Source organism: Nocardiopsis baichengensis YIM 90130 (assembly GCF_000341205.1).
Classification (GTDB): domain Bacteria; phylum Actinomycetota; class Actinomycetes; order Streptosporangiales; family Streptosporangiaceae; genus Nocardiopsis_A; species Nocardiopsis_A halophila.
On the sequence record NZ_ANAS01000014.1, the window covers coordinates 1 to 57,671 of the forward strand.

Annotated in this window: 46 protein-coding genes and 1 riboswitch (1 of these 47 running past the window's edge); of the genes, 27 read left to right on the forward strand and 19 right to left on the reverse strand. The window is 74.6% G+C overall.

What is annotated here, in order from left to right; translation table 11 throughout:
- On the forward strand, positions 1-515 hold a 515-nt coding region (locus C892_RS31325; RefSeq protein ID WP_017557619.1), incomplete at its 5' end, for an LPXTG cell wall anchor domain-containing protein.
- 140 nt (positions 516-655) lie between these two features.
- Here C892_RS31325 and C892_RS0113310 read toward each other — a convergent pair.
- On the reverse strand, positions 656-1,885 hold the full coding sequence (locus C892_RS0113310) for an MFS transporter (protein WP_017557620.1): 1,230 nt from the start codon (positions 1,883-1,885) through the stop codon (positions 656-658).
- A gap of 196 nt (positions 1,886-2,081) precedes the next feature.
- On the opposite strand from C892_RS0113310, the gene C892_RS0113315 reads away from it, so the two are divergent.
- Both C892_RS0113315 and C892_RS0113320 read left to right on the forward strand, forming a co-directional pair.
- Positions 2,082-2,651: a GNAT family N-acetyltransferase gene (locus tag C892_RS0113315; protein ID WP_017557621.1), complete on the forward strand. Its 570-nt coding sequence runs from the start codon at positions 2,082-2,084 to the stop codon at positions 2,649-2,651.
- A gap of 260 nt (positions 2,652-2,911) precedes the next feature.
- Positions 2,912-4,201 carry a phosphoribosyltransferase family protein gene (locus C892_RS0113320; RefSeq protein ID WP_017557622.1) on the forward strand — a complete coding sequence of 430 codons (1,290 nt, stop codon included), beginning with the start codon at positions 2,912-2,914 and terminating at the stop codon, positions 4,199-4,201.
- 1,046 nt (positions 4,202-5,247) lie between these two features.
- On the opposite strand, the gene C892_RS0113325 is transcribed toward C892_RS0113320, so the two are convergent.
- Entirely contained in the window at positions 5,248-5,550 is a 303-nt protein-coding gene (locus C892_RS0113325; protein WP_270681446.1) for a WhiB family transcriptional regulator, read from the reverse strand.
- A gap of 471 nt (positions 5,551-6,021) precedes the next feature.
- Positions 6,022-6,675, reverse strand: coding sequence for an MBL fold metallo-hydrolase (locus C892_RS0113330; protein WP_017557623.1), 654 nt, complete (start codon positions 6,673-6,675; stop codon positions 6,022-6,024).
- A 228-nt stretch (positions 6,676-6,903) separates the two neighbouring features.
- Here C892_RS0113330 and C892_RS0113335 point away from each other — a divergent pair, with 228 nt between their 5' ends.
- The 6 genes from C892_RS0113335 (at position 6,904) to C892_RS0113365 (ending at position 13,486) form a co-directional block, all read left to right on the forward strand.
- The gene (locus C892_RS0113335) at positions 6,904-7,311 is read left to right on the forward strand and encodes a YccF domain-containing protein (RefSeq protein WP_017541198.1); all 408 of its coding nucleotides are present in this window, start codon (positions 6,904-6,906) and stop codon (positions 7,309-7,311) included.
- A gap of 87 nt (positions 7,312-7,398) precedes the next feature.
- Positions 7,399-8,763, forward strand: coding sequence for an AI-2E family transporter (locus C892_RS0113340; RefSeq protein ID WP_040685416.1), 1,365 nt, complete (start codon positions 7,399-7,401; stop codon positions 8,761-8,763).
- Between the two features lie 147 nt (positions 8,764-8,910).
- Positions 8,911-10,509, forward strand: a complete 1,599-nt coding sequence (locus tag C892_RS0113345) for an ABC-F family ATP-binding cassette domain-containing protein (RefSeq protein WP_017557625.1) — start codon at positions 8,911-8,913, stop codon at positions 10,507-10,509.
- Between the two features lie 270 nt (positions 10,510-10,779).
- Positions 10,780-10,986 carry a helix-turn-helix domain-containing protein gene (locus C892_RS0113350; protein ID WP_026124337.1) on the forward strand — a complete coding sequence of 69 codons (207 nt, stop codon included), beginning with the start codon at positions 10,780-10,782 and terminating at the stop codon, positions 10,984-10,986.
- A gap of 122 nt (positions 10,987-11,108) precedes the next feature.
- Positions 11,109-11,924 carry an enoyl-CoA hydratase/isomerase family protein gene (locus C892_RS0113355; RefSeq protein ID WP_017557626.1) on the forward strand — a complete coding sequence of 272 codons (816 nt, stop codon included), beginning with the start codon at positions 11,109-11,111 and terminating at the stop codon, positions 11,922-11,924.
- 242 nt (positions 11,925-12,166) lie between these two features.
- Positions 12,167-13,486, forward strand: a complete 1,320-nt coding sequence (locus tag C892_RS0113365; RefSeq protein ID WP_017557627.1) for a DEAD/DEAH box helicase — start codon at positions 12,167-12,169, stop codon at positions 13,484-13,486.
- A gap of 247 nt (positions 13,487-13,733) precedes the next feature.
- Here C892_RS0113365 and C892_RS31810 read toward each other — a convergent pair whose 3' ends face one another.
- Positions 13,734-14,300: a hypothetical protein gene (locus C892_RS31810; RefSeq protein WP_017557628.1), complete on the reverse strand. Its 567-nt coding sequence runs from the start codon at positions 14,298-14,300 to the stop codon at positions 13,734-13,736.
- Positions 14,301-14,649: 349 nt separating this feature from the next.
- On the opposite strand from C892_RS31810, the gene C892_RS0113375 reads away from it, so the two are divergent.
- The 3 genes from C892_RS0113375 (at position 14,650) to C892_RS0113385 (ending at position 18,277) form a co-directional block, all read left to right on the forward strand.
- On the forward strand, positions 14,650-16,107 hold the full coding sequence (locus tag C892_RS0113375; protein WP_017557629.1) for an alanine/glycine:cation symporter family protein: 1,458 nt from the start codon (positions 14,650-14,652) through the stop codon (positions 16,105-16,107).
- 320 nt (positions 16,108-16,427) lie between these two features.
- Positions 16,428-17,501 (forward strand): permease, encoded by a 1,074-nt coding sequence (locus C892_RS0113380; RefSeq protein ID WP_017541190.1) that lies wholly within the window; start codon positions 16,428-16,430, stop codon positions 17,499-17,501.
- Positions 17,498-18,277 carry a TIGR03943 family putative permease subunit gene (locus C892_RS0113385; RefSeq protein ID WP_017557630.1) on the forward strand — a complete coding sequence of 260 codons (780 nt, stop codon included), beginning with the start codon at positions 17,498-17,500 and terminating at the stop codon, positions 18,275-18,277. The genes C892_RS0113380 and C892_RS0113385 overlap by 4 nt, the downstream gene beginning before the upstream one ends.
- Here the strand turns inward: C892_RS0113385 and C892_RS0113390 are convergent.
- Genes C892_RS0113390 through C892_RS0113405 form a run of 4 tightly spaced genes read right to left on the reverse strand, consistent with a single transcriptional unit; the run spans position 18,268 to position 22,197 of the window.
- Positions 18,268-19,095 (reverse strand): IclR family transcriptional regulator, encoded by an 828-nt coding sequence (locus C892_RS0113390; protein ID WP_017557631.1) that lies wholly within the window; start codon positions 19,093-19,095, stop codon positions 18,268-18,270. The two genes, C892_RS0113385 and C892_RS0113390, sit on opposite strands and share 10 nt — an antisense overlap.
- Positions 19,092-19,943, reverse strand: coding sequence for a carbohydrate ABC transporter permease (locus C892_RS0113395; protein ID WP_017541187.1), 852 nt, complete (start codon positions 19,941-19,943; stop codon positions 19,092-19,094). The genes C892_RS0113390 and C892_RS0113395 overlap by 4 nt, the downstream gene beginning before the upstream one ends.
- A complete protein-coding gene (locus C892_RS0113400; protein ID WP_026124338.1) occupies positions 19,943-20,890 on the reverse strand; it encodes a carbohydrate ABC transporter permease in 948 nt (315 codons plus the stop codon). Before C892_RS0113400 ends, C892_RS0113395 begins: the two co-directional genes overlap by 1 nt.
- Before the next feature lie 8 nt (positions 20,891-20,898).
- On the reverse strand, positions 20,899-22,197 hold the full coding sequence (locus C892_RS0113405; protein ID WP_017557633.1) for an extracellular solute-binding protein: 1,299 nt from the start codon (positions 22,195-22,197) through the stop codon (positions 20,899-20,901).
- Between the two features lie 832 nt (positions 22,198-23,029).
- Between C892_RS0113405 and C892_RS0113415 the strand changes: the two genes are divergently transcribed.
- On the forward strand, positions 23,030-24,364 hold the full coding sequence (locus C892_RS0113415; protein WP_017557634.1) for a glycoside hydrolase family 16 protein: 1,335 nt from the start codon (positions 23,030-23,032) through the stop codon (positions 24,362-24,364).
- A gap of 547 nt (positions 24,365-24,911) precedes the next feature.
- Here C892_RS0113415 and C892_RS0113420 read toward each other — a convergent pair.
- The gene (locus C892_RS0113420; protein ID WP_017557635.1) at positions 24,912-25,328 is read right to left on the reverse strand and encodes an SSI family serine proteinase inhibitor; all 417 of its coding nucleotides are present in this window, start codon (positions 25,326-25,328) and stop codon (positions 24,912-24,914) included.
- 279 nt (positions 25,329-25,607) lie between these two features.
- Between C892_RS0113420 and C892_RS0113425 the strand changes: the two genes are divergently transcribed.
- Together C892_RS0113425 and C892_RS0113430 are read left to right on the forward strand one after the other, a co-directional pair.
- Positions 25,608-27,002: a sensor histidine kinase gene (locus tag C892_RS0113425; protein ID WP_017557636.1), complete on the forward strand. Its 1,395-nt coding sequence runs from the start codon at positions 25,608-25,610 to the stop codon at positions 27,000-27,002.
- 37 nt (positions 27,003-27,039) lie between these two features.
- Positions 27,040-27,381, forward strand: a complete 342-nt coding sequence (locus C892_RS0113430) for a hypothetical protein (protein WP_017557637.1) — start codon at positions 27,040-27,042, stop codon at positions 27,379-27,381.
- 103 nt (positions 27,382-27,484) lie between these two features.
- On the opposite strand, the gene C892_RS0113435 is transcribed toward C892_RS0113430, so the two are convergent.
- The 4 genes from C892_RS0113435 to C892_RS0113450 all read right to left on the reverse strand — a co-directional run bounded on the left by C892_RS0113435 (position 27,485) and on the right by C892_RS0113450 (position 32,350).
- The gene (locus tag C892_RS0113435) at positions 27,485-28,981 is read right to left on the reverse strand and encodes a S28 family serine protease (RefSeq protein ID WP_017557638.1); all 1,497 of its coding nucleotides are present in this window, start codon (positions 28,979-28,981) and stop codon (positions 27,485-27,487) included.
- Between the two features lie 401 nt (positions 28,982-29,382).
- The gene (locus C892_RS0113440) at positions 29,383-30,156 is read right to left on the reverse strand and encodes an ABC transporter ATP-binding protein (protein ID WP_017557639.1); all 774 of its coding nucleotides are present in this window, start codon (positions 30,154-30,156) and stop codon (positions 29,383-29,385) included.
- On the reverse strand, positions 30,153-31,256 hold the full coding sequence (locus C892_RS0113445) for a FecCD family ABC transporter permease (RefSeq protein ID WP_017557640.1): 1,104 nt from the start codon (positions 31,254-31,256) through the stop codon (positions 30,153-30,155). The genes C892_RS0113440 and C892_RS0113445 overlap by 4 nt, the downstream gene beginning before the upstream one ends.
- Positions 31,253-32,350, reverse strand: a complete 1,098-nt coding sequence (locus C892_RS0113450; RefSeq protein ID WP_017557641.1) for an ABC transporter substrate-binding protein — start codon at positions 32,348-32,350, stop codon at positions 31,253-31,255. Before C892_RS0113450 ends, C892_RS0113445 begins: the two co-directional genes overlap by 4 nt.
- Positions 32,351-32,416: 66 nt before the next feature.
- A riboswitch (cobalamin riboswitch) is annotated at positions 32,417-32,601 on the reverse strand.
- Between the two features lie 275 nt (positions 32,602-32,876).
- Here C892_RS0113450 and C892_RS0113455 point away from each other — a divergent pair.
- Positions 32,877-34,754: a carbohydrate-binding module family 20 domain-containing protein gene (locus tag C892_RS0113455; protein WP_017557642.1), complete on the forward strand. Its 1,878-nt coding sequence runs from the start codon at positions 32,877-32,879 to the stop codon at positions 34,752-34,754.
- Between the two features lie 63 nt (positions 34,755-34,817).
- Here C892_RS0113455 and C892_RS0113460 read toward each other — a convergent pair whose 3' ends face one another.
- Positions 34,818-35,183, reverse strand: coding sequence for an ArsR/SmtB family transcription factor (locus tag C892_RS0113460; protein ID WP_017557643.1), 366 nt, complete (start codon positions 35,181-35,183; stop codon positions 34,818-34,820).
- Between the two features lie 128 nt (positions 35,184-35,311).
- On the opposite strand from C892_RS0113460, the gene C892_RS0113465 reads away from it, so the two are divergent.
- From C892_RS0113465 to C892_RS0113475, 3 genes are all read left to right on the forward strand, one after another.
- Positions 35,312-37,306, forward strand: coding sequence for a heavy metal translocating P-type ATPase (locus C892_RS0113465; RefSeq protein ID WP_017557644.1), 1,995 nt, complete (start codon positions 35,312-35,314; stop codon positions 37,304-37,306).
- 355 nt (positions 37,307-37,661) lie between these two features.
- Positions 37,662-38,861 (forward strand): AI-2E family transporter, encoded by a 1,200-nt coding sequence (locus tag C892_RS0113470; protein ID WP_017557645.1) that lies wholly within the window; start codon positions 37,662-37,664, stop codon positions 38,859-38,861.
- 602 nt (positions 38,862-39,463) lie between these two features.
- Complete coding sequence (locus C892_RS0113475) at positions 39,464-40,309, forward strand: hypothetical protein (RefSeq protein ID WP_017557646.1); 846 nt, start codon at positions 39,464-39,466, stop codon at positions 40,307-40,309.
- A gap of 103 nt (positions 40,310-40,412) precedes the next feature.
- Here the strand turns inward: C892_RS0113475 and C892_RS0113480 are convergent, their stop codons facing one another.
- The 4 genes from C892_RS0113480 to C892_RS0113495 all read right to left on the reverse strand — a co-directional run bounded on the left by C892_RS0113480 (position 40,413) and on the right by C892_RS0113495 (position 43,206).
- Positions 40,413-40,796 (reverse strand): DUF488 domain-containing protein, encoded by a 384-nt coding sequence (locus C892_RS0113480; protein WP_017557647.1) that lies wholly within the window; start codon positions 40,794-40,796, stop codon positions 40,413-40,415.
- A 55-nt stretch (positions 40,797-40,851) separates the two neighbouring features.
- Complete coding sequence (locus C892_RS0113485) at positions 40,852-42,495, reverse strand: bifunctional aspartate transaminase/aspartate 4-decarboxylase (RefSeq protein WP_017557648.1); 1,644 nt, start codon at positions 42,493-42,495, stop codon at positions 40,852-40,854.
- A 200-nt stretch (positions 42,496-42,695) separates the two neighbouring features.
- Entirely contained in the window at positions 42,696-42,908 is a 213-nt protein-coding gene (locus C892_RS0113490; RefSeq protein WP_017541170.1) for a hypothetical protein, read from the reverse strand.
- Positions 42,909-42,984: 76 nt separating this feature from the next.
- Complete coding sequence (locus tag C892_RS0113495; protein ID WP_017541169.1) at positions 42,985-43,206, reverse strand: hypothetical protein; 222 nt, start codon at positions 43,204-43,206, stop codon at positions 42,985-42,987.
- A gap of 306 nt (positions 43,207-43,512) precedes the next feature.
- On the opposite strand from C892_RS0113495, the gene C892_RS30015 reads away from it, so the two are divergent.
- On the forward strand, positions 43,513-44,178 hold the full coding sequence (locus tag C892_RS30015; protein ID WP_026124339.1) for a hypothetical protein: 666 nt from the start codon (positions 43,513-43,515) through the stop codon (positions 44,176-44,178).
- Between the two features lie 65 nt (positions 44,179-44,243).
- Here the strand turns inward: C892_RS30015 and C892_RS0113505 are convergent, their stop codons facing one another.
- The gene (locus tag C892_RS0113505) at positions 44,244-45,020 is read right to left on the reverse strand and encodes a bestrophin-like domain (RefSeq protein WP_017557649.1); all 777 of its coding nucleotides are present in this window, start codon (positions 45,018-45,020) and stop codon (positions 44,244-44,246) included.
- Positions 45,021-45,350: 330 nt separating this feature from the next.
- Between C892_RS0113505 and C892_RS0113510 the strand changes: the two genes are divergently transcribed.
- The 7 genes from C892_RS0113510 to C892_RS0113540 all read left to right on the forward strand — a co-directional run.
- A complete protein-coding gene (locus tag C892_RS0113510; RefSeq protein WP_017557650.1) occupies positions 45,351-46,136 on the forward strand; it encodes a 2,3-dihydro-2,3-dihydroxybenzoate dehydrogenase in 786 nt (261 codons plus the stop codon).
- Positions 46,137-46,192: 56 nt separating this feature from the next.
- Positions 46,193-47,383 (forward strand): isochorismate synthase, encoded by a 1,191-nt coding sequence (locus tag C892_RS0113515; RefSeq protein WP_017557651.1) that lies wholly within the window; start codon positions 46,193-46,195, stop codon positions 47,381-47,383.
- Positions 47,384-47,463: 80 nt separating this feature from the next.
- On the forward strand, positions 47,464-49,131 hold the full coding sequence (locus C892_RS0113520) for a (2,3-dihydroxybenzoyl)adenylate synthase (RefSeq protein ID WP_017557652.1): 1,668 nt from the start codon (positions 47,464-47,466) through the stop codon (positions 49,129-49,131).
- Between the two features lie 29 nt (positions 49,132-49,160).
- A complete protein-coding gene (locus C892_RS0113525) occupies positions 49,161-49,817 on the forward strand; it encodes an isochorismatase family protein (protein WP_017557653.1) in 657 nt (218 codons plus the stop codon).
- Between the two features lie 55 nt (positions 49,818-49,872).
- A complete protein-coding gene (locus C892_RS0113530; RefSeq protein WP_017557654.1) occupies positions 49,873-51,177 on the forward strand; it encodes a lysine N(6)-hydroxylase/L-ornithine N(5)-oxygenase family protein in 1,305 nt (434 codons plus the stop codon).
- 82 nt (positions 51,178-51,259) lie between these two features.
- Positions 51,260-51,499, forward strand: coding sequence for a phosphopantetheine-binding protein (locus C892_RS0113535; RefSeq protein ID WP_017541161.1), 240 nt, complete (start codon positions 51,260-51,262; stop codon positions 51,497-51,499).
- A gap of 89 nt (positions 51,500-51,588) precedes the next feature.
- Positions 51,589-57,671, forward strand: the 5' portion of a protein-coding gene (locus C892_RS0113540) for a non-ribosomal peptide synthetase (RefSeq protein WP_017557655.1). It continues 8,596 nt past the right edge of the window; 6,083 of the gene's 14,679 nt are visible here — the first part of the coding sequence; the start codon lies at positions 51,589-51,591; its stop codon lies off the right edge, out of view.

Sequence of the window (57,671 nt, forward strand, 5' to 3'; positions counted from 1 at the left end):
TGTTCGACGAAGACCCCGGTGACGGTGACGGCGGTTCCGGCGGCGGCGGTGACGATGGTTCCGGCGGCGGCGGTGACGGCGGTTCCGGCGGCGGCGGTGACGATGGTTCCGGCGGCGGCGGTGACGATGGTTCCGGCGGCGGCGGTGACGGCGGTTCCGGCGGCGGCGGTGACGATGGTTCCGGCGGCGGCGGTGACGGCGGTTCCGGCGGCGGCCAGGACCCCGGTGACGACGGTAACGCTCCCGGCCCGGGCGACCCGACCCCTCCGCCCGCGGATGAGGGCGGCGCCCCCGACGACGGCGACTCGAACGGCTCGTCCGACTCCGACGACTCCGACGGTTCCGGCGACTCGGACGACTCGGAGGAGTCCGACGATGACGAGCCCGAGGAGCTCCCGGTGACCGGCGTGAGCGACATGGACGGCTTCGTCCTCGGCGGCGTCCTGGCCACCGGCCTGGGCGCGCTGACGATCTACGCCAGCCGCCGCAAGGAGGCTCCGGCCCCGCTCGCCTAACGGCGTGTGCACGGCATGACGGGGGCCCGGACCGCACAGCGGTCCGGGCCCCTTCGGCGTCCGCCATCGAAGGCGGCCGACCGCCGCTCCTGCCCCGCCCATCCGCACGGACCCGCCCCCGCCTCCGGCGCCCCGGCGGGTCAGGCGTTCGCGCGTGGCCGGAGGGCCGGGGCCAGAACCGTGCACGCCACGGCCGCCCCGGCCACCAGCCACAGGGCCGAGGTGAGCGACCAGGCGTCCGCCAGGGCGCCCACCGTCGGCGGGAAGGCCAGGAAGCCGAGCCGTCCCAGCCACCCGACCACCGTCACCCCGTCGCCGCTGCGCACCCCGGGGACGTCGCCGGCGGCAGCGAGGGTCAGCGGGTACATCGTCGCCACCCCCAGCCCCAGGAGGCCGAAACCGGCCACCGAGGCCGCGGGGAAGGGCACCAGCAACGCCACCGCCATCCCCGCGGCCGACACCGCCCCGCCGGCGCGGGCGGTCGCGACCGCGCCGAAGCGGTCGGTGACCCGGTCGCCGGTCAGCCGTCCCACGGTCATCATCGCCTGGCAGGCCACGAAGGGAAGGGCCGCCAGGAACGCCCCGGCCCCGCGCTCGCCCGCCATGAACACCGCGCCCCACGAGGCCGCCGAGTCCTCCACCGCGGAGGCGCCGATCAGCAGCATGCTCAGTGCCAGCAGCGGGAGCGCCGCCCCGCGCAGCGCCGCGGCCGCCGTGCGGAAGCGCTCCCGCGCGCCGTCCCCGGACGGCGCCTCCTCGCCGCGCTCGGCCCCGTCGGGCCCCGGGAGCAGGTTGCGCACCGCCCACAGCGACGCCGCCGCGAGCACCACCGCCACCAGCGACAGGTGCGGTCCCATCCCCAGGCCGGCGCCGGCCATCGACGCCCCGGTCAGGCCGCCGCAGACCGCCGCGATGCTCCACGCCGCGTGGAACCCGTTGATGATGCTGCGCCCGTACCGGCGCTGGACCCGCAGCCCGTGCGTGTTCATGGCCGCGTCCATCCAGGCGTCCAGGGCGCCGAGCGCGAACAGGACCAGGGCGAACGCCCACCACCCGGGGGCGGCGGCCGCCGCGGGCAGAACCAGCGCCGTCAGGACGCCGGCGGCCGCGGCCACCCGTCCGCTGCCGAAGCGCGCGATGAGCGGGCCGGCGAGCATGCCCGTGGCCAGCGCCCCGGTCGGCATGGCCGCGACGGCCGCCCCCAGGGCGGCGTTGGACAGGTCCAGGTCCGCCTTGACGGTGGGCAGCCACGGCACCACGTTGGTGTAGGCGTAGCCGTTGACCGCGAAGAGCGCGAAGACGGCGGCGCGCGCTCGCGCGGGTCCACGGCCCGGAGGGGCCTCCTCGTCCGCGCGGCGCTGCGACTCCATCGGGCCTCCGTATCGATCGCGTGCGGTCATGTCCCTGCTACGCACCGTTGACCTCGGGGGTTGCGCCGAGGCGCTCCGGCGCCTTACATATGATCTTCTGGCCGAAATCGCCGACTCATCGACGCTATCCCCCGATCAGCCGGAGCCCCGCTCACCCGGCACGTGCCGACCCCCTCGACGACCGGAGTCCCGACCGATGATCGACTTGAGTGCGCTGCGTGAGAAGCCCACCCTCACCGGAGAGCGGGTCCGCCTCGTGCCGCTGGCGGAGGAGCACGTCGACGACTTCTACGCCTCCGCCCAGGACGACGAGATCCGCAGGCTCACCGGAACGCACCGCAGAATCGGCTACGAGGAGGCGGCCCAGTGGTGCGCCTCCCGCTCCGACCGGGAGGACCGGCTCGACCTCGCGATCATCGCCCACCCCGAGGGGCGCTACGTCGGCGAACTCGCCCTGATGGACGTCGACCCCGACAACGAGACCGCCTCCTACCGCATCGCCCTCTCCGCGATCGAGTTCACCGGGCAGGGGCTGGGCCGCGAGGCCACCCGGCTGCTCTTGGAGTACGCCTTCGAGCGGATCCACCTGCACCGTGTCTGGCTGGAGGTGTACGCCTTCAACATGCGGGCGATCGCGGTGTACCGCTCCTGCGGCTTCGCCGTCGAGGGCCGCCTGCGCGACGCACTGCTGTGGGAGGGGCGCCGCCACGACGCCCTCATCATGGGGGTGCTGGAGAACGACTTCAGGAAGACCGCGGGCATCTGAGCACCGTGCGGCCGCAGAAGGCGGAGAGCCGTCCGTTCGCCGTCCCGTTCCGGCCGTGCCGGGGCCGCCCGTCCGCGACACCTGCCGTCGCCCGGCGAGACGCGAGCACTGAGACTGAGGCGGCGAGCCGCGCGGCTCCAGGGGGCGGACCGTGCCGTCGGGGACGTCCGTGATCGGGCCGGATCGTCCCGCGATGTTGGGTGACGCCTGGGAACGGGTATCTCCACCGCACTTCGCCACCGCATCCGGGAGAGGCGATCATGAGCCCGGTACCCGTATCGCTGCCGTTCGCCGACCGCTCCGCCGCCGGACGCGGCCTCGCCGAGCGGGTCCGCCCGCTCCTGCGGACCGACCCCGTGGTCCTCGCCCTGCCTCCGGGCGGGGTGGCCGTCGGGGCGGAGCTCGCCCGCGCCCTGGACCTTCCCCTCGACGTGCTCGTGGTGCGCCGGCTGACCCTCCAGGGGGCGGCGGGGCGCGCCCCGGTCGGGGCGGTCACCGAGGACGGGGGCGTGGTCTTCGACGACTCCGAGCTGGCCCGGCGCAGAGCCGCCCGGGAGGAGCTCTCCCGCGCGGTGCGCAGCGAGCGCCAGGAACTGGACCGGATGCTCAAGGCCTACCGCGGCGGCCGCCCGGGCGCGCCGGTCGCCGGGCGCGACGTGGTGGTCGTCGACGAGGGGGTGACCACCGGCGCCACGGCGCGCGCCGCACTGCGGTGGGTGCGCCGGCACCGGCCGGCCCGCCTCGTGCTGGCCGTCCCGGTGGCGGCGCAGTCGGCCGTGGCCGCGCTGCGCGGCGAGGCCGACGAGATCGTCGTGCTCACCGCGCCCGACAACTTCCACGCGGTGGGGGAGTGGTACCGGGACTACGAGCGGCCCACCGAGGCCGACGTCGCCGCCCTGCTGGAGGAGCGCGCGGGGGGTCGGCCGCCGGTGCGGCCGGTGCGCATCACCGCCGGAGAGATCGGGCTCGACGGGGACTTCACGGTGCCCGAGACCGTGCGCGGCGCCGCTGTGGTGGCCCTCGGGCACGGGCGCGCGCACGCCCAGAACAGGGCCGCGGCCGACACCCTCCACGAGGCCGGGTACGCCACGCTCGCCCTGGACCTGTGCACGCCCCAGGAGTGGGAGGCCGCGCAGGGGGTGCCCGACATCGGCCCCGACGAGCTGGGCGAGCGCCTGGTGCGGGCGGTCGAGTGGCTGCGCAGTGCGACCGGGACCACGGGGGCGGTGGGGGTCTTCGGCGCCGGCGCGGCGGCCCATGCGGCCCCGGCCGCGGCGGCGCGCATGCCGCGCACGGTGGGGGCGCTCGCCGTGCTCGGCGGCCGGATCGACCTGGCCGGCGAGGAGCTGCCGGGGGTGCGCGTCCCGGTGCTGGTGATGGTCCCGGGCGGGGAGTCCTTCGTCTGGGAGCTGAGCGAGTGGGCCGCCGGGCGGATGGGCGGACCGGTCGAACTGCGCACCGCACCCGGCGCCGAGGGGCTTCTGGGGGGAACCGCCGAGGGGCGCCTCGCGGGGGAGGCCGCCGCCGACTGGTTCGACCGGCACCTCTGAGCGCGGCGGGGCGCCGCCCCCGATTCCTGGGGCCGGATCCGGACGAGAACGGACGGCCAAGGTCCACGGCTCCGCACATCCGGAGGAAAAGGATGAGCCGGGTAGGTCGCGTTTTCTTGGGGAAAGAGGGCGGAGCACTCGAAAGTCCCCCATCGGCCACGGGAGACGCCCGTCGGGCGCCTGGCGAGGGCGGCCGGTCCCACCGCCCCGACGGACGTACCCCGGGACCGGGTCGTGTCCGCTGGCGTGGTGGAACCCTGCGGGCCCCGGCCGCCCGCATCGACACCCTTGTTGATCTCGGGAAAGTCGGGGTAATACCGGCGAGGATTACCCCGACTTTCCCGAGATCAACGGCGAGGAGCGGGCGCGCACCGGGGCGGGGCCGCCGATGGCGCCGCAGCGGTCGCACCGCTCACAAGGACGCGGCCGAGAGTTCCACCACGCCGGCGGACACGACCGGGAGACGGCCCTGGTCGGTGCCCAACGGATGGCCGTATCCCAGGGTGGGAAGGGGCCCCTTCTCCCGGGATCGGAGCCGGATTCCGGGCCTGCGATACGGGCCGCCGAATGGGCTGTCGTCCCGGCGCGAAGGCGGGTCGCATTCCGGTGACGCTTCGGTGCGGCTCCGGTTCGTTCTTTGAACGATCGATGCCGATACCGGCGCGCCTCTTTGCGTGCCGCGTCGGTCCCGTGCCGGCGGGGGCGGTTCCGCGTACGCGGGATCCGCGGGAATCGTGACGCCTCTCCCGGCCTTCCTCGGTATCGATCCACGACGATTCGTGCCGGCCGACGGCGATTCGTTTCCGCCGCCCTCCGGGCGGACGGAGCCCGCAGGGGCTCCGGCGATGCCCGTCCGCGGGTACGGCGGCCGCGCTGACCTGGTGGCCGGACATGGAAAAACCCGAGGCGCCCTCGACGTGTACCGTCGGGGCGCCTCGGGTTATTCGGGCCGCATCAGCGGGGCCGGGGCCGCCAAAGGACTCCTGCCGTTCCAGCGCCGCGGGGGGACGGTCGCTCAGTCTGGCCGGGCCGTGTGGGGGAAGCGGTCAGGCGGCGGCGTTCGCGCGGCGCATACGGCGCCGGCGCTCGGAAGCGCGCTCGTCCTCGTTCAGACCGCCCCAGGTTCCGTACTTCTCAGGACGCGAGATCGCGTAGTCGAGACACTCGGTACGGACCGGGCACTGGGCACAGATCTCCTTGGCCTTGCGCTCGCGGATCTCCCGCTCCGGCTGGCGCTCGCCATCCGGGCCGAAGAACAGCACGAGGTCTTCGCCCCGGCACGCGGCGGCATCCTGCCACCCCCAGCTCGGGCGGGGGCGCAGCGCGGCCTGCCGACGTACCTGAGACATGGTTGAACCACCTCTGTTGAATCGCTAGTAAGCTGTTGGACAGCAAGGGTTGCTAGAACACGGTCGTGCGGCCGTGAGAGCCCGGCATGCGTAACGGCATGCGTCGCTTCGGTGTTCCCGGAGTGGTGGAGACCACGGAAGGCGCAGAAGACCGACGAGGCCGGCAGGCGCTCACGTGAACGGCCGGGGAGGTGCTGGAGCCCTCCCAGCGGGCCGGTACGTAATCATGCCATCCCCGTTCCCGCTCGTGCACGGGGGGCGGGGAATTTCCTCGCTGAACCGTTACCGAAACCGGAAGGGCCGCGTCCCGAGGCCGGGCCTCTGCCCGAGTCGGTGACGGATTGCGAGATCCGGCCCGTTGAGCCGGATGTGGAACATCGTATGAGGGATTTCGGGCCGTGCCTAGGGGGGATCCCTGATGTTCGGATCACATTCCGGTCTAGACCAGGGCGCAGTGGGTAGGGGTGGACGTCAGTCCAGATCGCGCCCCTGGCCCGGCTCCAGGCGGGCGTAGTCGACGTCGGGGGCCAGCTCTCCGATGAGCCGGGCGACCACCGCGGCGCCGGTGTCGTTGAGCAGTCCGTCGTGGATCGCCAGGGCCGCACGGGGAGAGGCCGCCCGCAGGTAGTCGACCACCTCGGCGGTCTTGGACCAGGGGGCGTGCACCGGGACCAGCAGCGTGGAGACCGGGTCCTCGGGCACGGTCAGGGCGTCGCCCGGGTGGAACACCGCGCCCGACGGACTCTCGACCCGGAACCCGATGTTCGTGATGACCGGAATGTCGGGGTGGATGACCGCGTGCCGCTCGCCGTAGACGTGCACGTCGAACCCGGCGATCCGGGCGGTGTCGCCGTGCGCGTGCGCCACGACCCGCGCCCCGAGGTCGGCCAGCGGCCCCAGTCGCTCGGCGATCCCGGCGTGGGTGTGGATCTCCAGGTCCGGGTTGGCCTTCAGGGCGGCGTGGAGGCGGTCGGTGTCGAAGTGGTCGGCGTGCTCGTGGGTGATCGCGACCGCGTCGGCGCCCACGGCCGCGTCCGGCTCGCTGAAGCCGCCGGGGTCGATGACCAGCGTCCCGCCGCCGTGGGCCAGGCGGACACAGGCGTGCCCACGCTTCTCGATCCGCATCGCCGCACCCCCTTTGGACGGGCCTGCACGCTTTCGCCCCACCGACGATACCGCGCCCGGCCCCTAAGGGGACAACGCGCGGAATCAGGGGAGACACCGGGGCGCGTACAGGAACGTCCCCGCGGACAGAGGCGTCATACGTGACGATGAGCAGGACGGCGCCGCCCGGCGGACGGGGTCCGCAGGCGGCGCGGAGACGACGGAGAAAGCGGAAGGCGGGGAGCGGCTGTGGCGCTGCTCAGGTTCATTCTCAACATCATCTGGCTGGTCGTGGCGGGGCTCTGGCTCGCCATCGGCTACGCGATCGCCGGTCTGATCTGCTGTGTGCTGATCGTGACCATCCCCTTCGGCATCGCCTCCTTCCGCATGGCCAACTACGCCCTGTGGCCCTTCGGCAGGACCATCACCAAGCGCTCCGGCGCCGGCGGCGGGAGCACCCTGGGCAACGTGATCTGGCTGATCGTCGCCGGGTGGTGGCTGGTGATCGGCCACGTCGCCACCGCGGTCGGCCTGGCGGTGACGATCATCGGCATCCCCATGGCGTGGGCCTCCCTGAAGATGATCCCCGTGGCGCTGGCGCCGTTCGGCAATGAGATCGTGGCCAGCGATCAGGCGCGCGACCCGTGGAAGTTCTGAGGGCGCCCGCGCCCGCGGCGACGGCGAGGGCATGCGCGGACCGCCTCCACAATGGTGACGACGACAGCGGAAGGGGACGATGTGTGGATGAAGCGGCCCGGCCAGTGGTCCTTCAGCAGACTCCGGCGCGCCGCGCGCCGGGCCGGGACCGCGGGGGAAGAGCCGCAGGCGCCCGAGCCCGCGGCCGAGCCCGCCGAGGCCGTCCGGGCCTCCGATCCGCCTGAGGGCGACCTGTTCCGGCGGCTCAGCGACGCCGCCTGGCGCACCCTCCTCCTCGGCGTCGTGGTGGCCCTGCTGCTGTGGGCGGTGGGCTACCTGAGCGTGATCACCGTCCCCATCATCCTCGCGGTCTTCCTCACCGCCCTGCTGATGCCGCCCACCAACTGGATGCGGCGCAAGGGGATGGGGCGCGGGTCCTCGACCGCCGTCACGTGCATCGGCTCGCTCATCGTGCTCGGCGGCGTGGTGACGCTGATCGTGCAGCCGGCGGTCTCCGGGTTCGGCGGCCTGATGGACAGCCTGGGCGAGGCCGCCGAGAGCGTGCGCGACATCGCCACCGGGCTGGGCCTGCACCCGGCCCTGGTCTCCCAGATCATGGACTCGGCCGACCAGGAGCTGAGCAACCTGCTGGCCGACAACCGCGAGCAGCTGATGACCGGGGTGTGGACCGCCGGCACCGCCGTGCTGGAGCTCCTGCTGGGCCTGGTGCTCATCCTGGTGCTGACCGTCTACTTCGTGCACTCGGGCGACCGGCTGGTCGCGTGGCTCCAGGGCCTGCTCCCGGCGGGCTCGCGGCGCCCGGTCAAGGCCACCGGCGACGTCGCCTACGGGGTGATGGGCCGCTACGTGCGCGGCGTGGCCACCGTCGGCCTGATCGACGCGGTCGGCATCGGCCTCCCGCTGTTCTTCCTGATCGACCCGACCCTGGCCATCCCCCTGGTGGTGCTCACCTTCATCGGCGCCTTCCTGCCGATCGTCGGCGCGTTCATCAGCGGGCTGCTGGCCACCGCGGTCGCCTTCGTCACCGAGGGGCCGCTGATCGCGCTGGTGGTCCTGGCGATCGTGCTGATCGTCCAGCAGCTGGAGAGCCACGTCTTCGCCCCCCGCGTCTACGGCATGGCGCTCGACCTGCCGGCCGCGGTGGTCCTGGTCGCCATCAGCATGGGCAGCATCATCGGCGGCGTGGTCGGGATGTTCCTCGCCACACCCGTGGCGGCGGTGCTCGCGGCGCTCCTGCGCGACCGCCCCTTCAGCGAGCCGCAGGCCGCCGAGCAGGCCGCCGAAGGGGCCGCGGAGGAGGGCGCGGAACACGACGGTGCCGGCGGGCAGGCGTCCGTGCCGCGGTCCGGCGGCGGGGAAGGATCCGAGGCCTCCGGGCGTTACGTCCCGGGGAGCGCCGGGAACGGGTCCGCCCCCGCCCGGCCCGCCGAGAAATCGGAAGTGGAGCGGTAGGGGGTCGGTTACCCTGGCCGGGTGCCTTTCCCCATTCCCGGTTGACGCGCCCCGGCGGCCCTCCCCGTCCCCACGGGTCGAGGGCGCACCGCCCCTGCCGCGCCGTCCCACGCACGCCTTCAGATTCGCGATAAGGACACCCGCTCCATGCTCACTGCTTCCGGCCTGGAACTGAGAGTCGGCCCCCGCCTCCTGCTCGAACCCACCTCGCTGCGCGTCGCCGAGGGCGACCGGATCGGGCTGGTGGGGCGCAACGGGGCGGGCAAGACCACCCTGACCAAGGTCCTGGCGGGGGAGGGCGCCCCGGCGGACGGGACGGTGTCGGTGTCGGGGACCCTCGGCTACCTCCCGCAGGATCCCCGCGCCACCGACCCCGAGGAGATCGCGCGCGACCGCATCCTGTCGGCCCGCGGCATCGACGACGCCCTGCGCCGGCTGCGCCGCGCCGAGGAGCGGATGGGCAGCGACGACCCCAAGGTGCGCGACAAGGCGGTGCGCGCCTACGCCCGGGCCGACGAGGAGCTGCACGTCATGGGCGGCTACGCCGCCGAGTCCGAGGCGGCGGCGATGGCGAACAGCCTCGGCCTGGAGCAGCGCATCCTCGACCAGCCGCTGGGCACCCTCTCCGGCGGCCAGCGGCGCCGCATCGAGCTGGCGCGGATCCTGTTCAGCGGGGCCGACACGCTGCTGCTGGACGAGCCCACCAACCACCTCGACGGCGACTCCATCGTGTGGCTGCGCGACTTCCTCAAGGCCCACCAGGGCGGGCTGATCGTGATCAGCCACGACGTGGACCTGGTCGAGGACGTGGTGAACAAGGTGTTCTACCTGGACGCCAACCGCTGCGTCATCGACGTCTACAACATGGGGTGGAAGGCCTACCAGGAGCAGCGCGAGGCCGACGAGCGGCGCCGCCGCCGCGAGCAGGCCAACGCCGAGAAGCAGGCCGGGGCGCTGATGAAGCAGGCCGACCGGTTCCGGGCCAAGGCCACCAAGGCGCGGGCCGCGCAGCAGATGGCCAACCGCGCCGAGCGCATCATGGAGTCGGTGCAGGGCCAGCGGGTCGCCGACCGGGTCGCCAAGCTGCGCTTCCCCGACCCGGCGCCCAGCGGCCGCACGCCGCTCAGCGCCAAGGGGCTGTCCAAGTCCTACGGCTCGCTGGAGGTCTTCTCCGGGGTCGACCTGGCCATCGACCGGGGCAGCCGGGTCGTGGTGCTGGGCCTCAACGGCGCCGGGAAGACCACCCTGCTGCGGATGCTGGCGGGGGTGGAGGAGCCCGACACCGGTGAGGTGGTGCCCGGGCACGGGCTCAAGCTCGGCTACTACGCCCAGGAGCACGAGACCCTGGACACCTCCCGCACCGTGCTGGAGAACATGATGGCCGCCGCGCCCGACCTCCCGGACGTGGAGGCGCGCCGGGTGCTGGGGTCGTTCCTGTTCAGCGGCGACGACGTGGACAAGCCGGCCGGGGTGCTCTCCGGCGGGGAGAAGACCCGGCTGGCGCTGGCCGCGCTGGTGGTCTCCAGCGCCAACGTGCTGCTGCTGGACGAGCCGACCAACAACCTCGACCCGGCCAGCCGGGAGGAGATCCTGGGCGCCCTGCGCGCCTACAAGGGCGCGATCGTGCTCGTCACCCACGACGAGGGCGCCGTGGAGGCGCTGGCGCCCGAGCGGGTCATCCTGCTGCCCGACGGCGTCGAGGACATGTGGAACGCCGAGTTCGAGGACCTGATCACGCTGGCCTGACCACGTCGGCCCGGGCCCGGCCGACCGGGCCGCCCCCGGCCCACCGGCGCGCCGCCGTTGACGGCGGGCCCAATACGGGTCAGGTTTTGTGCTGACCACAACGGGGCGCACGGTCCCGGCCCGTTCCGGCCCCGCGCCGGGGGGTGGCCAGTGGCGGGTGCATGGCTGATCATGGGCACCGGCGCCGCGCCGGGCGCCGGGGACACCGCACCGGTGTCCCCGGGCCGCGGGCGGCGCCCGCCACTGGCCGCGAGAACACGGGAGGTAGACGTGGCCGAGACCTTGAGAAAGGGCACGCGTGTGACGGGCACCGAGCGATCCGAGCTTGCCACCGAACTCAAGAAGCGCTACGACGCGGGGGAGAGCATCCGCTCCCTGGCAGCGGCCACCGGACGTTCCTACGGCTTCGTCCACCGCCTGCTCACCGAGGCCGGCGTCACGCTGCGCGGCCGCGGCGGGGCGACCCGCCGCACCTGAGATCCGCGCGCGGCCGGGGATATGGGCCCCGGCCACGGACGTGCGCGCCCGCGCGGATACGGTGGTCCACCGACCCGGAGCGGGCCCGCGTGGGGCGGGCGCGCCGAGCAGCGGAGGTGGGCATGGAGGAACCGGTCCTTCCCGACGGGGAGGAGCTGAGCGCGGCCGGGCTGCGCCTGGAGGTCGACGGCGAGGTCGCGCGCATCGCGCTCGCCCGCCCCGAGCGCCGCAACGCCATGACCGGCCGCACCTGGAAAGCGCTGGCCCATGTCGGCCAGGCGCTTCCGGAGCGTGTCCGTATCGTCGTGGTCTCCGGTGACGGGCCGTCCTTCTCCGCGGGGATCGACCTGGCGATGTTCTCCCCGGAGGGCGTTCCCGGGGAGCGCTCCCTGATGGCCGACGTGGGAGAGGCCCCCGAGCGGCGCGCCGCCCTGGACGCGGGCATCGCCGCCTACCAGGAGGGCTTCACCTGGCTGAGCCGCCCGGACATCGTGTCGGTGGCGGCGGTCCAGGGGCACGCGATCGGCGCGGGCTTCCAGCTCGCCCTGGCGTGCGACCTGCGGGTGCTGGCCGACGACGCCGCGCTGTGCATGAAGGAGCCGGCGCTGGGGCTGGTGCCGGACCTGTCGGGGACCAAGCCGCTGGTCGACATCGTCGGGCTGCCGCGCGCCATGGAGCTGTGCCTGACCGCCCGCACCGTCGGCGCCGACGAGGCCGAGCGGCTGCGCCTGGCCGAGCTGGTGGTGCCCGGCGGGGAGCTGGACACGGCCGTCGACGACCTGGTGGCCGCCCTGCTGGCGGTTCCGCACGGCGCGGCCTCGGCGACCAAGGGACTCCTCCAGGGGGCGCCCGGGCGGAGCCTCGAGGAGCAGTGCGCGGCCGAACGCGCGGCCCAGGCCGAGCGCCTGATCGCCATGGCGGCCCAGATGGGCGGATAGGTGTGGGGATCCCCTCCTCAGGCCGGGGTGCGGGGCATGCGGCCGGGGGCGTTCTAGTACGCTGCTCCCGGCGGTCGATCTTCGCTGCGCGCATCCGGCGCGCCGGGCCGCTCGGCGCCCGGCCGGACCCCCGGCACTGAGGCGCGGCATCCGGCGCGTTCGATCGGTCGCCCCCACCGTGCCCCGCACGGTTCGGGCCTTCCTCGGTACGTCGCCGTTTCGACGAGGAAGGTAGACGTCACTTGACGGACACTGCCGCGCGCCCGGCGTTCGACGAACTCGGCCTGCCCGAGGAGCTCGTGCGGACCCTGGAGCGCAACGGTGTGACCCGGCCGTTCCCGATCCAGGCGGCCGCCATCCCCGACGCCCTGGCCGGGCGCGACGTCCTGGGCTGCGGTCGCACCGGGTCGGGCAAGACCCTGGCCTTCGGGCTCCCGCTGCTGGTGCGCGCCTCCGCCCGCCGGGCCGCCCCCAAGCGCCCCCGAGCGCTGGTCCTGGTGCCCACCCGCGAGCTCGCCGACCAGGTACGGGGATCGCTCCTGCCCTACGCCCGCGCGGTGGGCGCGCGCATCGCCGACGTCGTCGGCGGCACCCCCTACTCGCGCCAGATCACGGCGCTCAGACGCGGCGTCGACCTGCTGGTCGCCACCCCGGGCCGGCTGACCGACCTGATCGAGCAGGGCGCCTGCGACCTGGGGGCGGTGGAGGCCTCCGTGCTCGACGAGGCCGACCAGATGTGCGACATGGGCTTCCTGCCCCAGGTCCGCGACCTGCTCGACCGGGTGCGCCCCGAGGCCCAGACGCTGCTGTTCTCGGCCACCCTGGACGGCGACGTCGACAAGCTCGTGCGCGCCTACACGAACGACCCGGCGACCCACTCGGTCGACCCGCCCACCGCGCGCGTGGCGACCATGGACCACCACCTGCTCCGGGTGCTGCCCCGGGACAAGGACCGCATCATCACCGAGATCGCGGCCCGCGACGGGCGGACCATCCTCTTCGTGCGCAGCAAGCACCGGGCCGACACCATCAGCGAGCGGCTGGCCGCCGCCGGGGTGCCCGCCGCGTCGCTGCACGGGGGCAAGTCGCAGAGCGTGCGCACCAGGACCCTGGCGAAGTTCCGCGACGGGCGCATCCAGGCCCTGGTCGCCACGGACGTGGCGGCGCGGGGCATCCACGTCGACGGGATCGACATGGTCGTCAACGTGGACCTGCCCAACGGGCACAAGGACTACCTGCACCGCGGCGGGCGCACCGCCCGGGCGGGGGAGTCGGGCCGCGTGGTCTCGCTCGTCCAGCCCAACCAGCGCCGCACGGCGCGCCGCCTGCTGGGCGAGGCCGGGGTCCACGCCGAGCAGCACCTGGTCAACCCCGGTGACGACCTGCTCGCCGAGGTGACCGGGGCGCAGCAGCCCTCCGGGGTGCCGTGGGTGGAGCCGCCCGAGCCCGAGCGCTCGCGCCGCCGCGGTCCCCGGCGCGGCCCGCGCCGCAGCGGGCCGGGGAACGGACGCAGGCCCCGCGGGGGCCGGGAGGGCGCCCGCCGCTCCGGCCCCCGCGACTGAGCGGCCGTGCGAAGCGGCCGGGCCGGGAGGGCGTGCATCGCCTTTCGGCCCGGCCGTCCTTCGTCCGGGCGACTGGCGGTCATGCACGGGTGCGCCCTGCGGAAAGGCGCGTCCTGCCGCCCTATCGCGATGTCCTCGACGGTCGCCGCTCCCGCCGTCGACGAGGTCGCAGGTCAAGGTGGAGCGCCCGAAGCGAGGCGAGGACGAACGGTTCTGAGGCGCGGCAGGTGACGGCCGCACCGGCCCCTCAGCGCTCCCGGGAGCCGAAGGACCGGCAGGTGAGGCGGACCTCCTCCAGGCTCCTGCGGGCGTCCTCGTGGTCGCCCTCCTCCGGGGGGAGGTCCCGCAGACGCCAGACGGCGTCCTGCACCCTCCACCTGAGGTGGTCCCCCTCGGGGGAGGCGCCCGGCGGGCCGAACTCCCGTCGGATGGCCGCCAGGCAGAAGCGGCCCAGCTCCTCCGCCTGCGCCTCCGCCGCCTGCGCCTCCGCCGCCTGCGCCTCCGCCGCCTGCGCCTCCTCCGCTTCGCCGGCCGCGGCGTCCCCGCCCGCCTCCGGGACGGCCCGCTCAGGGCCGCCGTCCCCCTTCGGCGGGGCACCGCCGATGACCTGCTCGTCGGTCACGGTGTCGCCCATGATCCCCATCGCCACCGCCAGGCAGCCCCCGAGCAGGAACACCACGGCGCCCACCGCCACCCAGACCCACGCGGGTCCCAGCGCCAGGGCCACCCCGCCCCCGGAGAACCCGGCGATCATCAGCGCGACGCAGATCCAGCTGCGTCCGCGCCCGAGATGGGAGGCGCCGTCGCCGTCCATGGCCGCTCCTAACCACGCACACCTGTGCTGAAGGCGGTTCCCCCGCCCCCGGCACGGTAACCGGCGGCCGCGCAAACGAGTGGTTCATGCCTCTGCGAGAGGTACGTCTGATTTAGGTGTAAGGTCTGCTGTGCACGGGGTCACCCCGTGTCGCTCTGCGTGTCGGTGATCGGGTCGATCCCGCCGCGCACCCAAGATGGAAGCGGTGGACGCCCGCGGGGGATCCGGGGGCCGCCGCTCACGGCGGCCTCCCCACCGGGCGGCCGCACCGTCGCTGCCGGCCCGCACCGCCTCCACCCGGCGACCCCGGGCGGTGAGCCGTGCCCGCCCTGAAGGAGAAGTTCACCGCGTGGACGCACTGAACGACGCCATCGTCTCCGTGAACGATGTGTTCTGGGGCTACCTGCTCATCCCCTTCCTGCTCCTGTCGGCCGTGTACTTCACGGTGCGCTCGGGGGGCGTACAGGTCCGCCTCTTCCCCGAGATGTTCCGCGTCCTGCGCGGGCAGCCGCCCGCGGCGGCCGACGGGAAGAAGGCGATCTCCTCCTTCCAGGCCTTCGCCATCTCGGCCGCGTCCCGGGTGGGAACCGGCAACATCGTCGGCGTCGCCACCGCCATCGCGCTCGGCGGCCCCGGGGCCGTGTTCTGGATGTGGCTGATGGCCCTGCTCGTGGGGTCGGCCGCGTTCGTCGAGTCCACCCTGGCCCAGCTGTACAAGGTGCGCGACCGGGCCGGATTCCGCGGCGGGCCCGCCTACTACATGCAGTTCGGCCTGCGCGCGCGCTGGATGGGCCTGGTCTTCGCCGTCGTCATCACGCTGACCTTCGGCTTCATCTTCAACTCGGTGCAGGCCAACAGCATCGCCGACTCGATCTCCTCCTCCGCGGAGGCCGCCGGCCTCGATGCCGGCCCCGGCCTGTTCTGGGGCGTGGGGATCGCCCTGGCCGTCCTGGTCGGCGCGGTCATCTTCGGCGGCGTGCGCCGCATCGCCCACGTCGCCCAGCTCCTGGTGCCGTTCATGGCCCTGGCCTACCTGGTCATCGGCCTGGCCGTGGTCGCGATGAACCTCGGAGAGATCCCGCGGGTGCTCGGCGACATCGTCTCCGGCGCCTTCGGTGTGCGCGAGTTCGTCTCCGGCGGAATCGGCGCCGCCATCGTGCAGGGCATGCGGCGCGGCATGTTCTCCAACGAGGCCGGCCTGGGCTCGGCGCCCAACGCCGGGGCGACCGCCGCCGTCAGCCACCCCGTCAAGCAGGGCCTGGTGCAGACCCTGGGCGTCTACTTCGACACCCTGCTCATCTGCTCCATCACCGCCTTCATCGTGCTGATCGCCGATCCCGCCTACGGCGAGCGCGAAGGCGCCTCGCTCACCCAGGCCTCCCTGGAGGCCAACCTGGGCGTGTGGGCCGTGCACGCGCTGACCGTCATCCTGTTCCTGCTGGCCTTCACCTCGGTGCTGGGCAACTACTACTACGGCGAGTCCAACCTGCGCTTCATGTCCGCCTCCAACGGGGTCATGGCCGGCTACCGGGTCCTGGTGCTGGGCATGGTGCTGGCGGGCTCGGTCGCCCCGCTCGACCTGGTGTGGACCATGGCCGACGTCTTCCAGGGCGTCATGGCCACCGTCAACCTGATCGCGATCGCACCGCTGGCGGGCATCGCCTTCCTGCTGCTGCGCGACTACACCGCCCAGCGCAAGGAGGGGCGCGACCCGGTGTTCACCCGCGACCGCCTGCCGGGCGTCACCGGCGTGCAGTGCTGGGAGAACGAGACCGACCTCGCGCCCGAGCCCGGCGACCGCCTGTAGCGGCGCACGGCGCAGGGAGCGCAGAGCACGGAGCACTGAACGGCCCCGGTCCCGGACGGGACCGGGGCCGTTTGTGCGCGGAAGGCCCCGCGGACGGGAGGCGAGGGGGTACCCTCTGCCGCGCACCCTCCGGGACGGCGCCGCCCCCGGGGCGGAGCGCGCCGCGCCGCAGGCCCCAGCGCGGACGATAACCGTTTTCGGTACCATTCGCCGGGTACGCCGCACCGCGCTGCACGGCCGCACTGCACCGCCGCACTGCACGGCCGTGCTGGACAGCACCGCGGCGCCGCCCGCCCGACCACCCGATTCGGAGTGCTCACGTGTCCGACAGCCCACCGGGCCCGCCCCGGACGCCGGGCTCCTCCCTCGGCGACTCGCTCGTCGCGGACTGGGAGGACCGCGGGGACGAGCTGCCCCCGTCCGACTGGGGCCGCCCCCGCGGCCCCCGGCGCGCCGCGACCGTCTGGCTCTTCGCGATCCTCATCAGCGGCATGGCCGCGGCCAACCTGTGGCTCGCCGGAGGACTGGAGCACCAGGCCTTCCTGGCCTGGGCCACCGTCTTCACCGCCATCTCCTTCCAGGCGCTGCCGTTCCTGGTGTTCGGCGTCGCCCTGTCGGCGGCCCTGACCGCGTTCGTCCCCGCCTCCTTCTACCGCCGGGTCATTCCGCGCAACCCCATGGCGGCGGTGCCGGTCGCCGGCCTGTCCGGCGCGGTGCTGCCCGGCTGCGAGTGCGCCTCGGTGCCCATCGCCGGCGGCCTGATCAAGCGCGGCATCGCCCCCGCGGCCGCGCTCACCTTCCTGCTGGCCGCCCCCGCCATCAACCCGGTGGTGCTGGTGGCGACCGCGGTCGCCTTCCCCGGCCGCCCCGAGATGTGGGCCGCCCGGCTGCTCGCCTCGCTGGGCGCCGCCGTGGTCGTGGGGTGGATCTGGGCCCGCTTCGGCAAGAGCGACTGGCTGCGCCCGCCCCGCGCGGCGCACGCGCCGGGCGCCTCCAAGGCCGAGGTCTTCCGCGACTCGATGGTGCACGACCTCATCCACGCCGGCGGCTTCCTCGTCGTCGGCGCCATCGCCGCCGCCACGCTCAACGTCGCCGTCCCCCGCGCCTGGGTGAACGGGGTCGCCGAACTTCCGGTGGTCGGCGTGCTGGTCCTGGCCCTGCTGGCGATCCTGCTGTCCATCTGCTCGGAGGCCGACGCCTTCGTCGCCGCCAGCCTCAACGCCTTCTCCCCGACGGCCCAGCTCGCCTTCATGGTGGTGGGCCCGATGGTCGACCTGAAGCTCATCGCCCTGCAGGGCGGAACCTTCGGGTGGGGGTTCGTCCGGCGCTTCGTCCCGCTGACGCTCGCGGCCACACTGCTGTTCACGTTCCTGATCGGAGGGCTGCTCCTGTGAACCGGATGGCGCAAGGCCTGATCCTGGTGCTCCTGGGCGCGGCGGCGCTGGGCACCACGCTCTTCTCCGAGCTGTACCTCAACTACGTGCAGTCGGCCTTCCGGCCCTTCCTGATCGCGGCCGGGGGCGTGCTGGTCGTGCTCGGCGGGGCGGTCATCGCCACCGACCTGCGCGCCGCCGCCCGGAGCGACGACGGCGCCGGCGGCCACGGCGGCGGGCACGGCGGCGCGGCGGCCTGCGGGCACGGCGACGGGCACGGGGCCGAGAGCGGCCCCCGGGTGGCCTGGCTGCTCCTGCTCCCCGTCATCTCGGTGTTCGTGGTCGCCCCGCCCGCCCTGGGCGCCTACACCGCCGCGGCCCAGGGCGCCTCCTCGGCCCCCGACGACCGGGTCGACCTCAGCGAGTACCGGGACGACCCCTTCGCCGAGGCCGGGGACGGCCCGGTCGAGCTGGAGATGCGCGAGTTCGTCTCGCGCGCCTGGACCGACGAGGAGCGCACCATGGCGGACCGGACCATCGAGCTGACCGGGTTCACCGTGCCGAACCCGGAGGGCGAGGGGTGGTACCTGGCCCGGCTGGAGATGGCGTGCTGCGCCGCCGACGCGGTGGTCAACCGGGTGCTCATCACCGACGAGCCCGCCCCCGAGGAGGACACCTGGTGGCGGGTGCGGGGCACCTGGGAGGAGCCCGAGGGCGACCTGCAGCAGGTGCGCGACCACCGGTTCACCGTCGAGGAGATGGAGGCGGTGCAGGACCCGCCCGACCCCTACGAGTAGCCGCCGGCCGCCGCGCCCGGGCCGCGCGGCTGGGCCGGCGCGCCCAGGTCGGCCGAGATGCGCGCCGCCACCGCGGCCACCTGCGGCCCGAGCTGGCGGACCCGCGCCGCGGGCAGGCGGCTCACCAGTGACGACACGCTGATCGCGGCGATCGGGTCGCGGTTGTGGTCGAAGACCGGTGCCGCCACGCAGCGCACCTCCGGCTCGTTCTCCCGGTCGTCGATGGAGTAGCCGCGCTCGCGCACCCGCCGCAGCTCCTCCACGAAGACCTCCGGGTCGGTGACGGTGCGCGAGGTGGCCGGGGCCAGCCCGTCCTCCAGCACGTCCCGCACCAGGTCCGGCGGGCTGAAGGCGAGGATGGCCTTGCCGACCGCGGTGCGGTGGGCGGGCATCCGGGCCCCGATCCGGGAGGCCATGCGCACCGTGGTGGTGTTCTCCACCTTGTCGGCGTACACCACGTCGTGCCCGTCGAGCAGGACCAGGTGGCAGGTGTGGCCGGTGCGCCGCATCAGGTGGCGCAGGTGGTCCGAGGCGACCGAGCGCAGGTCCATCTGGTCCAGGTAGGCCTGCCACAGCGACAGCGCCGCCGGGCCCAGCCGGAAGCGCCCGCTGGTGCGGTCCCGGGTCAGCAGCCCCGCCTCCAGCAGCGGGGCCGACAGCCGCAGCACCGAGCTCTTGTTCACCCCCACCCCCTCGGCGAGCTGGGTGAGGGTGGCCCCGCCGCTGCCGGCGGGGGTGGACCGGACGAACTCCAGGATCGCGAGCGCCCGGCGCAGCGACACCGACGCGTTGCGGCGGGGGGAGGTGTCGGCGTTCATCCCTTGACGGCACCTCCCAGGCCCGACGCCAGCCGGCGCTGCACGAACAGGAAGAACACCAGCACCGGCAGCGTCATCAGCACCGACCCGGCCATGATCCCGCCCCAGTCGTTCTCGTCGGGCTTGAAGAACGACAGCAGCGCGATCGGCAGCGTCTGGTTCTCCTGCGCCGAAATGATGAAGGTGCGGGCGAACAGGAAATCGTTCCAGGTCATGATGAAGGAGAAGATGCTGGTGGCCACCACCCCCGGCGCGGTCAGGGGGAAGAGCACCCGGGTGACGAAGGTGAGGCTGCCCGCCCCGTCCAGCCACGCCGCCTCCTCCAGCTCCTGGGGCACCGCGGCGACGAACCCGCGCAGCATCCAGATGGCCAGCGGCACCGCGAAGGCGGTGTGCACCAGCATCAGCGAGCCCAGGTGGTTCAGCCCCAGTCCCGGGACCGCCCCGCCGATGGTGCGCATGAGGAAGAACAGCGGGATGGTCAGCGCCTCCACCGGCACCATCTGCGCGGTGATCACCATGATCAGCAGGGTGGTGCGCGAGCGGAAGCGGTAGCGGGTCAGCGCCACCGCGGCCAGGAAGGCGCACAGTGTGGACAGGACCACCACCACGGCCGCCACCAGCAGGCTGTTGAGCAGGTACTGGCCGAACCCGTCCACCAGCAGCACCCGGCGGAAGGAGTCCAGGCTCGGCTCCAGCGTGTACGGCCGGGGGTCGCCCGCCTCCAGGTCGGTGCGCGGCTTGAGCGCCGAGAGCACCATCCAGTAGAGCGGGAACGCCACCGCGGCGGCGATCAGCAGGCCGGCGCCGTCCGTGCGCACCCGCCGCAGCGTCGCGAGGCCTCGCATCACAGCACCTCCCCTTGGCGGCGCAGCGTCCGCAGGTACAGCAGGGTGATCAGGAGCAGCAGCACGGTGGTGACCACGCCGATGGCCGAGCCCAGGCCGTACTGGCTGGAGGCGAAGGCCTGCTGGTAGGCGTACACGTTCAGCACCAGGTTCTGTCCGGCGATGCCGCCCCCGCCGGTCATGATGTAGATCTGCGTGAAGATCTTGAAGTCCCAGATGATCGACTGGACGGTCACCACGGTCATGGCCGGGCGCAGCATCGGCAGCATGACCGAGCGGGCGATCCGCCCGGTCGAGGCGCCGTCCAGCCGGGCCGCCTCGATCACCTCCTCGGGGATCGCGCGGATGCCCGCGTAGAGGGTGACCATGACGAAGGGGAACGAGCACCAGACGACCTGGGTCCACACCAGGCCGAACGCCGGCCACTTCGCATAGGTCCAGGAGTGCCCGGAGAAGCCCTCCAGGCCGATGGCGACCAGGGCCTGGTTCACCGGCCCCAGCAGCGGGTCGAACAGGAACAGCCACACGGCGCTGCCGGTGACCGCCGGGGTGGCCCAGGCCCCCAGCGCCGCCAGGAACAGCAGGGTGCGCACCCACGGCGAGAGCCGGGTGGCCAGCACCGCCAGGCCGCCGCCGACGGCCAGCGTGCCCAGCACGCAGGCCGCGGCGAAGACCGCCGTGTTGGCCAGCACCTCCCAGAACTGCGGGTCGGAGACCAGGGAGGCGTAGTTCTCCAGGCCGATGAAGCGCAGCGGCTCGGCGCCGGTGACCTGCGGCTGCCGGTAGTCGTAGAAGGAGACCAGCACCAGCTGGTACAGCGGGTAGACGAGCAGGGCGCCCAGCACCGCCAGTGCGGGCAGCAGGTACATCCACGGTTCGAGGGCGCGCCGCCGGGCCCCGGGGGCGGTGCCCCCCGGGCGCCGGAGCGCGGGTGCCGACAGGCCCATCCGGCGGGTCACTCTCCGCCGAAGGCCTCGTCGAGGGAGGCGGAGGCCTCCTCGGCGGCCTCGTCCACGCTCGCGTCGCCGGCGGCGACCGTCTGGACCATGGTGGGCAGCACCGCCTCGGCGTCGATGGTCGCCCAGGCGCCGGTGGCCGGCACGAACCGGGTGCCGGCGTCGATCGTCTCGATGAAGGGGGCGATCTCCTCGTCCTCGGCGGAGATCTCCTCGCGCACGTCGGTGAAGGTGGGCAGGTTGCCCATCGCGTCGTACATCTGGCGCTGGTACTCCTTGCCGGCCAGGAGCTTCGTGAACTCGACCGACAGGGTGCGCTTGTCGGTACCGGCGAGCACCCCGAGGTTGTTGCCGCCGGCGAAGGCGGGGGCGATGCTGCCGGGCTCGGTCCCGGGCAGCGGGACGACGGCGGCGTCGTCGGCGATGTCGCCGTCCTGGACCGCCTTGAGGTTGAAGTTGCCCCCGATGGTCATGGCGGCGTCGCCGGCCACGAAGTTCTGCACGCTGGCGTTGCCGTCCATCTCCGCGCACGTCTGCGGCGGGCAGACGTCGTCGGAGAGGATCTCGGTGTACAGCTCCAGGCCCTGCTTGGCCTCGTCGGAGGCGATGGCGGAGGTGTAGGAGCCGCCGTCCTCCTCGGCGATCTCGCCGCCGTGGGCCCACACGAAGGGCAGGAAGCCGTAGGTGTAGGCGCCGCCGGTGGACACGCCGAGCATGTCGGCGTCGTCCTCGCGGACGGCGCGCCCGGCCTCCACGACCTCCTCCAGTGTCTCGGGCGCCTCCAGGCCGAGGTCGTCGAAGACGTCGGTGCGGTAGTACAGGGCGCGGGCGCCGAGGAACCACGGCACCCCGTAGGTGCCCTCGCCGACCCGGGCGGTGGCGGCGACGTCCTCGGGGATGCCGGCGTGGTCCTCCCAGTCGGCCAGGTCCTCGGAGATGTCGAGCATGCCGCCGGACTCGACGTAGCCGGCCAGGTCGGTGTTGCCGTACTCGGCGACGTCGGGGGCCGAGGAGGCGTCGGTGAAGGCGGCGCGGAACCGCTCGGCGCGGGTGTCCACGGGGATGTACTGCACGTCGACGGTGACCCCGTCGTGGGCCGCCTCGAACTCGGCGACCGCCTCGTCGACGACCTCCTCCTTGGGGTCCTGGTCGACCTCGGAGAACAGCCAGACCCGGAGGGTGCCCTCCATCTCGTCGGCGCCGGAGGCGCCCCCGTCGGTCTGGGCGGGGGCGCAGGCGGCCAGGAGCGCGGCGGCGCCGGCGAGGGCGGCCGCGCGGACCGGGCGGAACGGTCGCATCGGGTTCTCCTTCGGGGGACAAGGGCGATACCGGACGGAACCAGCTGGTGGCCCATGAATGTAAGGAAGGTGTACAGATCCCCAGAAGAGGGTGGGCCCAATGTTGTGCACTGCACAAGAGGGAGACGACTATGCACGACGCCCCAGGTCACAGAGAGACCGTCTGGGTCCCCTGGGGGTGGGAGTGAGGGGCCGGCGGGCGGCCCGCAGGGCCTGTGACCAGCACGATCGGGCCTGGCGGGGCGGATGGTGCCCCGCCCGCCGGCATCGACACCCTTGTTGATCTCGGGAGAGTCGGGGTAATACCGGCGAGTATTACCCCGACTCTCCCGAGATCAGCGGCAGGGAGGGGCGCGTACCCGGGGCGGGGACGCCGGTCACGCCGCAGCGGTCGCACCGCTCGGAAGGGCGCGGCCGACAGTTCCACCACGCCGGCGGACATGACCGGGCTCTGACGGGGGCGGCGACGAAGGCGGAGGGCGGCCGCTCGGTGCCGCTCGCCGGTGAGCGCGTCGTGGGCCTTGCGCCCGTCGGCCGAGTGCTCGGCGGTATCGGTCCGGGAGTACGGCCGCATCGGCGCGGAGACCGCGCTGCCCTTGACGGCGTGTCCAGGGCAGGTGTGGGAGCGCTTCCACGGATGAACGGTACCCCCCTTGTAGGTGTCTGGGGGAGTCTGTATGGTTTGCCACCCATTCGTTCCGTGACGCCGTGGTGGCTCGGCGTCATGGGAACGGCGTGCGCGATGTCCCCCAGTCGAGCCGGGCCGATCCGCGCACGGCCCTACGCGGTCGACGCCGACCGCGAGGCCCGGCACGCAGTTTGGAGCTGTCGGATGAACCCGACCATCGCCCCCCGAAGTCCCCGCATCCCCGGAATCCTCCGGTCCCGTCGACCCCGCGGGCCGCGCGCCCCGGGCACGGTCGTCCTCTCGGCGGCCGCGGTCGCCGTCCTGGTGGTTGTGGGGCTGGCCGCGCCGCAGGGCATGGCCCCGGCGGACGCCCAGCCCGCCCACCCGTCCCCGTCCTCCCCGGAGCCGCAGGCCGCACCCGGCGACCTGGTCTGGGCCGACGAGTTCGACGGACCCGCCGGGAGCGCTCCCGACCCCGCCAAGTGGCGCCACGAGACCGGCGACCACGGGTGGGGCAACGCCGAACTCCAGAACTACACCACCAGCCGGGCCAATTCCGCGCTCGACGGGAACGGCCATCTCGCCATCACCGCGCGCAGGGAGAGCGACGGATCCTACACCTCCGCCCGGATGACCACTCAGGACCGGTTCGAGCGCGCCTACGGACGCTTCGAGGCACGCGTCCGCATCCCCGAGGGGCAGGGCATTTGGCCCGCGTTCTGGATGCTCGGGGACAGCTTCCCCGACACCCCCTGGCCCGACTCCGGCGAGATCGACATCATGGAGAACATCGGCCGCGAACCCCACCTCGTCCACGGCACGGTGCACGGGCCGGGCTACTCGGGGGCGGAGGGCATCGGGGCCTCCTACGCCCACCCCCAGGGCTGGGCGTTCGCCGACGACTTCCACGTCTTCGCGGTCGACTGGACCCCGGATGCCATCACCTGGTCGGTGGACGGCGTCGCCTTCCAGACCCTCACCCCCGCCGACCTGGGCGGCGACCCCTGGGTCTTCGACCATCCGTTCTTCATGATCCTCAACGTCGCGGTCGGCGGCACCTGGCCCGGCTACCCCGACGAGACCACCCGTTTCCCCCAGCAGATGCTCGTGGACTACGTCCGCGTCTACGACAACGGCACCGGAACCGGGGAACCGACCGGCACCATCACCGCACCCACCGGCATCTGCGTGGACGTGGCGGGAGCCGACACCGCCGACGGGACGCCGATCCAGGTCGCGCACTGCAACGGCAATCAGGCCCAGCAGTGGACCATGGCGGCTGACGGCACGGTCCGCGCCTTGGGCAAGTGCATGGACGTCGCGGGCGGCGGCACCACCGCGGGGACGGACGTGCAGTTGTGGGACTGCAACGGCACCGGCGCGCAGACGTGGACGTACTCCCCGGCCACGCGGGAACTGCGCAACCCGCGGTCCGGGATGTGCCTGGACGGGCGCGGCGGGAGCCTGGCCGACGGTACGCGGTTGCAGATCTGGACCTGCAACGGGGCCCAGAACCAGCAGTGGACGGTGCCCGCCTGACCGTTGGCGGCTCCGGTGAGGGGCCCGACCGCCGCTGAACCGCTCCCCGGAAGTCGGGCTGGAGAATCCGGTTCCATCGGCCAGGGAGCAGGACAGCGTGAACCGGCCCCCTCACCGTGCCGGAACAAGGACCGCTTCACGGTCGGGACCGTCAGCCGTCAGCGCGCCTGCTCGCCGCCCTGCCCCGGCCGGCGCCCTTGAATGCGATCGGGAGTGGTGAATTCACCACTCCCGATCGCCGCTCCCAATTCTGGGGCCCGCGCGGCGAGAATAGGTCTTGGCCAAGGGAAAAGGAGTCGACCGTCTGGGTTTCGCCGGCCTGCGGCCCTTCCTGTCCTCGCTGGAGGGAATGGGGAGGAGTCTCCTCTTCGCTCTTTCCCTCCTGAGCCGGGCGTGGAGCGGGTGGCGCCCTTCGTGCCGCCGATCTCGGGAAAGACGGCCTTATCAAGGCACTTTTCAGGCCGACTCTCCCGAGGTCGGCGCGGGGCCGGCCCGATAGGGCGCCGACGTTTCACCACTCCAGCCGAAGTCGTCGGGAACCGGCGGGCTAGAAGTCGAACACGCGGTCGGTCTCCACCTTGGCGGTGCACAGGTTGCCGAAGGTCTCACGGTAGTCGACGGGCCGCTTGAACCAGTGGCCCGTGGCCGTGACCTCGACCGGCCGGTACTGCATTGTGCAGGGCTCGCCCGTGCTGCGCAGCATCTCGAAGTGGCCGCCGGCCTCGGTCAGCGCGTCGCAGGCCTCCGAGCGCTCCGGGTGCGATCCCCCCGAGGGGTGGCACCGCAGGGTCACCTTCGAGCCGTCCGAGCCGTCCTCGTACGTCCAGGCCAGCACCAGGCGCGATGCGGAGGGCGCGGCCGGCGGGGCGCCCGCGGGGGCGGCGTGCGCCGGGGGAGCGGCGATCAGTGCGGCCGCGCTCGCCGCCAGGCCCGCCACGGCCGCCTTCGTCTGCCGGTTCAGCATCGGGGTCCTCTTCCTGTCTCCTGTGGTCGGTGGTCCCAGTGCGGGGTCGGGAGCGGGCGCGCGCCCCTCCGTCCGCGGCGCGCGTCCTACTACCGACCGTCATTGAACCGTGACTCACCGCGCTGTGGGGGTGATTCGGAGAAATCCCCGCGTGTCCACGCCCGCCGATGCGGTAAAAACTGGACAAAAGTCCGATCGTGGTCTCCGTGTCCGGGAACGGCCCTTCAGTGTCCGACTGCGATGATCAGGGGGCGCACGACGGTCGGGGGGCGGATTCCGATGGGCATGTTGCGGCGGCTCCGGCCGCGCTCGATCCGGGGGCGGGCGACCGCCGGATCGCTGCTCATCGTCACCCCGCCGCTGGTGCTCGCCCTGGTCCTGGTCGGGATCGGGGCGGAGCACGAGGGGGCGCGGGCCCGCTACGACCGGGCGGCCGAGGCGGCGCGGCAGGTCTCCACGCACATCGGGACCCGCGCCTACGAGGGCCCCGTGCCGCCCGCCGCCGGAGTGGTGCGCATCCAGGTGGTGGACGCGCGGGGCGAGGTCGTGGCCGCCAGTTCGGCCATGCAGGGCCGCGCGCCGCTGACCGCCGCGCGGCCCGGGGACGGCGACTTCCTCGTGGAGGACTCCGCCTGCCCCGGGGGCGAGCGCGGCGCGTGCCTGAGCATCGTCGGCCTCGCCGCCGGAACCGAGGCCTACGGCCCCGTCGTCGTCTACGCCGCGGTGGCCGACTCCGCCGCCGCCACGGGACCGCTCCTGGAGGTCGGGCTGGCCTGCGTGGGCGTGCTCGTGCTGGTCGCCGTGGGCTGGATGGCCTGGCGCGGTGCCGGGCGGGCGCTGCGTCCGGTGGACAGCATCCGCCGCGACCTGGAGCGGATGTCGGCCCAGGACCTCGGGCGCCGGCTGACCATCCCCTCCACCGGGGACGAGCTCGCCGAGCTGGCCCGGACCGGCAACGCCACGCTGGAGCGGCTGGATCGGGCGATGGACCGCCAGCGCAGCTTCGTCTCCGACGCCTCCCACGAGCTGCGCAACCCGATCGCGGGGATGCGCACCCGGGTGGAGGTGGAACTGGCCGACCCCGATCCGGAGCCGGGGGCGGCGCGCCGCGCGCTGGAGGGGCTGCTGCGCGACGTCGAACGGCTCCAGCGCATCGTCGACGACCTGTTGGAGCTGGCCCGGCTCGACGCCGACGCGGCCGCCGGCGGCGCCGAGGTCGATCTGGCGGCGATGGTGCTGGAAGAGGCCGAACGGCGGGTAGCACCCGTGGAGATCGTGGTCGAGCCGGGAGAGGGGGCGCGGGTGCGCGGCGACCGGGTGCGGCTCGGGCGGGTCCTGACCAACCTGCTGGCCAACGCCGAGCGGCACGCCCGCGAGCGCGTCCTGGTGGCGGTGCGCACCGAGGGCGGTGCCGCCGTCATGGAGGTGCACGACGACGGGGCGGGCATCCCCGAGGCCGAGCGCGAGCGGATCTTCGAGCGATTCGCGCGGCTCTCGGAGTCGCGCCGCCGGGACCCCGGCGGCTCGGGACTGGGCCTGGCGATCTCGCGCGGGGTCGCCGAGGCGGGCGGCGGCACGCTCACCGCCGGTGCCAGCCCGCTGCTGGGCGGGGCGGTGCTGGTGATGCGCCTGCCGCTGGCCGGGAACGGGGCTGGGACCGGTGACGGCGGATGATGCACGGCACCGGAAGAAGCGAAGGAGGGGACGGGCGATGACCGAGCGCGATCCGGAGTGGGAGTCCGAGCGGTTCGGGGGCGACGACGAGCGCCTGCGCGGCGAGCGGCGCGAGGAGGAGCGCCTCGAGGCGGAGATGGGCGACGACGATCAGGAGGTCGACGTCGGCCTGTGGGAGCGCTACATCGAGGACCCTCCGGAGGGGGAGGTCGAACCGTTCGACACCGACGAGGAGGACCGGCCCGGCGGCCTCGGGATCTCGCAGGAGGTGGCCGAGGAGACCCGCCGGGGCGAGCGGGACGCACCGCTGAACGAGTACGAGGAGGGCGGACCGGACGGCCCCGAGGACGGGGCCATGGACGTCCGGCGGGAGGAGTGAGTCCCGCCGGGGGCGCTTCGCAGGCCGTCCGTGGCCCCGGTCTCCGGTGGGGAAGGCGCGCTGCCCGCCGGAGACCGGGAGACCCTGTCGCCGTCCGCCGCCGTCAGCGTCCCGGCAGGGTGGGCGGCATGCCCTGCTCGCCGGCCCGCTCCTCTTCCGCGCGGCCGTCGAGTTCGGCGTCATAGGGCGCGATCGGGCGCTCGTCCGCCTCCTCGTCCACGCCCGCATAGCGCAGGACCGCGGCCGTGGCCGCTTCCTCGTCCGCGGAGTCCAGGGACAGGATGGACGCGTAGTGGTTGGTCCCCGGCGCCTCGAACGCGTGGCTGTCCTCGGTCCAGCGGCCCGGACGGTACCGCTCCGCGCTCCACGGGTCGTTCTCGCCGTAGACGAAGAGCATGTTCTCCGCCCGCGCGCGCACCCAGAAGTCGGTGCCCCAGGTGAGGCGGGGGTCGAACGGTCCCATCTCCACCTCGGCGGGCACGTGGTCGCGCGCGCTCAGGTCGGGGTAGCGCAGCAGGTGGTCGAGGTGGCGCGCCCGGGGGCGCGGGTCCCCCAGCTCGGTCCCGGCCTGGTAGTAGTACGGCGAGTACCGCTCCACCACCTCGTCGGTGAAGAAGGCGACGCCGTACGTCCGGTCCAGCCACGACCACAGCTCGGCGTCGGAGGCGTCGGGCGAGGGGATCGACGCGCAGCCCTCCTCGCTCCCGGACTGCCAGAACCCCCAGGCCAGGTCGCGCACGACGGCCTCCAGGGCCTTGTCGGCCGAGCCCATGATCCGGTCGAACGAGGCGTCGTTGCGCTCGGCCCAGTCCTCGTAGCGCTCGACCATGCTCTCGCGCCGCTCCAGGGTCTCCACCTGGACCTCCTCCAGCGCCTGCCGGCACTCGGCGGTGCCCACGCGTTCGAGCATCCGCTCGTAGGCCCGGTCGCCGGGCCGGTCGGCGTCGTTGGGGGCGACGTAGGCGACCACCCCGTCCATGTCCCCGGGGTGGAAGCGTTCGTAGAACACCGCGGTCATCCCGCCCTTGCTGCCGCCGGTGGCGATCCACTCCCGCGGGTAGAGGGGGTCCAGGGCGGTGAAGATCCGGTGCTGGTCGTCGGCGGCCTGCTCACTGGTCAGCGCCGACCAGTCCGAACCGGTGTCCGGGCGCGATTCGCCGAAGAAGCGGTATTCGAGCGACACCTGGTTGGCGTCGGCGATCCGGGCCGGCTCCGAGCGCGACGGCCGGGGGTCGGCGGGCAGGTCGTAACCGGAGGTGGAGAAGACGGTGGGGCGGTCGGTGCCGCGGTGCAGCACGGTCAGGCGCTGTTCGAAGGTGCCGGAGCCGGGGTCGCGGTGGTCGACGGGCTGGGTGTAGGCCAGCACGAAGAAGCGGTGCCCCTCGGCGGGCTTCTCCTCGATGAGCCGCATCCCGGGAACGGCCAGCAGCCGGTCGAGGATGTCCTCCCCGCTCCGGTCGGAGGCCGATGCGGCAGCGGGGTCGGCGGATGCGGCGGAGGCCGGTCCGGCCGCGGCGGGGGCGGGGGCGAGCAGGGAGCCGGCGAGCAGCGCAGCGGCGGCGGCCGCGGCGGCACCGAGGCGGGGGGACGGTCTGCGCAAGACGAACCTCGTGAGTGGAGTCCGGTGGCGGTCCGGTCGGCACGCGGTCGGCGCCCGACCGCAAGCAAACCTAGACAGACGGCACGAGCGGGGCAATGGGCCCCCGGCCCGCGGCCGGGCGGGCGGGCGCACGACCGTGGCGCCGTCCCCGGGCCCGGTGGGGCACGTCGGCTTCAAGAGGGGGAGGCTCCAGCGGCCACGGCCGCCGAGAGCCGCACCACTTCAGCGGACCCCGTCCCGCCTGGGTGATGGTGTCCTTCCGTGTGGTGGGACTTCGCCCGGTCGGTCTGAGCCGGAGGCGTCTGGAACGCGGCGAGCCGTCGTGCGGCGGTCGAAGGGACCGGTGCTTCCACGGCCGTGCCCATCGCCGAGGAGGCAGGCCGCCCGGCCCCTCGACCGGCTCACACCGGTCGGCCCGGCAGGAAATGGACCGACGGCCTGGCCTCGGGGCCGCGCGGCTCCACCTCCGCGCGCACGCCGTACACCTCGGCGATGAGGTCCTCCGTGATCACCTCGGCGGGGGTGCCAGCGGCGACGGCCCGCCCGTCCTTCAGGACCAGGAGGCGGTCGCAGAACATCGCCGCCAGGTTCAGGTCGTGCAGGGCCACCACCGCGGTGACCTCCAGCCGGGCCACCAGGTCCAGCACGTCCAGCTGGTGGGCGATGTCGAGGTGGTTGGTCGGCTCGTCCAGCAGCAGCTCGTGCGGCCCCTGCGCCAGGGCCCGGGCGATCTGCGCGCGCTGGCGCTCCCCGCCCGAGAGCGTGTGCCAGGCCTCGTCCGCCCGGTCGGCCAGGCCGACCCGCTCCAGCGCCCGCTCGACCGCGTCCTCGTCCGACCGGGACGGCGCCGACCACGCGCGCCGGTGCGGGATCCGCCCGAGCCCGGCGACCTCGGCCACGGTCAGGTCGGTCTCGGTCGCGGCGTTCTGCTCGACCACGGCGATGCGGCGGGCCGCCGTCCGGCGCCCCACCCGTGCCAGCGGCACCCCGTCCAGCTCCACCACGCCCGCGGCGGCGGGACGGAGCCCGGCCAGCAGGCGCAGCAGCGACGACTTGCCCGACCCGTTCGGCCCGAGCAGCCCGGTGGTGGTGCCGGGCGCGGGCGCGAGGCTCACCCCGTCGACCACCAGCCGGCCGCCGACCGACCAGGAGACCTCGTGTGCGAGCAGGCTCACCGGCGGCCTCCCGCGGACGCGCGGGCGGTGGGGCCGGCGGGGCGCGGGTGCGCATCGAGCGGACGCCGGCGCTTCGGCCCCGCCGAGCGCGACGGGCGGCCCCGGTAGAGGATGTACATGAACGCGGGAACTCCGATCAGCGAGGTCACCACCCCCACGGGAAGGTCCTGTGGGGCGAACACGTTGCGGGACAGCGCGTCGACCCAGACCAGGAAGACGGCGCCGGCCAGCGCGCTCGCGGGCAGGACGTGCCGGTGGCCGGGGCCCGTCAGCGCCCGGACGGCGTGCGGCAGCACGAGCCCGACGAACCCGATCGCCCCGGCGCTGCTGACCAGGAACGCGGTGAGCAGCGCGGTGGCGAGCAGCAGCACCAGGCGGGTCCTGCCCACCGCCACGCCCAGGGCGGCCGCCGCGTCCTCGCCGAAGGCGAAGGCGTCCAGTTCCCGGGCGCGCGAGGCGAACACGGCCAGGGCGGCCACCAGGGCGGCGGCGCACGGCCACACGTCGTCCCAGCGCGCGCCGCTGAGCGACCCGAGCAGCCAGAACAGCACGCTCCGGGCCTGCTCGGCGTCGGCCGAGGAGTACACGATCAGCGAGGTCAGCGCGGAGAACAGCTGCATGACCGCCACCCCGGACAGCACCACCTTGGCGGTGGTGCCGCCGGAGAGCCTGCTGAGCAGCAGCACCAGCGCGAAGGAGACGCACGCGCCGGCGAACGCGCCGGTGGACAGGGAGAACAGCCCGCCCCCGACACCGAGGACCAGCACCAGGACGGCGCCGGTCGAGGCCCCCGAGGACACGCCCAGCACGAACGGGTCGGCCAACGGGTTGCGCAGCAGGGACTGCAGCACCGCCCCGCAGACCGCGAGCCCGGCCCCGCACACCGCGGCGAGCAGCGCGCGGGGCAGGCGCAGCTCCCACACGATGCCCTCGCGCACCGCCGACAGCCCCGACTCGGGTCCGCCCGTCCGGGACCAGGCCACCGCCGCCACCTCGGGGACCGTGATCCCCGCCGGACCGAGGGCGGTGGCGGCGGCCACCGACAGGGCCAGGATCACCAGGCCGGCGGCGGCCGCGGCCGCGCTCCGCCCCGCCGTCATGATGCCGACGACAGCGCGTCGGCGACCTGCTCGATGCCCTCGACCGTCCGGATCGAGGGGTTCATCGACGCGCCGCTCACCACGATGTAGCGCTCCTCGCGCACCGCCTCCATGTTCCGGGTGACCGGGTCGCTCTCCAAGAACTCGATCTTGGCCTCGGCGCTCTCGGCGGTCTGCGTCTCCCGGGTCAGGTCGCCCACCACGAGGTGGTCGGGGTCGCGGTCGGCGACCGTCTCCCAGTTGATCTGCGGCCACTCGTCGGAGGTGTCGTCGAAGGCGTTCTGCGCCCCCACGGCCCCGGTGATGATGCCCGGGGCGCCGCAGCACCCGGCCATGTAGGGGGCGTTGGAGTCGGAGAACCAGTACATGAGCGTGGTGTCGGAGGCGGTGTCGGGGTCGATCCCCTCGGTGGCGGTGTCGACGCGCTCCTGCAGGTCGGCGACGAGCTCCTCGCCGCGGTCCTCGACGCCGAACAGGTCCGCCAGCTCGCGGACCTCCCGGTAGACCGTCTCCATCTCCAGGGGCTCGTCGCGCGTGCCGTCGCCGCCGGTGCTGTTGTCCTTGCCGACGCAGTCGGCGGGGGAGAGGTAGGTGGGCACGCCCAGCTCCTCGAAGTCGTCCCGCTCGGCCACGCCGCCGGTGCCCATGGTCGAGGCGAACGAGGCGCCGACGAAGTCGGGCTCGGCGTCGAGGACGCGCTCGAAGGAGGGCATGTGCTCGGCGAGGCGGGGCACCTTCTCCTCCTCGTCCTCCAGCCCCTCCATGACCGGGTCGGTCCACTTGGCGGTGCCGGCCATGCGGTCGGCCAGCCCGAGGGAGAGCAGGATCTCGGTGGTGCCCTGGTCGAGGGCGACGGCGCTCTGCGGCGGGGCCGCCACCTCGACCTCCCGGCCGCAGTTCTCGATCGTCTTGGGGGAGCCGGCGGCCTCGGGGCCGGAGGCGTCGCCGCCTCCTTCGCCGCCTCCGGCGGAGGCGCATCCGGAGAGCAGGAGCGCCGCCGCGGCCAGGGCGCCGAGGGCGGGGGCCGGGCGGGGGCGGCGGCGGGCGGGACGGGGGACGGGGCTGCCGTGGGCAGCCGGGGCAGGAGTCGCCACGGAGGCCTTTCCTTGTGCGGGGCCCGTGCGCGGGGCCGGCGGACACGTTCTCCCGAAGGCCGCGGGGCGGCCTTCCGGGGTCGGCCAGGTCTTCGGACTCGGGTTCGCACGGCCGGGGCGCCTTCCCGGACCGCGTTCGCGGTCCAGTGGCGTCGTGCCCCGGCCGTCCCCCTCACCGCTGCGCGCCAGTTCCGGATTCGCACCGGATTCCCTGTACGCCCTGATGGGGCGGCCGACGGCTGGAAACCGTAGCAGTCGGGGCCCTCGCGGGCGGAGGGCAGGGGCGCCTCCGGGAGGCGGCCGTCGGTGCACGTGTGCGCAAGATTTTGCAGGATCCGGCCGTGGCCGGCGTGTCCGCGGAGATGAAGGCGGTGTGAGGCCGTTCACATCGCCGGTCATTGCTGCTATGTTTCGGCACGTATTGAAAGTTCTTGCAGATATAGCAAGATCTTTACGTGGCGGTCGTTCCGCGCCGGTGCGGCACGGCCGCCCATCCCCCCGCACCCCCGCACACGAGGAGAGCGCGATGCCCCTCATCCTCCGAAGAACCCTCACCCTGGCCGCGGTGCTGCTGCTCGGCGCGGCCCTGCCGGCCGCGGCCCCCTGGCAGCCCGCGTCCGGGGCGCCCGCAGCCGCGGCCGCGTCCCCGGCCGCCGCCCCCGACGACGGCGGCGCCGTCGTCCACCTCTTCCAATGGCGCTGGGAGTCGGTCGCCCAGGAGTGCGAGGACGTCCTGGGCCCCAACGGCTACGCCGCCGTCCAGGTCTCCCCGCCCCAGGAGCACGTCGTGCTGGAAGAGGAGGGCTACCCCTGGTGGCAGGACTACCAGCCGGTCAGCTACCGCCTGGACGACACCCGCCGGGGCACCGCCGCCGACTTCCAGGACATGGTCGACCGCTGCCGCGACTCCGGCGTCCGGATCTACGTCGACGCGATCGTCAACCACATGACCGGCACCGGGTCGGTCGGGGCGGGCCCGGGCAGCGCGGGCGGCGCGTACGAGAAGTACTCCTACCCCGACCTGTTCGGCGACGGCGCCCACGGCTACACCGAGCAGGACTTCAACACCGCCGAGTGCGGCCGCGACATCGAGGACTGGAGCGACCCCTGGGAGGTGCGCACCTGCGAGCTGCTCGGGCTGAGCGACCTGGCGACCGGCGACGCCTACGTGCGCGAGCGCCTCGGCGACTACCTCGCCTCGCTCGTCGACATGGGCGTGGCCGGGTTCCGCATCGACGCGGCCAAGCACATGCCGCCCGAGGACCTGCAGGCCGTCGTGGACATGCTCCCCGGCACCGTTCCCGGGTGGAACGAGGCGCCCTACGTCTTCCAGGAGGTGATCGCCGACGCGGCGATCGGCGAGGACGAGTACACCGGGATCGGCGACGTGACCGAGTTCGACTACCAGCGCCGGATCGGCCACGACTTCGCCGACGGGAACCTCCAGGGCGCCAAGGACCTGGAGGAGGGCAAGCTGGCCTCGGACAGCGCGGTCTCCTTCGTCGTCAACCACGACACTCAGCGCTCCGAGCCCACCCTGACGCACGGGACCGACCGGGACCGCTACGACCTGGCCCAGGCCTTCCTGCTGGCGCACGGCTACGGCACGCCCAAGGTGATGTCCAGCTACGCGTTCACCTCCACCGAACAGGGCCCGCCCATGGCGGCCGACGGGACCACCGAGGCCGCCGACTGCGCGCAGGAGCGGTGGGTGTGCGAGCACCGCGCGCTCAACGGCATGCCGACCTTCGCGAGCGCGACGGCCGGCGAGGAGGTGTCCTGGGCCGACGACGGCTCACAGCGGGGGCGGGTGGCCCTGGAGCGCGGCGGCGCGGGCTTCGCGGCCTTCAACGCCACCGGTTCGGAGTGGAGCGCCGGGTTCGCCACCGCGCTGCCCGACGGGACCTACTGCGACGTCGCCTCCGGGACCTTCGCCGACGGCGCCTGCGACGGGGCCGCCGTGGAGGTGGCCGGCGGCCGTGTCGAGGTGTCCGTCCCGCCCGAGGGGGCCGTGGCCCTGCACACCGGTGCGGTGGTGGAGTGCGCCGACCCCGGCGGCTGCGACTCGGGCGGGGACCCCGGGGACCCCGGCGCGTGCACGGAGGTCGAGGCCGTCTTCGGCCCGACCGTGGAGACCTTCTACGGCCAAGGGGTGTACGTCGCCGGGTCCGTCGAGGAGCTGGGCGGCTGGGACACCGGCCGGGCGCTGGAGCTGTCGACCGACGAGGGGGCCTACCCCGAGTGGAGCGGCTCGGTCGGGCTGCCGCCGGGGGCGGAGTTCGAGTACAAGTACATCAAGAAGGACCCGGACGGCACGGTGACCTGGGAGTCGGGCGGCAACCGCACGGCGGTGGCCTCCGGTGACGGGTGCGCCGTGGAGCTCGGAGGCGAGTGGCGCGACTGAGCGGCGGGACCGGAGCAGTGAGCCCGGCCCCGGTACCCCGGGGCCGGGCCCCCGGAGGCCTGCTCAGGCTTCTTCGGCGGGCCGGTCGGGCAGGCCCAGGCGCAGGTGTTCGACGTGGTTCAGGGCCTGGTCGATGAGCTGGGCGACGTGGTGGTCGTAGAGCGAGTAGACCACCGAGCGGCCCCGGCGCTCGCCGGCGACCAGGCCCAGGTTGCGCAGCAGCCGCAGCTGGTGCGAGCAGGCCGACTGCGTCATGCCCACCGCGTCGGCCAGTTCGGTGGCGGGCAGGGGCCCCTCGCGCAGGCGGGACAGGATCAGCAGGCGGGAGGGGGTGGCCAGGGCCTGCAGGGTGGACGCCACCTTCTCGGCGGTGGCCGCGTCGAGCGCGGGCGCGGCCGCGGGGGAAGGGGAAGCGAGTTCGTGGCCCATGGAGCCATCCTACTTTCGTGAACTAATGAAGACTTGTTCATGTATTCCTGTATAGTGGCGCCCCGACCGGCCGCGGCTCCGCCCCGGTCCGTCCCGCCCTGCCCCGAACCACCGCGCGAGGACCGACGATGCCCTCACCCACCGCGAACCCGTCCGCCCCCGCCGCCGCGCCCGCACCGGCGGCCCAGCTCGCCGCCGCGCCGCGGCGCCACCGCACCCGCCTGCTGGAGCTGCCCGAGGTGCGCTGGGCCGCGGCCGCGCTCGCCGTGTTCCTCCTCGCCCTCCCGCTCGACCTGCTCGGTGCCCCGCCCCTGGCCACGGGCCTGCTCTACGGCGCGGTCTACGCCCTGGGCGGCTGGGAGCCCGCGCTGTCCGGCCTCAAGGCGCTCAAGGGGCGCACCCTCGACGTCGACCTGCTGATGGTGGTCGCCGCGCTCGGCGCGGCCGCCGTGGGCCAGCCCGGGGACGGCGCCCTGCTCATCGTCATCTTCGCCGTCTCCGGTGCCCTGGAGGCGGTGGCGACCGCCCGCACCGAGGACTCCGTGCGCGGCCTGCTCGACCTCGCCCCCGCCACCGCGACCCGGCTGGGACCCGGCGGACGGGAGGAGGCCGTCGCCGCCGGGGACCTGGCGGTGGGCGACACCGTTCTGGTGCGCCCCGGCGAGGCGGTCGGGGCCGACGGCCGCGTCGTCGACGGGCGCAGCGAGGTCGACCAGGCCACCATCACCGGGGAGGCGCTGCCCGCCGACAAGGCCCCCGGGGACGAGGTCTACGCCGGAACCCTCAACGGGTCCGGGGCGCTGACCGTGCGCGTGGGACGCGAGGCCGGGGACGCCGTGGTCGCCCGCATCGCCGCGATGGTCGAGGAGGCCTCCCGGACGACCTCGCCCACCCAGCGCTTCATCGAGCGCATCGAGCAGCGCTACAGCATCGGCATGGTCGCGGCCACCATCGCCGTCTTCGCCGTCCCGCTGGCGTTCGGATCCGATCCGGCCTCGGCGCTCATGCGCGCGATGACCTTCATGATCGTCGCCTCGCCCTGCGCCGTGGTGCTGTCCACGATGCCGCCCCTGCTGGCGGCCATCGCCAACGCCGGCCGCCACGGCGTGCTGGTCAAGTCGGCGGAGGCGCTGGAGCGCCTGGCCGCCGCCGACACCGTCGCCCTGGACAAGACGGGCACCCTCACCGAGGGGGCGCCGCGGGTGGCGGAGGTGCGCCCGCTGGGCGGCGGCGACCGGGCGTCCCTGCTCGCCCTGGCCGCGGCGGCGGAGCGCCCCAGCGAGCACCCCATCGCCCGTGCCGTGGTCGAGGCCGCGCACGAGGAGGGCGTGGAGGCCGCCTCCGCGCGCAACTTCACCTCGGCCCCCGGGGAGGGCGTGCGCGCCGAGGTCGACGGCGCGGCGGTGGCCGTGGGCAGTCCCGCCCGGCTCCTCGCGCAGGACGGGTCCGGCCCCGTCGCCGCCCGCGAGGAGGCCCGCGCCCTGGAGGAACAGGGGCGCACCGCGGTGGTCGTGCTCCGCGACGGGCTCCCGGTCGGCGTGCTCGGTGTGGCCGACCGCGTGCGCGAGGGCGCGGCGGAGGCGGTCGCGGCCCTGGCCGCCCGGACGGGGCGGCCGCCGCTGCTGCTCACCGGGGACGCCCCGGCGGCGGCGCGGCGGGCGGCCGAAGAGGCCGGCGTCACCGAGGTCGCCGCCGGACTGCTGCCCGAGGACAAGGTGGACCGGGTGCGCGCCCTTCAGGACGGCGGGGCCCACGTGATGATGGTCGGCGACGGGGTGAACGACGGCCCCGCCCTGGCCGCGGCCCACACCGGCGTGGCGATGGGCCGGTCGGGATCGGACCTGTCCCGCCGCACCGCCGACGCCGTCGTGGTCCGCGACGAGCTGGGCGCGGTGGCCGTCGCGGTGTCCCTGGCGCGGCGGGCCCGCCGCCTCGTGGTGCAGAACCTGGTGCTCGCCGGGGTGTTCATCGGAGCGCTGGTGGCCTGGGACCTGTTCGGCCACCTGCCGATGCCGCTGGCGGTGGCGGGCCACGAGGGCTCCACCGTCATCGTCGCCCTGAACGGCCTGCGCCTGCTCGGAGAGGGCGCCTGGCAGAGGGCCGCGGCCGGACGCGGCCATTGAGTCTGTCGGAAGTCGCGTGCAGGGGAAGGGCCCCGGCCGCTGGGCCCGGGCCGGGCAGAGAGCACTGGGCCGGGCCCGCCTCAGGGCGCCTGCCGGGGCCACGGCCTGCTGATCGGCGCGAACCGTGGCATCCACCCTCCGCGCCCCGCCGAACTTCTGAAAACCCCGGTAGATGCGGCGTCCCGGGACGCCGTTCGCGACGGACCTGATCCGAGTAACCCCTGCGCCCGTGCCGGTCGGACGTCCTGATTCCCGGGACGCCGATTCCCGGGACACGGGCGGCCGGAGGGGCGAAGGTCGGCCCCTCGGGGTAGGGCACGCGCTAGCGTTGCCGCCTGAGACAGGGAGGGATCACGTGAGCGAGAACCCCGAGGGGCCGAAGGGCGACGGCTCCGACGGAGACCAGGACACCGGCGGCGCTCCGGCCGAGGAGTCCGAGCGGCCCCGCGCCGACGAGGAGCCCTCCGGCCCCGGCGCGCCCCGGAGCACCTCCGCCGGTGCGGTGGCCACCCTCGGCACGCGCCGTGAGGCCAAGGCGCCCAACTTCTTCGTGCTCGGCTTCACCGGGGCCCTGGGGGTGCTCACGGCCTGGATCCTGGTGCAGGCGCTCGTCGAGATCCGCGGCGTGTTCATCAACATCCTCGTGGCGCTCTTCCTCGCGGTCGGGCTCAACCCCATCATCGAGTTCCTGCGCCGGCGCGGGCTGCCGCGCTGGGCGGCGATCCTCACCGTGTGCGCCGCCCTGGTGCTGTTCACCACCGTGTTCGTGTGGACCCTGGTGCCCCCGCTCACCCGGCAGATCACCGAGTTCGCCGAGAACGTGCCCGACTACCTGGGCCGGCTCCAGCAGAACCCGGTGATGTCGGACCTGGACGAGCGCTTCGGCCTGCTCGACCAGGCCCAGTCCCTGCTGACCAGCGCCGACTTCGGGCAGCAGGTCTTCGGCGGCGTGTTCGGCATCGGCCAGGCCGTGCTGAACTCGCTGGTGGCCACCTTCACCGTGCTCGTCCTCACGCTGTTCTTCATGGCCTCGCTGCCCGGCATCACCGAGACCGGCTACCGGCTGGTGCCGCGCTCGCGCCGCAGCGGCGTGCGCGAGCTCGGCGACGAGATCGTGCGGCGGGTGGGCGACTTCATCGGAGGCCAGCTGCTCATCTCCGCGATCGGCGGCGTGGTCGCCTTCCTCTTCCTCACCGGCATCGGCTTCGGCTACGCGCTCACCCTCGCCCTGGTGGTGGCGGTCACCGCGCTGATCCCCCTGGTGGGAACCACCATCGGCGCCCTGGCCGCGACCCTGGCCGTGGGCATCGGCGACCTGTTCCTGGGCGCGGTCACCCTGGTGTTCTTCCTGACCTACCAGCAGATCGAGAGCTATGTCATCGCGCCGCGGGTCATGAAGCGCTCGGTCGACGTCGCCCCCACCGTCACCATCACCTCGGCCCTCATCGGCGGCGCGATGCTCGGCCTGGTGGGCGCCCTGATCGCGGTCCCGGCCGCCGCGGCGGTCACGCTCATCCTGCAGCGGGTCGTCTTCCCCCGCCTCGACTCCCGCTGATCCCGCAGACGCCGCCTGGGCCCCGGAGGGGGCGCGCCCCGGGGCGGCGCGTGCCGGCCGCGCCGTTCCGGGAACCACCGTGACCTGGGCCGCAACGGCCCGGCCCACCAGGTCCGTTATCGGAATGTGACTAGACGCGCATTTTGACCGGACTCTCACCGAAAAGGCGGCGCGTGCGGCCGGATCCCGGTCGGCGCACCCTGGCCGCTTTAACCTTCACCACCTCCGGTGCACCCCTCTTGACCTCGCCTTTTCTTTGGCGCGGGGTTACTGTTGCCGGTGTTCGGCCCGTGAGGCGGGTGCGGCCCTGACGCCGCCGCCCCGCGCCCACGACGCCGCCGGACCCCGGCGCCCCCGATGCGCCGGGACCGAGGCCCCCGGCCCGAGCGGGTGGGGGAGGTCCCACGGCCGGCGTGCCGCCTCCCTTCCGGCGCCCCATCCCCGCGCCCCACAGCCCGCCCTCCGATGCCACCCGCGCCGCAGGTGCGCCCTGCGCCGTGCCCCGGATCCACCGCGCCCTTGAACCGCCGCGCTCCGATCCGCCGTGGAGCCCCCGGCCTCGCCCGCCAACAGCACCGGCCCAGCATCGTGAGCACCTGTATATGAGCACTGAGAACGCGGTCCAGTACGGCAACGTCAAAGCGTCCTACTTCTGGGACGACGGCTCCGGCATCAACGGCGACACCGGCGCCCCCGCCTCCGGCGAGCCCATGCAGAAGGGCCTCGCGGCCAGCCCCAGCTGGCCCCTGGGCACCGAGGGCTACGTCGTCCACGACGGCAAGAAGGCCGAGTTCTTCATCGGCGACCGCGGCCCCGGCGACCCGGCAGAGGGGTGCGACGTCCTGCTCGACCTGGACGGCAAGACCTTCGCCGAGCTGACCGGCGAGTCCTGGAACGAATCCGGCTACACCGTCTCCGGCGGCAACGGCCACATCGACGTCGAGTACGTCATCACCAAGTGGGGCGACGGCCACGGCACCGAAGGCGCCCCCCGCCCCATGGGCTCCGGCGAGGAGTGCACCGACGCGGTGTCCCCGGTCCCCGAGGACCTGGCGGGCGGCGACGAGGAGAAGGGCGCCGAGGACTCCGGGCAGGACACCGGGGCCACCGAGGACGGCGACGGCGGCCAGGGCGGCTCCGGCGCCACCCATGCCTCCACCGCCGCCAACGACATGTCGGCCGTCAACCTCGCCGCCGCCGACGCGCCCCTGGCCGCGGGCGCGCTGGCCCTGGCGCTGGTCCCTGCCCTGGTCATCGCCCTCATGTTCGCCCGCCGGGACCTGGTCCTGGCCTGGGTCGGCGCCGACCGCGCCGCCGCCTGGGGCGAGAGGGCCGCCGCCCTGCGCGACCGCGGCGCCGAACTGGGCGCCTCGCTGGCCGGGCGCGCCCGCACGGCCGCCGCGGACGCGGCCGCCGCCGTCCGCGAGCGGCGCGGCCGGGGCAGGTGACCGGACGCCACAGGGCCCTGACCCCGCCGCGCGACGGGCGCGGGCACCGCATCGAGCGGCGGCCCGCGCCCGTCGTGGTCTCCGGCCCCGGGTGAGGCCCCGGTCAGCCCGTCCCCTCCCGCCGCCTGCGGGCCCGAACGTGGTCCCGCAGGACCAGCGCGTGGGTGTGCTCGGTGTCCTTGGCCGCGTACAGCAGCGTCACCGGACCCTCGTCCAGCGCGCGGAGGATCGGGTCGACCGCGTCGGGGCGCTCCTCCAGCTCGCGCTCGTAGCGCGCGGAGAACTCCCGCCAGCGGTCCGGGTCGTGGCCGAACCACGTCCGCAGCCCCGGGCTCGGCGCGGCGTCCTTGAGCCACCCGTCGAGGTGCAGCGCCTCCTTGCGCACGCCCCGCGGCCACAGGCGGTCGACCAGGAACACCCGCCCCTCGGCGGGGGCGCCGTCGCCCTCGGCGTCGTACACGCGCATCAGCCGGATGTCGTCGCCCATGCCCCGACCCTGCCAGACCCGCGCCGGCGGCTCACGCCACCGCACCGGCGCGGGGTCAGCACGCGGCCGCGCCGCCGGTGTAGCGGCGGTGGTACTCCTCGCAGATCGACCGCAGGGCGCGGCCGACCCGGGCGGAGGCCTCGTGGTCGAGGACGGCCAGCGGCACCCGCACCGACCACTCGGGGCCGTCGGAGCCGTCCCCGTTCAGCACGGCCACCCCCTCCTCCTCGGCCAGGCGCAGAACCGGGTCCGCCGGCGCGTACTCGGCCTGCAGCCAGCGGGCGAAGTCCTCGCCCCACGTCCGGCCGGCCCAGTGCAGCAGGTCGAGTTCGACGCAGTCCCCGGCGCGCAGCGGATCCCGGGGGAGCTCCACCCCCAGCCCCTCGGAGAGCGCGGCCAGCCGCCGGATGAGGACCTCCTTGGCGGGGCGCCGGTACCCGGACGCGTCGGAGGCCGTGTCGAAGAGCGCGAACAGCGCCATCTGCACCTGCTGGGGCGTGGAGGGTCCCGCGGTGTGGCCGGGGGCGACCGAGCGGCCGTCGGCGGCCATGCGGTCGATGAACTTCAGGCCGGGCACGTCGGATGTGATCGGGGAGTAGCGCTCCTCCAGCGCCCGTGCGTCCTGCGGGCCCAGCCGCGCGATCTGCTCGTCGACGGTGTTGTCCGGGTGCAGCGCGATGACGCCGGTGCGCCGACCGGCGGCGCCGACGTAGCTGGGGAAGGAGTGGACGCCGATGGTGTTGCGCGGTGCCGCCTCCATCAGCGAGGTGGAGCCCTCGGCGGAGGCGCCGTACACGTCGTCGGTGACGATGACCAGGTCGCGGTTGTGGTTGTCCACGATGCCCGCGATCCGCTCCAGCGCCCGGTCCGACAGCCGCACCGACGGCGGGTCGGACGGGTTCACCAGGCACAGCAGCCGGATGGAGGGGTCGGCCAGCTTGTCGATCTCGGAGTCGTCGTAGGCCCAGGTGCGGAAGCCGCTCTCGATCCCGCGCGAGGCGCTGACCCCGGTCACCTCGAACGGGTACCGCTCCAGGCGCGGGATCTGCCGAGAGGGCGTGAAGACCGGGGCCATCAGCGCGATCCGGTCGCCGCGCCGCAGGAGGCGGTTGGCCCGGAGCGAGTCGAGGACGGAGCACACGGCAGCCGTCCCGCCCTCGGTGGCGACGAGGTCGCAGCCCTCCCACGGGGACCTGCCGCCGATGGTGCGCTCCAGGTAGGCGCGCACGGACCGCTCGCAGAAGGGCGGCATGCGGTCGGGGACCGGGTGCTCATCGCCGATGACCCCGCCGACCAGTTCGTGGACGACGGCGTCCGCGTGCGGCTCGGGCACGGTCCGCATGATCCGCCGGAACAGGTCCGCCCCGGGCTCCCCGGTGTTCTCGTCGAGGAAGAGGCCGAACCGCTCGGCGATGCCCTCCTCCCGGGGCCCGCCCCCGAGGGCGGCCCCCTCGTTCCAGGCCTTCCGGACCTCGCCGACGGCGAACCGGCCGAGGAGGAAGAAGGCCTCGCGTGCGGGCAGCGCGGTCCGGTCGGGGGTGCCGCGCCCGGCGTCGGGCATCTCCTCGGCCCGGCGGCGGGCGTGCCGGGCCGTGCGGTCGTGTTCGCCCGCGCGCTGGATCAGGCGGTTCTTCAATTCGAGCGGGCTGAGCGACTCCGGGTTCCGCTGCTGGGCCCGTGTCTCCTCGAGTTCGGTCATCGCGCGCGTCCCTCCCGGTCGCGGTTCGGGCCCGACGAGAGCCCCCGGCCGACAGATGGCTACCCGGAGTCGGTTAGATGTAGCGCAAAGTGAGAGTGTCCGGATGGCAGCCGCGGGTCCGGGCCGGTGGCGGCCAGGGCGACCGTGGGGGGTGCGGGCCGCCCTCCGGGTGGGGCGGGAGGGCGGCCCGGCGCGGTCGGTCAGCCGCCGTAGGTGACGCCGTGGGTCTTGCAGGCGTCGTACTCGCCGGTGAGGGTCAGCACGTCGGCGAAGCCCTCCCAGTTCCAGGGCAGGCCGGTGCAGTTGAGGACGTCGCCGTTGACGCCGGAGTAGCTGTCGCCGGCGACGGCGGCCGGGGCGGTGGCGGCGAGGGCGCCGGCGGCGATGGCCGCGACGGCGAAGGCCTTCTTCATGGTGTTCCTCAATGTCGTGTGGGTCGTCGGTGTCGTCGGTCGGTGCCGGCGCGCGGACGCGCCGGAGGGGCGGGGCTCAGCCGCCGTGCGTGATGCCGAGCTTCTGGCAGGCGTTGTAGTCCCCGGTGACGGTCAGGATGTCGACCGGCCCCTCCCAGTTCCACGGCGCGACGGCGCACGGGGCGACGTCGCCGTTGATCAGCGCGTAGCTGTCGCCGGCCGAGGCGGCGGGGGCGGCGGCCAGGGCCGCGCCCGCGGCGGCCGCGGTCAGGGCGGCGACGGCGAGGCTCTTCTTCATGGTGGATCTCCTTTTCGGCATCGGGTGGTCGGAGGGCGGGTTTCGGTCAGGCCGGCCCGTCTCACGACAACCACAAAGAGTAGTTGTTTAACTCCATAGAGTGAAGACCTCTGCGGGTTGTTTTCCCGGCGTGTCCGGTGGGGCGGTGGTGGGGGCGGGGTGGGGAAGGCGGGATTCGGTCCTGCGTGATGAAGCGGACGTGGCGTCGAAAACCCTCCGCTTCTGTGGAACCGGGTGTGGTGTGACCCCGGCCTCGCTACTGTTTGCGCACGAATGGCGACGTACCGAGACCGGGGAGGGGTCGCCGTGCCCGATTCCGCAGCGGCGCCGCGTGCCGCGGCCGCCGTCCTGGCCATGGCCTGTGCCGCCGCGACCGGAGCGCCGGCCTACGCGGCGCCGGAGGGCGCCGCCCCGGCGCCCTCCGGCGGTGTCCGGGTCGGAATCGGCGTCTGCGTGACGATCAACGCCCCCGGCTACTGCGAGAGGCCCCCTTCGGAGCCGCCGCCGGAGGAGCCGCCCGAGGAGCCCCCGCCCGGGTACGACCCGCCCGAACCTCCGCCCGAGGAGTCCCCGCCCGGGTACGACCCGCCCGAACCGCCCCCCGACCCGGCGCCGGAGCCCGACCCCCCGCCGGAGAGGACCGCCCCGCCCCGGCCCGACCCGGCGGAGCCGACGGCGCCCGCTCCCGCGGAGCCTCCGGCCGAGGCGCGGGCCGAGGACCCGGAGCCCGCGCCGCCGCCCGAGCCCCCGGCCCCGCCCGAGGAGCCCGTGGAGCCCGAAGAGGGCGAGGAGCCTGCGGAGGCGGACGAGCCCGAGCCGGAGGAGAGCGGGGAGGCCGTCCCCGTCCTGCCGGTCGCCCAGGAGCCGCAGGAGTCGTCCGGCGCCTTCACGCCCGCGCGGCTCGTGGTCCTGCTCGCCCTGGTCACCGCGATCGCGGTCGCCGGCGGCGCGCGCTCCCGCGGCGCCCGGTGAGCGCCCGTCCCCGAGGGCCGGCCCCGGGGCCGTGACGGTGCCCTGCAGAGGCGGTCCGGGCGCGGCTACGCCGGCGGGGGCAGCTCGTCGATGCGGTCGAACTCGGCCACCGCCTCGTCGAACGGGTCGCTGCCGGCCTCCAGCAGGCCGCGGTAGGGGTTGTCCAGGGTGAGCAGGACGGCCACCGAGACCAGCACGGTCAGTGCGGTGACCCCGCCCCACAGGATGCGTGTGCGCGACCCCCGCACCCCCATGGCCAGCGGCAGCACCACCACGGCCAGCCCGGCCAGCGCCGTGGTCACGGTCAGCCCCAGCGGCACGCTCTCGCCCGCCGAGTCCGCGCGCATCATGCGCTGGTGCATCAGCGTGCTGGTCTTCTCCAGGGCGGCGATCCGGTCCGCCTCCGACATCCCGTCGCCGACCGCGGCCTCCTCGACGGCGGCGCGCAGACCGGTCATGGCGGTGGCGCCCTCGGGGCTCAGCTCGCCCTCCCGGCGCATCCGGGCCCAGTCCTGCTCGGTGACGGCCGCCACGTAGTCGCGCGCGGCCGAGCGCACCCGCTCGGCGTCCTCGGGGGAGTAGGCCTGGGTGCCCCAGTAGACGTCGATGACCGTGGAGGCCTCGTCGGAGGCGTCGGCGCCGGCCTGCTGGTAGTGGTCCCAGCCGATCACCAGCCCCATGGCCAGCGCGATCAGGTACACGGCGAGCAGGAAGGGGTTGATGAAGGTGCCCACGGGGCCCTCGCAGTCCTCCCGGGTGACCGTGAAGGCGCGCACCAGGGGAACACCGAGCGCGGCCAGCAGGAGGAGGGCGATGGACCACATGAGGGGGGTGATGTCCATGGGGCCCACGCTAGTGGAACAACCACGGAGGGTCGCCGACAATGACGGATTGTCGCGAATGCGCCGCTCGGGCGGTGGGTGCGGGTCCGTGGCGGTTGGTCCGGGTCGGAGTGAAGTATCCGACCGAAATCAGTCAGGTAAGGCTAGCCTTACATCATTTCCGCAGGTCGGGGCGGGTGTCGGTGCGGCGGCGGCGTGTGCGGGGCGTGCGCGCCCGATTCGGGTGGGTTGACACCGTGTGCGCACCCGCTTCAGACTTACGGGCGGTCGCTTAGGTAAGCATTGCCTTAGTTAGGGGTGCTTGCCCTTATTCATGTCAAGGGGGAGGCCGTGTCCCACACGGGCATCGAGGGGACGGTGGCCCTGGTCACCGGAGCCGCGCAGGGCATCGGCAGGGCCGTGGCCCGCGCGCTCGCCGACGCCGGGGCGAGCGTCGCCGCGCTCGACCTGGCCGAGGAGCCGCTCAGGGCGGCCGCCGCCGAGATCGCCTCGGCCGGCGGCACCGCCCGCGCCTTCCCCTGCGACGTGCGCGACCCCGCCGCGGTGGAGGAGGCCTTCGAGGCCGCCGAACGCTCCCTGGGGCCGGTGCGGCACGCCGTCAGCGTCGCCGGCGTGCTGCGCACCGGCCCCGGGGCCGCCACCACCGACGCCGACTGGGCCGAGCTCGTCGCCGTCAACGCCACCGGCGCCTTCCACGTGCTGCGCGCCGCCGCCCGCCGGATGTCCGCGCGCGGCGCGGGCACCATCACCACGGTCGGCTCCAACGCCGCCGACACCCCCCGGGCCGACCTGGCCGCCTACGGCGCCTCCAAGGCCGCGGCCGCCTCCTTCACCCGCGCCCTGGGCGTCGAACTGGCCCCGCTGGGCGTGCGCTGCAACGTCGTCTCGCCCGGCTCCACCGACACCCCCATGCAGCGCGGCATGTGGGCCGGGCCCGACGGCGCGGCCGCCGTCATCGCCGGGGCCCCCGACAGGTTCCGCACCGGCATCCCGCTGGGCCGGCTGGCCGACCCCGTCGACATCGCCGCCGCGGTGCGCTTCCTGGCCTCCGACGAGGCCCGCCACATCACCCTGCACGACCTGCGCGTGGACGGCGGCGCCACCCCCCGCTCCTGACCCGCCCCGCGCCCTCCCGCCGCCTTCTCCCGCCGCCTTTCGAGAAAGGTCCCACGGTGCCCGACGCGCCCACCGCCCCGACCGCCGCCCGCCCCAGCGACCTGCTCAGCGCCTACGCCCCCGGAATGGGCCTGATCGCCACCCCCGAGCGCACCCTGCTGGGCGAGGGCGCCCTGGACACCGCCGACGACCCCGCCCGCGTCCCGGCCATGCTCGAACGGGTGCGCGCGGCCGGGTGGGCGCCCGCCCCGGTCGCCATGGGGGCGGTCCCCTTCGCCCCCGGCGCCCCCGCCCGCCTGGTGGTGCCCGCCGCCCTGCACACCGCCGGACCGGCCGCCGCCGAGACCGCCCCCGCCGAGGGCGAGCGCCGCCCGCTGCCCGGGCCGTGGCAGGCCGAGGCGGTGCCCGAGCCCGAGACCCACCGCAAGGCCGTCGCCGAGGTGCTGGAGGCGCTGGGCGACGCGGCGCAGGGGCGCCTGGACAAGGTCGTCCTGGCACGGTGCCTGCGCATGCGCGGGCCCGGCCCGGTCGACGCCGCGCAGGTGCTGCGCAACCTGGCCTGGCGCGACCCCTCCGGCTTCACCTTCGCCGTCGGCCTGCCCCCGGCCGGGGCCCCCGGCCCGCGCACCTTCGTGGGGGCCAGCCCCGAGCTGCTGGTGTCCAAGCGCGGGCGGACCGTGGTCTCCAACCCGCTGGCCGGCTCGCGGCCGCGCAGCGCCGACGCCACCAAGGACCAGCGCAACGCCGTGGAGCTGCTCGCCTCGGCCAAGGACCGCCGCGAGCACGCCCTGGTCGTGGAGGCCGTCGCCGACGGGCTGCGGCCCTTCTGCTCCGAGCTGGACGTGCCCGCCGAACCGGAGCTGGTGCGCACCGCCACCATGTGGCACCTGTCCACCCGCGTCGCCGGAACGCTCGCCGATGCGCGCACCCCCTCCGTCGAGCTGGCCATGGCGCTGCACCCCACCCCGGCGGTGTGCGGCACCCCCACCGACGCCGCGCGCGCGGCCATCGCCGGGGTCGAGCCCTTCGACCGCGGCTTCTACACCGGCACCGTCGGCTACACCGACGCCGAGGGCGACGGCGAGTGGGCGGTGGCCATCCGCTGCGCCGACATCGCCGGGGACACCCTCGACCTGTTCGCCGGCGGCGGCATCGTCGAGGGCTCCGACCCCGCCGAAGAGCTCGCCGAGACCTCCGCCAAGCTGCGCACCCTCCTGCTCGCCCTGGGCGTCAACCAGCGGCTCTGACCGCACCGGACTCCCGCCGCCCGGCCCCGCCGCCCCCCGCCGCCGCCCTGTCCACCGACGAGGAAGTGAAGCCCCCACCCATGCGCCACGGATGCACCCCCTGGCCCGAGGAGTTCGCCGACCGCTACCGCGCGGCCGGGTACTGGACGGGCCGGACCCTCGGCGGGCTCCTGCGGGACGGCGCCGACCGCTTCGCCGACCGCACCGCGGTCGTCTCCGGCGACCGGCGCTGGACCTACGCCGAACTGGACGGGCGCGCCGACCGGCTCGCCACCGGGCTGGCCCGCCGCCTCGACCTGGCCCCCGGCGACCCGGTGGTGGTGCAGCTGCCCAACACCGCCGAGGTGCTGGAGGTGGTCTTCGCGCTGTTCCGGATCGGCGCGCTCCCGGTCTACGCCCTGCCCGCGCACCGCTCCGCCGAGGTCAGCCACCTGGTCGCCGCCACCGGCGCCCGGGCCCTGGTCACCGCCTCGGCGGCCGGGTTCGACCACGTCGGCATGGCCCTGCGGGTGGCCGAGGAGGCCGGCGGCCCCCGCTCGCACGTCGTGGACGCCGCCCCCGGCGCCGCCGACGCCCCCCGCGAGGGCGCCGTCGCCCTGGAGGCGCTGCGCTCCGACACCGTCGACCCCGGCGTGTTCACCGCCCCCGACCCGGCCGACGTCGCCTTCTTCCAGCTCTCCGGCGGCACCACCGGCCTGCCCAAGCTCATCCCCCGCACCCACGACGACTACCTGTACTCGGTCCGGGCCAGCGCCGACATCTGCGAGCTGGGCCCCGACACCGTCTACCTGAGCGCGCTGCCCGTCGTGCACAACTTCCCGATGAGCTCGCCCGGCTTCCTGGGCGTGCTCTACGCCGGCGGCTCGGTCGTGATGGCCCCCGACCCCAGCCCCGCCACCTGCCTGGGGCTGATCGAGTCCGAAGGCGTCACCCTGGCCGCGGCGGTGCCCCCGGTGGCGCTGCTCTGGCTGGACGCCGTCGAACGCGGCGCCGAGTCCGGGCGCGACCTGTCCAGCCTGCGGATGCTGCAGGTCGGCGGCGCCAAGTTCGCCCCCGAGGCGGCCCGCCGCGTCGCCCCGGTGCTCGGCTGCCGCCTGCAGCAGGTGTTCGGCATGGCCGAGGGCCTGGTCAACTACACCCGCCCCGAGGACGACGAGGCCACCGTCACCGGCACCCAGGGCCGCCCCATCTCGCCCGACGACGAGATCCGCATCGTGCGCCCCGACGGGACCGAGGCCGACCCGGGCGAGCCCGGCGAGCTGCTCACCCGCGGCCCCTACACCATCCGCGGCTACTACGACGCCCCCGTGCACAACGCGCGCGCCTTCACCCCGGACGGCTTCTACCGCACCGGCGACGTGGTGCGCCTGACCCCCACCGGCCACCTGGTCGTGGAGGGCCGGGTCAAGGACCAGATCAACCGGGGCGGCGAGAAGATCGCCCCCGACGAGGTCGAGGACCACATCCTGGCCCACCCCGACGTGCACGACGCCGCCGTGGTCGCCATGCCCGACGCCTACCTGGGGGAGAGGGCCTGCGCCTACGTGATCCCCCGCGAGGGCGGCGGCGCCCTCACCCGGCCGGTCCTGCTGCGCTTCCTGCGCGAGCGCGGACTGGCCTCCTACAAGATCCCCGACCGCGTCGAGGTGGTCCCCGAGTTCCCCGCCACCGGCGTCGGCAAGGTCAGCCGCCGCGACCTGCGGGCCGCGATCGCCGACGCCCTCGCCCGCCCCGCCGAGCGCGCCTGAGCGCCACCGAGGAGAGAGACCGCCCACCGATGTCCCTGCCGCAGATCGCCCCCTACCCGCCCCCGGCGGCCGACCGGCTGCCGGAGAACCGCGCCCCGTGGAAGCCCGACCCGGCCCGCGCCGCCGTCCTCGTCCACGACATGCAGCACTACTTCCTGCGCCCCTTCGCTGTCGGGGCCGAGCCGCTGGCCACCGCCCTGCGCAACATCGCCCGCATCACCGAGGCCTACCGCGCCGTGGGCGCGCCGGTGGTCTACACCGCCAAGCCCGGCGGCATGGACCCCGAGGAGCGCGGCCTGGAAACGGACTTCTGGGGTCCGGGCATGCGCGACGTGCCCGAGCACACCGCCATCGACGAGGCGGTGCGCCCCCGAGAGGGCGACACCGTGCTCACCAAGCGGCGCTACAGCGCCTTCTCCGGCACCGACCTGGCCGAGCGGCTGGCCGCCCAGGGGCGCGACCAGCTGCTGGTGACCGGGGTCTACGCCCACATCGGCTGCCTGCTCACCGCCGCCGACGCCTTCATGCGCGACGTTCAGCCCTTCTTCGTCGCCGACGCCATGGCCGACTTCACCGCCGAGGACCACCACTTCGCGGTGCGCTACGCCGCCCGCCGCTGCGGGGCCGCCCTGGCCTCGGAGGACGCGCTGGCGGCGGCGGGCGCCGCGCCCGCGCCGCTGGGATGACCGCCGACCGACAGCACCGCCGCGCCGGGCGCGCGGCCCTCCCGAAAGGAACCACGTGACCACGTCCCCGCAGTACCCCGTCCACGATCTGGCGGGCATCGGATTCGGCCCCTCGAACGTCGCCCTGGCCATCGCCCTCGAGGAGTGGCGCGCGGCCCCCGACCGCCCCGACCTGAGCGCGGTGTTCCACGAGCGCCAGGAGGGCTTCGGCTGGCACCGCGGCATGCTGCTGGAGGACGCCACCATGCAGGTGTCCTTCCTCAAGGACCTGGTCACCACCCGCAACCCGGCCAGCGACTTCAGCTTCCTGAACTACCTGCACGGGGTGGGGCGGCTGCACGACTTCATCAACCACAAGACGCTGTTCCCGCTGCGCAGCGAGTTCCACGACTACCTGGCCTGGTGCGCCGGGCGGCTGTCGGACCGGGTGCGCTACGGCTCGGAGGTCACCGGGGTGGAGCCGGTGCGCGATGCCGCCGGGCGGGTGTGGGCCGTGGACGTGGTGGCCCGCGAGGCCGGCGGTGCCGAGCACCGCACCCGCGCGCGCAACCTGGTCGTGGCCCCGGGCCTGGAGCCGCGCATGCCCGAGGGCGTGCCGATGGGCGAGCGGGTCTGGCACAACGAGTACCTGCTGCACCGGCTGGAGGCGCTGGGCGAGGGCGCCGCACCGGCCTCGTTCGCCGTGGTGGGGGCCGGGCAGAGCGCCGCCGAGGTCGCCGACCACCTCTACCGGCGCTTCCCCGGAGCCCAGGTGCACGCCGTCTTCTCCCGGTACGGCTACAGCCCCTCCGACGACAGCCCCTTCGCCAACCGGATCTTCGACCCCGAGGCGGTCGAGGCCTTCTACACCTCCCCCGAGGCGGTCAAGGACGACATCCTCGGCTACCACCGCAACACCAACTACTCGGTGGTCGACCCCGACCTCATCGACGCCCTGTACCGGGCCTCCTACCAGGACCGGGTGCTGGGCACCGAGCGGCTGGTGCTGCACAACCTGTCCCGGGTCTCGGCGGTGGAGGAGGGCGCCGACGGGGTGTCGCTCACCCTGGACCACCTGCCCACCGGCAAGCAGGTGCCGCTGAACGCCGACTACGCCGTCTTCGCCACCGGCTACCGGCCGGTCGACCCGCGGCGCCTGCTCGGACCGCTGGCCGGGCACGCGGTCCTGGACGAGCGCGGCCGCCCCGCCGTGGGCCGCGACTACCGCCTGGCCACCGACGACGAGGTGACCTGCGGGATCTACCTGCAGGGGGGAACCGAGCACACGCACGGCATCTCCTCCACCCTGCTGTCCAACATCGCGGTGCGCACCGGGGAGATCCTCGAATCCCTGAGCGCCCGCACCCCCGAGGCCGCCTGAGCCGGGCCGCCCCGGAACCGCACGGCCACCGAGCACCGATCCCCGAGCACCGATCCCCGAGCCCTGAGGAGCGAGGACGACCATGAGCACCGGAGCCGCCGAGACCCCCTTCACGCCCGAGCGCATCCGCGCCGACGTGGAGGCCGTGCTGGAGGAGGAGCCCGGCACGCTGGGCGAGGACGAGGACCTGCTGGACCGGGGGATGGACTCCATCCGCCTGATGAGCCTGGTGGAGAAGTGGCGCACCGACGGCGCCGAGACCGACTTCGTCGCCCTGGCCGAGGACCCCAGCATCTCCGCCTGGGCGCGCCTGCTCTCCTGAACGGCGGCTCCCCTGAACGGCGGCCTCGCGCCGCGCCCGCCTCCACCCGCGCACCCCACCACCACCCGCCCTCACCCGGAGCAGCACGAATGACCGTTGACCGCGACCGCCGCAGCGACCTGACCGGAGCGCAGAGCGGGGTCTGGTACGCCCAGCAGGTCGACCCCGGCAACCCCGTCTACAACGTCGGCCAGTACGTCGACCTGCGCGGAGACCTGGACTCCGGGCGCTTCGCCGAGGCGGTGGCGGCGGTGGCCGCCGAGGCCGACGCGCTGCGCACCCGCATCGTCGACGAGGGCGGGGTGCCCCGCCAGCGGGTGTACCCGCCGGGCCGCGGCGAGGGCGCCGTGGACGCGGTGGACCTGCGCGGGCACCGCGACCCGGAGGCGGCGGCGCTGGAGGCGATGCGCGCCGACATGGACACCCCGGCCGACCTGTTCGGCGGGGGTCTGTACCGGTTCGCGCTGTACCGGGTGGGCGACCGGCGGCACCTGTGGTACCAGCGGTTCCACCACATCCTGGTGGACGCGTTCTCGGTCGCCGCGATCACCCGCCGCACCGCGGCGCACTACACCGCGCTCGGCGGGGGGCGCCCGGCCGGGCGCGGCTTCCGCCCGCTGGCCGACGTGGTCGCCGAGGAGGAGGCCTACGACGCCTCGGAGCGCCGCGAGGAGGACCGCGCGTACTGGGCCGCCGCGATGGAGGGGCGGCCCGAGCCGGCGCTGCTGTCGCCGGCGCCCCCGGCGGCGCCGCGCCGGGCGGTGCGCGCCCGGTCCGGGCTCGGCGCGGCGGCCCGGGCCCGCCTGGAGGAGGCGGCCTCGGCCGCGGGGGCCGGCTGGGCCGAGGCGCTGACCGCGCTGTTCGCCTGCTACGTGCACCGCCGCACCGGTGCCCGGGACGTGGTGCTGGGCATGCCGGTGATGAACCGCCTGGGCTCGGCGGCGCTGCGGACCCCGTCGATGGTGGTCAACGTGCTGCCGCTGCGGGTGGCCGTCGCCCCGGGCGACACGGTGGGGACCGTGGTGGAGCGCACCCGCCGCTCCCTGGAGGGCCTGCGGGCCCACCAGCGCTACCGGGCCGAGGACATCCGCCGCGACCTGAACCTGGTCGGCCGCGCGGCGGGGCTGCACGGGCCGGTGGTCAACATCAAGGCCTTCGACTACGCGCTGCCGTTCGCGGGCCTGACGGCATCGGTCCGCACCCTTTCGGAGGGGCCGGTGGACGACGTGTCGCTGTCGGTCTACACGGACGCCGGGGGAGGCCTCGGCCTCGAACTGAACGCCAACCCGTCCCGCTACACCGGGGAGGAGGCCGCCCGGCGCCTGACCGAGTTCACCCGCCTGGCGGAACAGGCGCTGTCCGCCCCGGACGGGGCCGGGGGCGCCGGCCCTGCCGCCGGCCACGAGACGGAGGCCGGTGGTACGACCGGTGCGGCGACAGGGCGGGGGACCGCGAGTGCCGCCGGGGACACCGCCTCCACCGACACCCCCGCCGTCACCGCCGCCGTCACCGCCGCCGACACGGACGCGGCATCGGACACCCCGGCCTTCGCCGGGATCAGGGTCGGAGCCCTCGACCTGGTCGACCCCTCCGGCATCGGCCGTCTGACCGGTGTGCCCGACCCGCGCCCGGTCTCCGAGGGGACCGTGGCCGACCTGGTCGCGCGCGCCGTGGCGGCCCACCCGGACCGGACGGCCGTCGAAGCGGGCGACGCGAGCCTGACGTACGCGGAGCTGTGGCGCCAGGCGGAGGAGGTCGCCTCCCGCCTGCGCTCGCACGGCGCGGGCCCGGGCTCCGTGGTGGCCGTGGCGCTCCCGCGCGGCACCGGCCTGGTGGCCGCCCTGCTCGGCACCGTCCGCACCGGGGCCGCCTACCTGCCGGTCGACCCGGAGTTCCCGGCCGACCGGATCGCGTACATGCTGCAGGACTCCGGTGTGCGGCTGGCCGTCACCGCGCCTGGGGCCGACGCCCCCCTCCCCGACGACATCGAGCGCCTGACGGTCGGCGCTGTGCGGGCGGCACGCGAGGAGGCCGACACGGATTCCGGCGCGGACGGGGAGCGCCCCGCCGTCGACTCCCGGTCGGCCGCCTATGTCCTCTATACCTCCGGGTCCACCGGGCGGCCCAAGGGGGTCGTGGTGCCCCATCGGGCCCTCGTGAACTTCCTTGAGGACATGGGGGACCGGTTCCCCCTCTCGGCTGACGACCGCTGGCTCGCGGTGACCACGGTCGGCTTCGACATCTCCGCCCTGGAGCTCTACCTCCCGCTCCTGTCCTGCGCCACGCTGGTCCTGGCGGACAAGGACACCGTCCGGGACCCGGCCGCGCTGGCCGACCTCGCCGAGGCCTCCGGGGCCACCATCGCCCAGGCCACCCCTACGCTCTGGCGCGCGCTCGCCGAGGAGCGGCCCTCCGTGCTCGAACGGCTCCGCGTCCTCGTCGGCGGCGAGGCACTGCCGCCGGACCTGGCCGCACGCCTCGCCGCGCGCTCGCCCCAGGTGACCAACCTCTACGGTCCGACCGAGACCACCATCTGGTCCACCGCCTCCACCGTGCGCTCCGACGGGCCCGTCGGCATCGGCGGCCCCATCGCCAACACCGGCGCCCTCGTCCTGGACTCCGCGCTGCGCCCCGTCCCCGACGGGGTCGCCGGGGACCTCTACATCTGCGGGTCGGGTCTGGCGCTGGGCTACAACGGCCGCCCCGATCTGACCGCCGAGCGGTTCGTCGCCTGCCCCTTCGGCGCGCCCGGCGAGCGCATCTACCGCACCGGCGACGTCGTCCGCCGCCGCCCCGACGGCACCCTCGACTACCTCGGCCGGGCCGACCACCAGGTCAAGGTGCGGGGGTTCCGGATCGAACCCGGCGAGGTCGAGGCCGAGCTGGACCGCCTGCCCGGCATCGCCCAGGGGGTGGTGGCCGCGCGCGAGGACGCTCCCGGCCAGGCCTACCTGGCCGCCTACGTCGTCGCCGAGCCCGGGACCGTCCCCGAGCCCTCGGCGATGCGCGCCGTCCTGGCCGAGCGCCTGCCGGACTACATGGTCCCCTCGGTGTTCACCGTCCTCGACGCGTTCCCGCTGACCGAGAACCGCAAGATCGACCGCAAGGCCCTGCCCGCGCCCGACGCCGCGCCCACGGCGGACCAGGCCCCGCGCACCCCGCGCGAGGAGACGGTCTGCCGGGCCTTCGCCCAGGTCCTGGGCCTGCCCTCGGTCGGCGTGCACGGCGACTTCTTCTCCCTGGGCGGCCACTCCCTGCTGGCCACCCGCGCCGCCAACCTGCTGCGGGCCGAATCCGGCCTGGCCGTGCGCGTGCGCGACGTGTTCGACGCCCCCGAGCCCGCCCGCCTGGCCGCCCTGCTCGACGAGCGCGCCGGCGAGGACCCCCGGCCCGCGCTGACCGCCCGCACCGGCCCCGACGAGGACGCCCCGCTCTCCTACGCCCAGGAGCGCATCTGGTTCCACGAGCAGATGCACGGCCCCGGCGCCGCCTACAACGTGCCGCTCGCCTTCCGCCTGCGCGGCGAGGTCGACGCCTCCGCGCTGGCCTCCGCCCTGCGCGACACCGTGGAGCGGCACGCCGTCCTGCGCACCGTCTACGCCGACGACGGGGACGGCCCGCACCCGCAGGTGGTCCCCATGGACCGCGTGCCCGGGCTCCTGGAGGTCCGGGACGCGGCCGGCGGACGGGTCGAGGAGCACTTGGCGCGGCTCTTCCACACCCCCTTCGACGTGCGCACCGACGTCCCGGTCCGGGCCGAGCTGCTGCGCACCGCCCCCGGTGAGGCGGTGCTGGGACTGTGCTTCCACCACATCGCCACCGACGAGTGGTCCGAGGGGCCCTTCGTCCGCGACCTGGACGCGGCCTATGCCGCACGCCGCCAGGGCCGCGCCCCCGCGTGGACGGCCCCGGCGGTCCGCTACACCGACTTCGCGCGCTGGCAGCGCGAGGTCCTCGGCGCCGAGGACGACCCCGGCTCGTCCCTGGCGCAGGGCCTGGCCTACTGGAGGCGGGCCCTGGACGGGCTGCCGGCCGAGCTCCCGCTGCCCGCCGACCGCCCCCGCCCCGCCGCGGCCGACGGCGCCGGCGCCACCGTCGGGTTCGCCCTCGACGGCGACACCGCCGCGGCCCTGCGGCGGGCGGCCGCCGAGCACGGGGTCACCGCGTTCATGCTGCTGCAGGGCGCCGTCGCGGTGCTGCTGCACCGGATGGGCGCCGGGGACGACATCGCCGTGGGCACCCCGGTCACCGACCGGACCGATGAGGCGCTGCACGACGCCGTCGGCATGTACCTGAACATGCTCACCCTGCGCACCGACCTGTCGGGCGCGCCGACCGGGCGCGAGGTGCTGGCCCGGGTGCGCGAGGCCGACGTGGCCGCCTTCGCCCACGCCGGGGTGCCGTTCGAGGAGGTGGTGCGGGCCTGCGACCCGGCGCGCTCGGCGGCGCGGCACCCGCTGTTCCAGGTGATGGTCACCTACCAGCGCGAGTCCGACCGCGACCGGCTGCTGGGCGCCGAGGCCGCCGTGCACCCGGTGGACGTGGCCACCTCCAAGGTCGACCTGGAGTTCACCTTCGCCGAGGTGCCTGGGCAAGGCGGGCTGGCGGCCGACCTGCGCTACGCCACCGCCCGCTTCGACCGGGCGACCGCCGAGAGCCTGGTGGAGCGGTTCCGGCAGGTGCTCATCCACCTGCTGGCCGCCCCGGACGTGCCGGTGGGCGAGTTCGAGGTGGTCTCCGACGACGAGCGCAAGCGGCTGCTGGGCGGTGCGCAGGCGGCGGCGCGGCCGGTGGGCGCGGCCAGGCTCGCGGCGCGCATCGCGGCCGCGGCGGCGGAGCGCCCGGAGCACACGGCCGTGGAGGCGGGCGACGGCGCGCTGACCTACCGGGAGCTGTGGGAGCGGTCCGGCGGGATCGCCTCGCGCCTGCGCGGGCGCGGTGCGGGTGCGGGCTCGGTGGTGGCGGTCGCGCTGCCGCGCGGGACCGACCTGGCGGCGGCCGTCCTCGCCGTCCTGCGCACCGGGGCCGCCTACCTGCCGATCGACCCGGAGTTCCCGGCCGACCGGATCGCGTACATGGTGGAGGACGCCGGGGCGCGGCTGGCCGTGACGGCCCCTGAAGCGGCGCACATCCTCCCGGATTCGGTCGAGCTGCTGATGGCCGGGACGGACGGTGACCGTACGGGCGGTACGTCCGGAGCGTCCGCAGGCGCGTCGGAGGTCCCGGGTGACGAGGACCGCGCGGTGAAGGACACCGCGGTCGGGGAGCACGCCCGTTCCGCCCGGCAGGGCACTGCTGCGACCGCCGGGGCGACAGGTGCCCTGGAGGGCGTCCCCGATGGCGCGCCTGGACGGGGGCAAGCCGCTGCCGCTGAAGCGTCCGAGGACTCCCGGCGTTCGGGCACCGGCGTCGGCGATGACGTGGCCCGTGGGCCGCTGAGCGATGCGGTGCCGGACAGCGGGGGCGACGTGCTCGATCCCGATCCGGCCTCCGCCGCTTACGTCCTCTACACCTCCGGGTCCACCGGGCGGCCCAAGGGGGTCGTGGTTCCCCACGGCGCCCTGATCAACTTCCTGGAGGACATGGGGGATCGGTTCCCCCTCACCGGTGAGGACCGCTGGCTCGCGGTGACCACGGTCGGCTTCGACATCTCCGCCCTGGAGCTCTACCTGCCGTTGCTCTCCGGGGCGACCATCGTCCTGGCGGACAAGGACACCGTCCGCGATCCCGCCGCGCTGGCCGACCTCGCCGAGGTGTCCCGGGCCACCATCGCCCAGGCCACCCCCACGCTCTGGCGCGCGCTCGCCGAGGAGCGGCCCTCCGCCCTCGACGGCCTCCGCGTCCTCGTCGGCGGCGAGGCCCTCCCCACCGACCTCGCCGACACCCTCGCCGGCCGCGCCCGCGAGGTGACCAACCTCTACGGGCCGACTGAGACCACCGTCTGGTCCACCGCCTCCGCCGTCCACGCTGGGGAGCCGGTGGTCATCGGCGCCCCGATCGCCAACACCGGCGTCTACGTCCTGGGCCCCGACCTCCGGCCCGTGCCGCCCGGCGTCCCCGGGGACCTCTACATCTGCGGGTCGGGTCTGGCGCTGGGCTACAACGGCCGCACGGATCTGACCGCCGAGCGGTTCGTCGCCTGCCCCTTCGGCGCGCCCGGCGAGCGCATGTA

What these genes read in the sequence shown, in the direction of transcription:
- C892_RS0113310 (WP_017557620.1), bottom strand. Translation starts at nt 1,885, where the DNA reads ATGGAGTCGCAGCGCCGCGCGGACGAGGAGGCCCCTCCGGGCCGTGGA.
- C892_RS0113315 (WP_017557621.1), top strand. Translation starts at nt 2,082, where the DNA reads ATGATCGACTTGAGTGCGCTGCGTGAGAAGCCCACCCTCACCGGAGAG.
- C892_RS0113320 (WP_017557622.1), top strand. Translation starts at nt 2,912, where the DNA reads ATGAGCCCGGTACCCGTATCGCTGCCGTTCGCCGACCGCTCCGCCGCC.
- C892_RS0113325 (WP_270681446.1), bottom strand. Translation starts at nt 5,550, where the DNA reads ATGTCTCAGGTACGTCGGCAGGCCGCGCTGCGCCCCCGCCCGAGCTGG.
- C892_RS0113330 (WP_017557623.1), bottom strand. Translation starts at nt 6,675, where the DNA reads ATGCGGATCGAGAAGCGTGGGCACGCCTGTGTCCGCCTGGCCCACGGC.
- C892_RS0113340 (WP_040685416.1), top strand. Translation starts at nt 7,399, where the DNA reads ATGAAGCGGCCCGGCCAGTGGTCCTTCAGCAGACTCCGGCGCGCCGCG.
- C892_RS0113345 (WP_017557625.1), top strand. Translation starts at nt 8,911, where the DNA reads ATGCTCACTGCTTCCGGCCTGGAACTGAGAGTCGGCCCCCGCCTCCTG.
- C892_RS0113355 (WP_017557626.1), top strand. Translation starts at nt 11,109, where the DNA reads ATGGAGGAACCGGTCCTTCCCGACGGGGAGGAGCTGAGCGCGGCCGGG.
- C892_RS31810 (WP_017557628.1), bottom strand. Translation starts at nt 14,300, where the DNA reads ATGGACGGCGACGGCGCCTCCCATCTCGGGCGCGGACGCAGCTGGATC.
- C892_RS0113390 (WP_017557631.1), bottom strand. Translation starts at nt 19,095, where the DNA reads ATGAACGCCGACACCTCCCCCCGCCGCAACGCGTCGGTGTCGCTGCGC.
- C892_RS0113395 (WP_017541187.1), bottom strand. Translation starts at nt 19,943, where the DNA reads ATGCGAGGCCTCGCGACGCTGCGGCGGGTGCGCACGGACGGCGCCGGC.
- C892_RS0113400 (WP_026124338.1), bottom strand. Translation starts at nt 20,890, where the DNA reads ATGGGCCTGTCGGCACCCGCGCTCCGGCGCCCGGGGGGCACCGCCCCC.
- C892_RS0113405 (WP_017557633.1), bottom strand. Translation starts at nt 22,197, where the DNA reads ATGCGACCGTTCCGCCCGGTCCGCGCGGCCGCCCTCGCCGGCGCCGCC.
- C892_RS0113415 (WP_017557634.1), top strand. Translation starts at nt 23,030, where the DNA reads ATGAACCCGACCATCGCCCCCCGAAGTCCCCGCATCCCCGGAATCCTC.
- C892_RS0113420 (WP_017557635.1), bottom strand. Translation starts at nt 25,328, where the DNA reads ATGCTGAACCGGCAGACGAAGGCGGCCGTGGCGGGCCTGGCGGCGAGC.
- C892_RS0113425 (WP_017557636.1), top strand. Translation starts at nt 25,608, where the DNA reads ATGGGCATGTTGCGGCGGCTCCGGCCGCGCTCGATCCGGGGGCGGGCG.
- C892_RS0113430 (WP_017557637.1), top strand. Translation starts at nt 27,040, where the DNA reads ATGACCGAGCGCGATCCGGAGTGGGAGTCCGAGCGGTTCGGGGGCGAC.
- C892_RS0113445 (WP_017557640.1), bottom strand. Translation starts at nt 31,256, where the DNA reads ATGACGGCGGGGCGGAGCGCGGCCGCGGCCGCCGCCGGCCTGGTGATC.
- C892_RS0113455 (WP_017557642.1), top strand. Translation starts at nt 32,877, where the DNA reads ATGCCCCTCATCCTCCGAAGAACCCTCACCCTGGCCGCGGTGCTGCTG.
- C892_RS0113460 (WP_017557643.1), bottom strand. Translation starts at nt 35,183, where the DNA reads ATGGGCCACGAACTCGCTTCCCCTTCCCCCGCGGCCGCGCCCGCGCTC.
- C892_RS0113465 (WP_017557644.1), top strand. Translation starts at nt 35,312, where the DNA reads ATGCCCTCACCCACCGCGAACCCGTCCGCCCCCGCCGCCGCGCCCGCA.
- C892_RS0113475 (WP_017557646.1), top strand. Translation starts at nt 39,464, where the DNA reads ATGAGCACTGAGAACGCGGTCCAGTACGGCAACGTCAAAGCGTCCTAC.
- C892_RS0113480 (WP_017557647.1), bottom strand. Translation starts at nt 40,796, where the DNA reads ATGGGCGACGACATCCGGCTGATGCGCGTGTACGACGCCGAGGGCGAC.
- C892_RS0113485 (WP_017557648.1), bottom strand. Translation starts at nt 42,495, where the DNA reads ATGACCGAACTCGAGGAGACACGGGCCCAGCAGCGGAACCCGGAGTCG.
- C892_RS0113490 (WP_017541170.1), bottom strand. Translation starts at nt 42,908, where the DNA reads ATGAAGAAGGCCTTCGCCGTCGCGGCCATCGCCGCCGGCGCCCTCGCC.
- C892_RS0113495 (WP_017541169.1), bottom strand. Translation starts at nt 43,206, where the DNA reads ATGAAGAAGAGCCTCGCCGTCGCCGCCCTGACCGCGGCCGCCGCGGGC.
- C892_RS0113505 (WP_017557649.1), bottom strand. Translation starts at nt 45,020, where the DNA reads ATGGACATCACCCCCCTCATGTGGTCCATCGCCCTCCTCCTGCTGGCC.
- C892_RS0113520 (WP_017557652.1), top strand. Translation starts at nt 47,464, where the DNA reads ATGCGCCACGGATGCACCCCCTGGCCCGAGGAGTTCGCCGACCGCTAC.
- C892_RS0113525 (WP_017557653.1), top strand. Translation starts at nt 49,161, where the DNA reads ATGTCCCTGCCGCAGATCGCCCCCTACCCGCCCCCGGCGGCCGACCGG.
- C892_RS0113535 (WP_017541161.1), top strand. Translation starts at nt 51,260, where the DNA reads ATGAGCACCGGAGCCGCCGAGACCCCCTTCACGCCCGAGCGCATCCGC.